Below are 56,371 nucleotides of genomic sequence, written 5' to 3' on the forward strand. Positions count from 1 at the left end.
CTATATCCGCCTGCCAGCGCAGGCATAGCTCTTGGAACAAGAGCTCACTCCGCTTACTTCTATCGACGGCAGATCAGTTCTTCAGTCATCGTTGCGGACAATGACCGCATGGGCGAGGCCCGCACTGCCTCTGCCGGCTTAGTTCAACAACGGGCTCGTTTCAGGATCAGCCGCGTACAACGTCACACGTAAAGCATTTTCACCCAGCAACTCGAACTTTGGCCGATGTCCAGAAAGGCGTTCGCTACGGTTGAGGATCTGCGGCACGCCCTCGCCACGCTTCTCCATCACGCGACTCCGGCCGACACCTTCCATTTCGACCGGACAACGCGCCAGCAGATTGGTCAACAGTTCATTACGGGTGGCGGTGCGCAGGGCCATCGACTCCACCGATTGGGAGTTGGGTAACGCACCGGGCGAAGTGATCTCCAACCGGTCGGCGAACAGATGCACCTGCACCGGCGCCCCGCTGATCGAGTAGTCGCGATGCGCACCGGCGTTGGCAATAGCCTCGAAAACAGCCTCCGGATCGAACTGGGGCACGTCGATCCGGCCCAGCTGTTTGCGTGCGGCGGTGCGCATGCCGCGTAGCACGAAGGCCGCCGCCTGACGAATCTGCTGATCCAGCGGCCCCTGGATATCCTGCGCATCCAGTTGCTCCTGGGCAGTCTTCTCGGTGCCGGCGTAGTGCACGCATTGCACATAGGCCTGGGGCAACCAGTCGCTTGGCGTGACTGTGGCCATCAAGACGCCGGCGACACTGGCCCATTCCTCGCCTGGCTCTCCCGGCACCAGCAGCTTCAGCTTGCGTAGGCGCAGCTCCTCAGGTTCATCGGTTGTACCGAGAAAGCGACCATACAGCGCAGCGTCGAAGTCCACTTGCGTACAGCCCAGCACGGGCATCTCATCGAAGCCCAGCGTTCCGGCGCGCTGCCGCGACTGCATGAGACGCAACAATTCGTTTGGCGGCAATTCGTGCTTGGAACTGCCCTGGCGGCGGAAGTAACCGCCAGGAGCAAGGTGGACATACAACGAACGCGGTACATCGATCACCAGCACGGCATGTTCAGTCCCCGTCCGATCGGGAACCAACCGCCGCCGCAGATAGACAGTGGGTTCCGGCTTGATGCGATCGCGCACGCAGTTCTCGACCCAGATGCTGACTGCATCGAGCTGCTCCAGCGGGATGCCGACCACATCGCGGGTTTTGTCGTCTACGCCCAGGATCAGGCGCCCGCCGATAGCGTTAGCGAAGGCCGCAATCTCCTGGCAAAGGCTCTCTCCGTTCGGCCCCTTGATCTTGTCGTTCTCGAATACGACACGCTTGAATTCCAGCTGCGAATCTTCGCCCAGACGGATCTGCTCGAGCAGATCGCCCAATTCACGTGAGCTACTCATTGATCCGGATGCTCCAATGCCCACTCCACATCAAACAACACCTGGACGGTGTGCTGCGTACGCAGCGCATTCTCAACCCGCTCCAGCATCGCGTCCTGGCTACGCTCGATGCGCTTTCTCCCTTCGAAGAAATCCAGCATGGCGTCATCACGCTGCTGCTCGATCCGCTTGATCTCACGTTTGAGCTGGGCTTTTTGCTCCAAAGTTTCGAGCTGGCGCAGCGTGCGCTTGGCATCGCGCACCTGCAGGTCCAACTCATCGATACTTTGCTGCAGCAGCAGCCGTTGATCCTCGCCCCACCGGTCAAGACGTTCAGATTCCTGTAAAAACCACTGTTCGTTTCGCCTGCTTGCCTCAGCCAGCACGCGTTCCACTGATGCTTCAAACGCCGGCAGCGGACGATCTTCAGCCACACGATGCCTTGGCACAAAACGGGCAGGCACTTCCATCAAACGCGCAGCGGTCTCGTCCGGCACGACACGTCCATCGCTACACAGTGCACTGCACACCAATTCTTCCAGCACTTCCTCTGCGGTCTGGATGGTGACCACAGCCACCCGTAGTTGCCCACGGCTTCCCAACCATTGCCGCACATCGGCACGCTGCGCATCCACAGCGGCGTAATCGAAATGAAGCGTGCCAGGCGGAGTCGGACGGTCTTTGGCTTGGCGACAAAGCCGCTCCCCCAACCCCTTGTCCGGCCTCAACAAGCCGGCATTGGCTTCTTCGGCCGGTGGCCAGCTGACCGCGTAATCGCCCTCCTCCAACTGAACCAGCTTGTCACTGATCAGTGCATTAGGCCGTTCGGCCGCGATCAGGTGGAGAAACTGGCTTTCATACTGATTGATCTTATGCAGCATCCCTGCGCGGCGTGAGCGCAAGTTGCGCACGACGTCCTCATCGAAATGCTCTAGCAGCATGCGCCGCGCACTTTCTTCGCGTCGGCCGATGCTCTCGTCAAGCTCAGACTGCAAGGCAGCAAACTCGGACTCGATCTGGGCGGCATCGCGACAGTTCTGATAGATGCGCAGGATCCGCTGTTCGATATCCACACCGGATTCGATCGCACCCAATATCTCGTCGCTGGCGCCAAATACGCCGTCGAACAACTTGAACTTCTTTTCCAGGAGCTCAAACACCAGTTGATCAGCGCGATTCTTGCGATTGACAAAATTCACCACAACCACGTCGCTCTTCTGACCATAGCGGTGGATACGTCCGATCCGCTGCTCGACACGTTGCGGATTCCAGGGCAGATCATAGTTGACCAGCAACGAGCAAAACTGCAGGTTGATGCCTTCGCCACCTGCTTCGGTGGTGATGAGAATATCCCGTTGATCACGAAAGGCTTCGACCACTGCGGCTTTCATATCTGCCGTCTTGGAACCTGAAACGACCGCAGAGCCGGCATGACGCTCCAGCCAATCGGCGTACAGCTGGCGGGAATCAACGTCGTCGTTGTTTCCATTGAGCAGCACGGTTCGTCCCGCATAGCCATGCTCTTCTAGGAGCACGCGCAGGTACTCCTGTGTGCGCCGCGACTCGGTGAAAATCACTGCCTTGCGCTGACCGCCAAGCTTTTCGGCCATCCCGAGCGCTCGCCCGAGGACCAATAAGAGTGCATCGCCTTTACGATTGCTTTGAATCTGCTTGGCCAGATCACGGTAGCCGCGCAGACGATCGATTTCTTCCGCACGGCAGAACAGCTCTGCCTGCAAGGCATCGCTATCCGGCACCATCTCATCGGAATCCAACTCATCGCTCAGCTCGTCGACGGTCTCGAAATCTTCGATCTGCTTGGCAGTAAGTGCCTGGTTGGACTCGAGTCGACCGATGATCGTGTCGAGCGTATCGGCGATGGCGAACGTCGAGGAGGCCAGAATCTTGCGCACCACCAATGTCACCAGATGCCGAGCTGTCGGCTTGATAGCAAGGATGGAAGGATCCTGCAGGTAAGCCGACACCTTATCGTAGAGCTCGAGCTCCTCGTCGGAGGGCGTGAAGTCCTGAGTGATCGAAAAGCGCTTGGTGAAGTTGATGCCACCTTCAGCCTGTACCTGACGACGCAAGGTACGGTGGCAAATCGGCTTGAGCCGATGCCTTAGGTCATTAAGACGAGCTTCGGAACTTCGACCAGAGGCGTACTGCATCTGAAACGCCTTCTGGCTGCCAAAGAACTCGTCGCTGATGAAGGACACCAGCCCATACAGTTCCATCAACGAATTCTGGAATGGCGTGGCGGTCAGCAGGACCTTTCTCCTTCCACGCAGCGCTTCGTTCAAGGCGACAGCACGCTTTGACGCACTTTTGCCTTTATACAAATTGCGCAGCTTGTGCGCCTCATCGAGCACGACCAGATCCCAGCTGACCGCAGCAAGCTCTTTTTGCTTGCTTGCGGCAAATTCATAGGACGTCACGATGATCACGTCGTCGATCTGAAAAGGATTGCTTACGTCGATTTGACGAAAAGCGTTGAACGATTTGCCCTCAAGGATGAAGGACGGTAGTTGAAACTTATCTTCGAGCTCCTGTGTCCACTGCTTGCGCAGCGTTGCAGGGACGATCAACAGCAAACGGCGACGGCGCTGCGCCCAATGCTGGGCCAGCACCAGACCGGCCTCAATGGTCTTGCCAAGCCCCACTTCATCGGCAAGCAACACACCGGCCTCGACAGGGGATTTGAGCGCGAACAGAGCGGCATCCACTTGATGTGGGTTCATATCGACTCGCGCAGCGGACAACGCCCGTGCAACTGCCGATTCGTCGCGACTGCGCAGCGTCAACCAATGGGCGAAGAATTTGCCCTGGTGGTGCGAGTAGCAATGCAACCCCGGCTGACCACTGGGATAGACACTGCCGCCCGATGGCGCTGGCAGGGTGGACATGGAGGATGCCTCTATGAAATGCGTCAGAACTCTCGTCAGAGTATGCCGAGTGACGCAAAACTTCGCCAATATGCGCTCACTACGCAAACTTGCAGGGACAAAAAACCCCGCCTTTCGGCGGGGTCCTTTTTGCTGCAACAGCCGAAGCCGGCTGGATCAGAAATCCATGCCGCCCATGCCGCCCATGCCACCGCCGGCCGGCATTGCCGGCTCGTCCTTCTTCGGTGCATCGGCCACCATGGCTTCGGTGGTGATCATCAGGCCGGCGATCGAGGCGGCGTTCTGCAGCGCCGAACGGGTGACCTTGGTCGGGTCCAGGATGCCGAATTCGACCATGTCGCCGAACTCGCCGTTGGCGGCGTTGTAGCCGTAGTTGCCGCTGCCTTCCTTGACCTTGTTCAGGATCACCGACGGCTCTTCACCGGCGTTGGCGACGATTTCGCGCAGCGGGGCTTCCATCGCGCGCAGGGCGATCTGGATGCCGTGGGTCTGGTCTTCGTTGGCGCCCTTCAGCTCGCCCACGGCCACCAGCGCACGCACCAGGGCCACGCCGCCGCCCGGGACCACGCCTTCTTCGACGGCTGCACGGGTGGCGTGCAGGGCGTCTTCGACGCGTGCCTTCTTTTCCTTCATTTCGATTTCGGTCGAGGCGCCGACCTTGATCACCGCCACGCCACCGGCCAGCTTGGCCACGCGCTCCTGCAGCTTCTCACGGTCGTAATCGGAGGAGGTGTCCTCGATCTGGGTCTTGATCTGGCCCACGCGCGACTCGATCGCGGCAGTGTCGCCGGCGCCATCGATGATGGTGGTGTTTTCCTTGGAGACCTGCACCTTCTTGGCGCGGCCCAGGTCCTTGATGGTGGCCTTCTCCAGCGCCAGGCCCACTTCCTCGGAGATCACGGTGCCGCCGGTCAGCACGGCCATGTCTTCCAGCATCGCCTTGCGACGGTCGCCGAAGCCCGGTGCCTTGACGGCCACGACCTTGACGATGCCGCGGATGGTGTTGACCACCAGGGTGGCCAGCGCTTCGCCTTCGACTTCCTCAGCCACGATCAGCAGCGGCTTGCCGGCCTTGGCCACGCCTTCCAGCACGGGCAGCAGGTCGCGCACGTTGGAGATCTTCTTGTCGTGCAGCAGGATGAACGGGTCGTCCAGGTCGGCCGACTGGCTCTGCTGGTTGTTGATGAAGTACGGGGAGAGGTAGCCGCGATCGAACTGCATGCCCTCGACCACGTCCAGCTCGTTTTCCAGGCCCGAGCCTTCTTCAACGGTGATCACGCCTTCCTTGCCGACCTTCTGCATCGCTTCGGCAATGATGTTGCCGATCGACTCGTCCGAGTTGGCCGAGATGGTGCCGACCTGGGCGATCGCCTTGTCGTCGGTGGTGGGCTTGGAGATGTTCTTCAACTCGACCACGGCAGCCTTGACGGCCTGGTCGATACCGCGCTTGAGGTCCATCGGGTTCATGCCGGCGGCCACGGCCTTGGCGCCTTCGCGGATCAGGGCCTGGGCCAGCACGGTGGCGGTGGTGGTGCCGTCGCCGGCGTTGTCGTTGGTCTTGGAAGCGACTTCCTTGACCATCTGCGCGCCCATGTTCTCGAACTTGTCGGCCAGTTCGATTTCCTTGGCGACGGAGACGCCGTCCTTGGTGATGGTCGGGGCGCCGAAGCTCTTCTCGAGCACGACGTTGCGGCCCTTCGGGCCCAGGGTGGCCTTCACGGCATTGGCAAGCACGTTGACGCCACGAACCATGCGGGTACGTGCGTCTTCACCGAAACGAATGTCTTTAGCAGCCATTGTCTGAAACTCCGGAATTTGAGATTGGGGATTGGGGATTGGCTAGAGCGGGTTCCGGGGGGATGCGGGATCGGCTGCGCGAAGCGCACTGACCAATCCCGAATCTCGACTCCCGAATCCCGCCGGCAACGGCTATCAGCCGATGACGGCCAGGATGTCGTCTTCGCGCAGCACCTTGTACTCGACGCCTTCGGACTTGTAGCTGCTGCCGGCGTACTGGCCGTAGATGACCTTGTCGCCGACCTTGACCACCGGCGCGCGCAGGCTGCCGTTGTCCAGGGGCTTGCCGGCGCCGATGGCGACGACTTCACCCTTGGTGGACTTTTCCTTGGCCGAGTCCGGGATCACGATGCCGCCGGCGGAAACTTCGTCGGCTTCGATCGGCTTGACTACAACGCGGTCGTGAAGCGGCTTGATGCTCATAGAGAAAGACCCTCTTAAGTGATTGATTGGTCTGGAAATTATCGGCGATGTTAGCACTCGCACATGACGACTGCCAGCACAGCGCGCGGAAAAAACCCGACAGAGCGGGTGCGGGCCAGAGATAGTGCTGGGCGGGCGGGTTTCAAGGGCCGGGCGCAAAAAATTTTCATCCGCTCGACACGCCGGGGCCACCGTGCAGCCGGGAACTGGGTGAAGGTTCGGGCCGAGCACGCGGGCCGCGCCATCGCGAACGGAGCCATGGGGCGATCGCCTGGGCCGGGGCACGCTCCACCGACCGGAGCGAGGCGGGCGCACCGCACCGGCAGCGCGTCGCGCCATGGCACCCTGCCCTCCCGAGCCGACATTGCCCTGAAGTGGAACCAGGTTCCACCGACTGTCATGCGCAGGCTCTACAGTCGGCGACGCATTCCCCGATCACAAGGAGCTGTCGATGAGGTTGCCGTTCCGTAGTCTTGCCCTGGCCTGCGCCGTCGCCCTGGCCGTCCCCACCGCCCACGCCGCGGTGTTCATCAACGAACTGCATTACGACGACGCGGGCGCCTCCGGCGACAGCGGCGAAGGGGTGGAAGTGGTGGCCACTGCCGGCGAATCGCTGAGCGGCTACCGCATCCAGCTCTACAACGGCAGCACCCCGGGTGCGGCCACGGTCTACTCCACCACTGCGGTGCCGGCCGGCAGCCTGGTCAGCTGCGGCAGCCAGGTGCGTATGGCCACGGTGAGCTATGCCAGCAACGGCGTGCAGAACGGTCCCAACGACGGCGTGGCGCTGGTCGACCCCAGCGGCCAGTTGGTGCAGTTCCTCAGCTACGAAGGCGCCATCACCGGCAGCGGCGGCGCGGCGGCCGGGGTCGCCAGCCAGAACCTGCCGGTCAGCGAGAGCAACAGCAGCGCGGTCGGCAGCTCGCTGCAGCTCACCGGCACCGGCAGCAACGCGGCCAACTTCAGCTGGGCCGGCTCGGCGGCGCAGACCTTCGGCGCCTGCAACCGCGGCCAGAGCTTCAACGGCAGCGGTGGCGGCATGACTGGCGCGCCGACGATCACCAGCACCACCCCGACCCAGGGCGCCACCGGCTTCCCGGCCGCCGGCGATCTGGCGGTGGGCTTCAGCGAGGCGGTAACGCTGAGCAGCGGTGCCTTTGCGCTGAGCTGCGCCAGCTCCGGCAACGTGGCGCTGAGCTACGCAACGACCGGCACCCGGTTCACGCTGTCCACCAACACTGCCCTGGTCGGCGGCGAGCGCTGCACCCTGGCGATCACCGCCAGCGCCATCCGCGATGCCAGCGGGCTGAGCCCGGCGGCCAACCAGTCGATCGCCTTCACCGTGGCCACCGCCAGCGGCGGCGGCACCGGCTACTACGCGCGGGTGAACACCGCCAACGCCAGCCAGCTGCGCTGTTCGCTGCATGCCACCATCAAGGGCCACACGGTCTACCCGTACAGCGGCACCGGTACCAGCACCTGGACCATCCTGGAGATGGCCGACGAGGACCCCAACAACAGCGGCCGCATCCTGGACGCCTACCGCAACCGCAGCTACGCCAAGGTCAGCGACCGCGCCGGCACCGGCAGCGGGCTCACCTACAACCGCGAGCATACCTGGCCCAACTCGCTGGGCTTCGGCAGCGCCACCGGCGACCGCGGCTTGCCGTACGCGCCCTACACCGACACCCACATGCTGTACCTGACCGACACCGCCTTCAACGCCGACCGCGGCAACAAACCCTATGCCACCTGCACCAGCAGCTGCGGCGAGCGGGTGACCGAGGTCAACGACGGCAGTGGCGGCGGCAGCGGGCGCTATCCGGGCAATTCCAACTGGGTGCGCACGCCCGACGGCAACGGCGGCAGCTTCGAGGTGTGGGGCCGGCGCAAGGGCGACATGGCGCGTGCGGTGATGTACATGGCGATCCGCTACGAAGGCGGCACCGATGCAGGCACCGGGCAGTCCGAGCCGGACCTGGAGCTCACCGACGACCGCAGCCGGATCGTGCAGACCTCGGCCTCGCCGGCCTACATGGGCCTGCTGTCCACGCTGCTGGCCTGGCACCAGGCCGATCCGCCGGACGATGCCGAGCGCGCTCGCAACCAGGTGATCTTCAGCTTCCAGGGCAACCGCAACCCGTTCGTCGATCACCCCGAATGGGCCACTGCCAGCCTGTTCAACTCGGCCAAGCCGGCCAGCTGCCAGCTGGCCAACTGAGCGATACCGGCCCGGCGCGGGATGCGTCGGGCCGGGGCGCTGTGTCTGCAGCGACGCGTGACGGCGACCGCATCGCTGCCCAGGCGGCGGCGCCCTCCACCCTGTCGCTGACGACCGGCACCATGGCCGCTGCGCGATCTGCGCCAGCAGTCGCCCGAGAGCTGCCGACGTCCGGCCCGGCCTGGGGTGAGGCACCGACCCGGCACGCGCCGCGGTCACCGCAACGCCCACCTCGGCGCCTTATCCGATGGCACCGTCCGCGCAGTGCCGCGGGGCCGGCTGTATCGAAGGCGGATGCCGCGCGCGGATCCGGCGCTTCGTCCAGCCAGCGCGGGTCATGCCATGGTTCAGAAGGCGAGGGCCACCCCAACCTCCCGCGACCGCCATCGCGCCTTGCAGGCACGCCGGCCGTGGGGCGAAATGGATGCCGCGTTCCGGAATCCCCGGTCGATCCCCCGCAGGCAGGGGATTACACTGCCGGGTCCGATGACTGCCTCTTCCCTCCACCTGTTGCTCAGCACCTGCCCGGATGCCGACAGCGCCGACCGTATCGCCCATGCGCTGCTGGACGAACGCCTGGCCGCCTGCGTGACCCAACTGCCCGGCGTGCAATCGCTGTATCGCTGGAACGGGGCGATCGAGCGCAGCCAGGAAGTGCAGTTGCTGATCAAGACCTGGGAAGACCGCCTGCCGGACGCCATCGCGCGGCTGCAGGCGCTGCATCCGTATGAACTGCCGGAGGCGGTGGCGGTCCAAGCCAGCGCCGGGCTGCCGGCCTATCTCGATTGGGTCCGCACCGAAACCCGCTAAGGAATCCTCAACCTCCATGAAGTCCCTGTCCCGCTGGATCGCCCGCCGCGTACGGTTGGCCGCCCCCCTGTTGGCCGCGTCGCTGGCGCTGCTGGCGCCCGCCGCGCAGGCGGTCAGCGAAGCCGACCTGCTGCCGGTGGACCAGGCCTTCGTACTGAGCGCGCAGGCAGACAGCCGCGACAGCATCGCGCTGCAATGGAAGATCGCGCCCGGCTATTACCTGTACCGCCACCGCATCAGCGTCAAATCCGGCCAGGGCTTCAGCGCCGGCGAACTGGCCCTGCCGGAAGGCCAGAGCAAGCACGACGAGTTCTTCGGCCAGGTGCAGACCTACCGCAAGCTGCTGCAGGCCACCCTGGCCGGCAAGGCCGAGCCGTCCCTGCAGACCGCGGTGCTGCAGGTCCAGTACCAGGGCTGCGCCGACGCCGGGGTGTGCTACCCGCCGCAGCGCCGCGAGATCCGCGTCGCCCTGCCCGACGCACAGGCCACCGCTGCCGCCCCGCCGCGCGAGAACCTGGGCGCGCTGGTGCCGCGCAGCGCCTCCGGCCCGCGGCTGTTCGGCGCCGCCGGCCAGGCCGCCGGAATGGAGGCGCTGCCGCTGCCGGCCGAGCAGGCGTTCACTTTCGAAGCCATCGTCGGCGACGGCAACAGCCTGCTGCTGCGCTTCACCCCGGCCCCGGGCTACTACCTCTACCGCGACCGCACCTCGCTGGCGGTGGAGGGCAGCAGCGGCGTGCGTACCGGCCTGCCGCGCTGGCCGCAGGGCAAGACCCACCGCGACGAGCACTTCGGCGATGTGGTGGTGTATTTCGGCCAGGCCGAAGTCACCCTGCCGCTGCTGCGCGAGCGCGCCGAGCCGGCGCGGGTGACCCTGGTGGCCACCTTCCAGGGCTGCCAGACCGACGGCATCTGCTACCCGCCGATGACCCGCCGCGTGGCGCTGGACCTGCCTGCCGGCACGGTGTCGCCGCAGAACCAGGCGCAGGCCGCGCCGCTGATGATTTCGCCGCTGGCCGCCGGGCAGACGCCTGCCGAACCGGCCCCGACCCAGGCCGCGCAGGGCACTGCGCGTGCGGCGGCCGACGCCTCGGCCGACAACCCGCAGCGCACCCAGCCGCCGCATACCGACAAGGGCCTGCTGGCGATGCTGGCGCTGGCGCTGCTGGGCGGGCTGGTGCTGAACCTGATGCCCTGCGTGCTGCCGATCCTGTCGCTGAAGGTGCTGGGCCTGGCGCATAGCGGCGAGAGCCGCAGCCACGCGCGCAGCCATGCCATCTGGTATTCGCTGGGCGTGCTGGTGTCCTTCGCCGCCATCGGCGGGCTGGTGATCGCGCTGCGCGCGGCAGGGCAGGCGGCCGGCTGGGGCTTCCAGCTGCAACAGCCGTGGTTCGTGGCCGCGCTGGCCTATCTGATGTTCGCAGTCGGCCTGAGCCTGTCGGGCGTGTTCACCCTGGGCAGCAACCTGGGCGGCATCGGCCAGTCGCTGGCCGCACGCAACGGCCCGCTGGGCGATTTCTTCACCGGCGTGCTGGCCTGCGTGGTGGCCAGCCCCTGCATCGCCCCGTTCATGGGCACCGCGCTGGCCTATGCGTTCACCGCACCGGCGCTACTGGCGATGCTGGTATTCCTGACCCTGGGCCTGGGCCTGGCGCTGCCGTTCCTGCTGATCGGCTTCATCCCCTCGCTGGCCCGCCGCCTGCCCACGCCCGGTGCCTGGATGGAAACGCTCAAGCAGGTGCTGGCGTTCCCGATGTACCTCACCGCGATCTGGCTGCTGTGGGTACTGGGCAAGCAGCGCGGCGTGGACGCGGTGGCGCTGATGCTGGTCGGCGCCACCTTGCTGGCGCTGGGGCTGTGGTGTTTCGAGCGCAGCCGCTGGAGCAGCAATCGCCCGGGCATGCGTCTGGCCGCGGTGATGCTGGTGCTGGCGATCGTGCCGGTGGTCGGAGTCACCCGCCTGCGCCTGCCCGCGGCCACCGCCGCCAGCGAAGGCGTGGTGGCGTTCTCGCCGCAGCTGCTGGACCGCCTGCGCGCCGACAACCGCGTGGTGTTCGTCAACATGACCGCCGACTGGTGCGTGACCTGCAAGGCCAACGAAAAGAACGTGCTGGGCAGCGCCGAATTCCGCGACGCGCTGCGCCGCGTGGATGCGGTGTACATGAAAGGCGACTGGACCAATGTCGACCCGGCCATCAGCACCTTCCTGGACCAGCATCAGGCCGTCGGCGTGCCGCTGTACGTGGTCTACGGCCCCGGCGCTCCACCGGCGATCCTGCCCACGGTGCTGACCGGCGCGATCACCGAGGATGCGCTGCTGCGCGCGGCGCGCTGAGGCGGCATCTTCGAGGCCCCAATGCGTCTGGCGGGGGGCTGCACCGGTGTACATTGGGCCTGCGGGGCGATCCCAGGAACGTGTGCGCCTTGCTGTCATCGGCAACCTGCCCGCTTGCCGACGCACCGCCGGACGCCGCACGATGTCCACGACCATCATTTCGTCGCGTCCGAGCCCACACGCGATTAACTCGACAGCATCCAGTCATTTCCTTTCCTAGAAAGTCGCCGCAGCGTGAAGCGCTTTCTCAGAGCGCATTTCTCAACATTACTCACCGCGCGGTCGCAGCGCGATATTCGACTTTATGCTGTCGCCCCCTCTCGGCGATGGCGACATAATGGCCCCCACGTCCACCCGCATCTTTTTCGGCGCAGCGATGCTTCTTGCCGGCATTGCAGGTGCCGATGCAGCACCTGCGACGCCCGGCATTGCGACTGCTGCAGCCGCCACGGCCAACACAGACCCGTATCTCTGGCTGGAGGATGTCACCGGCACAAAGGCGCTCGACTGGGTGAAGCATCAAGATGCGCGCACCGAGCAACAGCTGGCCGGCACCGCCAAATTCCAGCAACTGGAAACACGTATCCGTGAAGTCATGGACTCGGATGCGAAGATTCCCGACGTACAGAAAATCGGCGACAGCTATTACAACTTCTGGCAGGACAGACAACACAAGCGCGGCATCTGGCGACGGACCACACCGGCCGAATACCGCAAGCCGTCACCGAAGTGGGAAACCGTGCTGGATCTGGATGCCCTCAACCAGAGCGAGGGCAAGGACTGGGCATGGCAGCACAAGGACATCGATTGTCTGCGTCCGGCCTATCGCCGCTGCCTGATCACGCTGTCGCGCGGCGGTGCCGATGCCGATGTCACGCGCGAGTTCGATCTGATCGACAAGCGGTGGGTGGAGGACGGCTTCGTCCGGCCCGAAGCCAAGGGCGAGCTGTCCTGGATCGATCAGGACACCGTCTATGTCAGTACCGATTTCGGCGCTGGCACCACGACCGATTCGGGCTACGCGCGCGTGGTCAAACAATGGAAACGCGGCACTGCCCTGGATACCGCCACGACCGTCTACGAGGGCAGCCCGCAGGATATGCGCGTGAGGGCCTTCCATGACCACACCCCGGGGTTCGAACGGGATATCGTGATTCGCGAATTGGGCATCCGCAACAAGCGCTGGTATCTGCGCGACCGCAACGGACGCCTGGCCCAGATCGAGGTACCGGACTCGGCGACCAAGCAGTTGCATCGCCAATGGCTCACGCTGGAGTTGCGCGAGCCGTGGAGCGTCGCCGGCAAGACCTATGCAGCCGGCACGCTGCTGGCCACCCGCTTCGACGATTTCATGGCGGGCAAGCGCGCGTTCGAGGTGGTCTTCCAGCCCACCGACACCGCCTCGCTCAGCAGTGCCGTCTGGACCCGCTCGCACCTGGTGCTCAACATCCTGGATGACGTCAAAACACGGCTGAGCGTGCTGACCCCCGGTGCGCACGGCTGGAAGCGCAGCGCGTTCGTCGGTGCCCCCACTTTCGGCGCTGCGGAGATCAAGGCGCTGGACGACGTCGACAGCGATGCGGTCTGGCTCACCGTCGCGGACGACCTCACTCCGCCCACGCTGTCGCTGGCGCAGATCGGCAAGCAACCGCAGCGCCTCAAAGCGCTGCCGGCGTTCTTCGATGCCAGCCGGTTCCTCATCGAGCAACACTTCGTCACCAGCCAGGATGGCACCCGCGTCCCGTATTTCCTGGTCCGCCCGAAGGCGCTGGCATTCGATGGCAGCGCACCGACCCAACTCTATGGCTACGGCGGTTTCGAGATCCCGATGCTGCCGTACTACTCGGGCGTCATAGGACGAGCGTGGCTGGAGAAGGGCGGGGTCTTCGCACTGTCCAACATGCGTGGCGGCGGCGAGTATGGCCCGCGCTGGCACCAGGCCGCACTCAAGCAGAACCGGCACAAGGCCTACGAGGACATGGCCGCCATCGCGCAGGACCTGATCGCACGCAAGGTCACCTCGGCCAAGCATCTGGCCGTGCGCGGCGGCAGCAACGGCGGATTGATGGCCGGCAACATGCTGACCCAGTATCCGCAGCTGTTCGGGGCGGTAGTGATCGAAGCCCCGCTGCTGGACATGCGCCGCTATAACCACCTGCTGGCCGGCGCGTCATGGATGGACGAGTACGGCAACCCGGACACTGCGGACTGGTCGTTCATCCAGACCTTTTCCCCGTATCACCTGTTCGATCCGAACAAGACCTATCCGCCCACGCTCTTCCTGACCTCCACCCGCGACGATCGCGTCCACCCCGGGCACGCACGCAAGATGGCCGCCAAGATGCTGGATGCGAGCAAGGACGCGGTGTTCTACGAAAGCATGGAGGGCGGCCACGCCAACCCTGGCGACAATGCCCAAGCTGCGCATCGTGCTGCGCTGATGTACGCCTTCCTGTGGCGGCACCTCGGGCGCGACACTGCGGCAGCCGAAGGCCGGTAGGGCCCGCCCGTACTGCCATCGGGCCGGCAACTGCATCGATCGTGCACGGTGGTCACGAGCAGGCTGCGTGGATGCCACCCACTGCGGCGGGCCGGCCGGGCACGCGCGGCCTGACTCAGGACACCTCGCGCCCGTTGGCCGGGACGGCCGAACTTGTTGGCACGGACACGGAATCCCGACGCGAGGCAGCGGAAGATGCGCCTGGACCGGCGCTGCACACCGCCGATGTCTGCGCCCGCTGCGCACTGGAGGCGAGCATCCGAAAAACGCGCCCCGGCAGCGGCAGCGGCAGCGGCAGCGGCGCGGTGCCGGCACTGCGGAACGCCACGGCATGCCGCTGCATCGGCACCGGCCGATGCCCGTCGCGCCTGACCCGGCCGGCACCCATCGCAAGAATTCAATCGCTTGTTTAAAACAGCTATAACTTCTGCTATCTGGACAGCATCGCCAGCATCGCGCAGACTTCCGGCCTTTCCGCTCTGCTGGATGTCATGGCCCACCTGCTGCTGCTGCATGGCCCCAACCTCAATCTGCTCGGCACCCGCGAGCCGGAGGTCTACGGGCGCACCACGCTGGCGCAGATCGATGCGGCGCTGGTGGACCGCGCGCAGGCCGCCGGCCACGCGCTGAGCTGCCTGCAGTCCAATGCCGAGCACGTTCTGGTGGAGCGCATCCACGCCGCGCGCGAGGACGGCACCGCCTACATCCTGATCAACCCGGCCGCCTTCACCCATACCTCGGTGGCGCTGCGCGACGCGCTGCTGGGGGTGGGCCTGCCGTTCGTGGAGGTCCACCTGTCCAACCCGCATGCGCGCGAGCCGTTCCGCCACCACAGCTATCTCAGCGACAAGGCCGACGGAGTGATCTGCGGCTTCGGCGCCGACAGCTACCGGCTGGCGCTGGAAGCGGTGATCGCGCGCCTGGAGCGCGACCCATGATCCCCGCCTTGCCGACGCCGGCCACCGCGCCGACGGCCTGACCCCATTCCGCCGGCAGCCGCCGGCACTCTCCACCGATTCACCTCAAGAGGCCCTCATGGATCTCCGCAAAATCAAGAAACTGATCGACCTGCTCGAAGAATCCAATCTCGCCGAAATCGAGATCAAGGAAGGCGAGGAAAGCGTGCGCCTGGCCCGCGTACCCAAGGGCACCCAGGTGATGGGCGCGCCGGTGCAGTCCTACGCCCCCGCGCCGGCCGTGCAGGCGCAGGCACCGGCGGCGGCCAGCATGCCGATGCATTCGCCCACCGAGGCCTCCACCGGTGGCGCCAAGCACGCCGCCGCGCTGCCGGAAGGCCACGTGTTGCGCGCCCCCATGGTCGGCACCTTCTACACCTCCCCGTCCCCGGACAAGCCGGCCTTCGTCAGCGTGGGCCAGGCGGTCAAGGCCGGCGACACCCTGGCGATCATCGAGGCGATGAAGATGTTCAACCCGATCGAAGCCGACGTCTCCGGCACCATCGTGGCCATCCTCGGCGAAACCGGCCAGCCGGTGGAATTCGATCAGCCGTTGTTTGTGATTGGCTGAAGCGCGGGGATTAGGGAATCGTGATTCGGGATTCGCAAGAGCGACCGCACGAGCGCCTGACGGTGTGGCGCGATGCGATGTCGCTTGTCGAAGCGGTCTATCGCCTGAGCCACGATTTTCCTGATTCCGAACGCTTTGGACTGACGGCACAGATGCGACGCGCCGCGATCAGCGTTCCTTCCAACATCGCCGAAGGCGCTGCGAGGCGCTCTACTGCCGAGTACCTGCGTTATCTGTCGATGGCGCGCGGCTCATTGGCGGAGCTGGACACGCAACTGCAGATTGCAACGCGACTGCAGTTCACCTCGCCCGATGCGGCAATTGCCGACCTGCTCAATCGCACGTTTGCCAAGCTCAACGCATTGATCCGCACGCTGGACGAATCGCGACATGTCCGCGAGACCGGCGCCTTCTACGAATCCCCAATCCCTAATCCCCAATCCCATGCTAGATAAAGTCGTCATCGCCAACCGAGGCGAAATCGCGCTGCGCATCCTGCGCGCGTGTCATACGCTCGGCATCCGCACGGTCGCGGTGCATTCCACGGTCGACCGCAACCTCAAGCACGTGGCCATGGCCGACGAGTCGGTGTGCATCGGCCCGGCTGCCTCCAGCGACAGCTACCTCAACATCCCGGCGTTGATCGCCGCGGCCGAGGTGACCGATGCGCAGGCCATCCATCCCGGCTACGGCTTTTTGTCGGAGAACGCCGACTTCGCCGAACGGGTGGAGGAATCCGGTTTCATCTTCATCGGTCCCAAGGCCGACACCATCCGCCTGATGGGCGACAAGGTGGAGGCGATCCGCGCGATGAAGGCCGCCGGCGTGCCCTGCGTGCCCGGCTCGGGGGGCCCGCTGGGCGATGACATCGTCGCCAACACCAAGGTGGCGCGCGAGATCGGCTACCCGGTGATCATCAAGGCCGCCGGCGGTGGCGGCGGGCGCGGCATGCGCGTGGTGCATTCGGAAGCGGCGTTGAAGGCGGCGATCGAAACCACCAAGTCCGAAGCCAAGGCCGCTTTCAGCAACGATCAGGTCTACATGGAGAAGTTCCTGGAAAATCCGCGCCACGTGGAAATCCAGGTGCTCGCCGATGGCCAGGGCGGTGCGATCCATCTGGGCGAGCGCGATTGCTCGATGCAGCGCCGCCACCAGAAGGTGGTGGAAGAAGCGCCGGCCCCGGGCATCACCGAAGAACTGCGCAACGAGATCGGCAAGGTCTGCGTGGATGCCTGCATCCGCATCGGCTACCGCGGCGCCGGCACCTTCGAATTCCTGTTCGAGAACGGGCGTTTCTACTTCATCGAAATGAACACCCGCATCCAGGTGGAACACCCGGTCACCGAGCGCATCACCGGCATCGACCTGGTGTGCGAGCAGCTGCGTATCGCCGCCGGCCACAAGCTCAGCATCAAGCAGAGCGACATCGTGCTGCGCGGGCATGCGATCGAATGCCGCATCAATGCAGAGGATCCGGAAACCTTCATGCCCAACCCGGGCCTGATCACCGCCTTCCATCCGCCGGGCGGCCCAGGCGTGCGCGTGGATACGCACATCTACAGCGGCTACAAGGTGCCACCGAACTACGATTCGATGATCGGCAAGCTGATCGTGCACGGCCCGGACCGCGAGACCGCCATCGCACGCATGCGCGTGGCGCTGAGCGAGATGGTGGTGGACGGCATCAAGACCAACATCCCGTTGCAGCAGCGCATCATGCGCGACAAGGGCTTCCAGGCCGGTGGGCAGAACATCCACTATCTGGAGAAGCGCCTGGCCGAGCGCAAGAACAAGTCGATCGCCTTGACCTGATCGCCAGCGCCATGGCACGCAACGAAAAGCCCGGGAAACCGGGCTTTTTCGTTGCTCCCAGGTGCATCGGGCCGACACTGCGTCGCGCCATCAAGCCAGTCCCTGCGTAGGAGCGCACCCGGGCGCGACGGGGCTTTATCGGTAGAGCCCCGTCGCACCCGGGTGCGCGCCTGCAGAGCCCGAGGCTTCGACGCCCGGATGGCGCAAGCCAGCGCCGGATCCGATATGCAGGCCTTCGATTATCTGCACACGTGAGAGTGGTCAAGCTGCAGCCGCACCTACCCGCCGTTGCCGCCTGCGCTACCGGACGTGCAGCGGCCGCGCCCCATCGGCGCGCGGCAGCGCTCAACGCTGCGGCGCGGGCCCCTGCTGGCTGCCCGGCACCGGCACGATGCCGCTGGACGAGGCTGGATCGACCACGGTCATGGTTTCGGTGGAACCATCCGGCCACACCACCTGGAAGGTGGCGCCCGCCGGCAGCGTGGAGAACGGCATCGCACTGCCTGCGCGATACACCGCCGCCACCTGGCTGGCGCCATGCCGTCGCTGCTGTTCGTCTGCGCCGACGGTGGTGGACCTGATCGACAAGGGCTGATACCGGTGATCGGCGGTATCGATCATCACGATGCCCACTGCCGCGGCCGAATACGCCACGAACAAGGCCACCCACAACCAGAACTTGGCGCCGTGCGCCCATCGACGGTAATTCATGACTGCGCTCCCGGCTCGGACACCAGCGTATCGACCATCTCATCCACCCTGTCTGCTCCCTGCCGCGGTACCGCGGCATCGAATACGAACGACACAAAATCCTGTGCGCCTTCGCGCGAGCAGATGCCCGCATTGGCGCAGTAACTGGTGACCAGCGTGCTGTCGGCACTGCAGTCCAGGCCCAGCCGGCATGCCGCCACCTGCCAGGCGAGTTCGGCGAACTGGTCGCCGGCCACGTAGCCTTCCAGAGTGTCGTCGCCGCTGGCGCGCGCGCCCATCGCAGGCGACAGCGCCAGATACGCCTCCGGGTCGCGCGAAGCCAGCACGCGCTGCACCAGCGCGCGCTTGTAGGTGGGCGTTGCCTGCAGCGGCTCGCCCTGGGCCAGCAAGGCCGCCTCGGCGGCCAGGCTGCCGCCGCGCGCTGCGCGCAGGCGTTGCTGCGCCACCAGACGCGGGCCGAGCCCATCGCTGGGCGCGAAACCGGCACAGCGCTGCGCCACGCGATCGCGCGCGGCACGCATGGCCGCCACGCCCGGCGTGGCGTGCGCGGCGATCCACTCGCTATCGGCGGCATAGCCGGCCGGGCTGTCGGCATAGGGTGCGCAGTAATCGGTGACCCGGCTCAAGCGCCACCCGGCCTGTGCATCGCCGGCGCGCACCTGCTGCTGCAACCGCTGTGCGTAGCGGTACAGATCCGGCTGCGCATCCACCGCATCGCGATATGGCAACTGCAGGGCGTTGCCGTGCTCGAACGGCGCCCGCGAAGGCGCGGCAGCCGACACGCGCATGACGCCGCCCCCCGCCGGCGCCGCATCGGCGGCCACCGCGGGTGGTTGCGCGCGCAGCTGCCACCACCCTGCCGCCGCGAGCGCGACGGGAGCGAGCAACAGCCAGAGATGGCGGGCACGAGCAAGCGGCATGACAGCGGCGACCCAGCTGCGGACACACCCGCAGCGACGGCGCGGAGTCTAGCACCCGGCCGTGCAGCCGGCCGCGGCCAAGCGAGCGCTGCTGCGCGGTCCGATGAGGAGGGGCACTCCATGCGGTGAGGATCTGCGCGAGATGCGTGTGGGTGGCGCGCAACGCGTGTTTGGTTGCGCGGCAAAGCGGATGCAGCGATCGGCCTGCCGGTGCTGCGATGCGGGTGCCATTGCCTGGCCTGGATGCCCTGGCCTGGATGCCGACGCATCGGGCATCGCCCTGGCCTGCGCGATACCCGATGCGTGCAGCGGCTTGCATGGATCGAACAGCTCCCCGGCTGGACAGGCGATTCCGGCGTCGCGCATCTGCCCCTGACACCCTCGTGCAACGCCGCCATCCTCACCTGCCACAGCAACCGGCCTCTGGCCGGACAGCCGCGCCGCCACCGCCTCGCGCGGCAGCGGGCCGGCGCGAATGGTCTACGATGCACGCCTTCACTGTTGCCGATCGCCACGATGCCGTTTCTTGAACTGACCCTGCCCTGCTCCGATGCCACCCAGCCCCGCTTCCAGACCGCGCTCGAAGAGGTCGGCGCGCTGGCGGTGACCCTGCTCGACGCCAATACCGATGACAGCAACGAGCACGCCATCCTGGAGCCGGGCGTGGGCGAAACGCCGCTGTGGCAGGAACTGGAAATGACCGCGCTGTTCGATGGCCAGAGCGATCCGCTGCAGGTGCTGGTGGACCTGGAAGGCTTCGATCCGGAGCTGGACTGGGGCCGGGTGTCGTTTCGCATGGTCGAGGACAGCGACTGGATCCGTGCGTGGATGGATCTGTTCAAGCCGATGCAATTTGGCGCGCGCACCTTCGTCGTACCCTGGGATCACGACCTGCCCGACGCCGCCAACACGCCCGAGGCCGCGGTGGTGCGGCTGGACCCGGGCCTGGCGTTCGGCTCGGGCACGCACCAGACCACCGCGCTGTGCCTGCGCTGGCTGGACAGCCTGGCCGGCAGCGGCGAGCTGCAGGGCCGCCAGGTGCTCGATTTCGGATGTGGCTCGGGCATTCTTGCGGTCGCCGCGCTGAAGCTGGGCGCCATCGACGCCGTCGGCGTGGACAACGACCCGCAGGCGCTGCTGGCCACCGCCGAGAACGCGCAGCGCAACGGCGTGGGCGCGCAGCTGGCCGTGTACATGCCGGAGGACGAGCCGGTGCAGACCTATCCGGTGGTGGTTGCCAACATCCTCGCAAAGGCACTGGACGCGCTGGCCGAGCTGCTGGCCGCGCGCGTGGCCCCGGGTGGCCGCCTGGCGATGTCGGGCATCCTGCACGGGCAGGAGGACGAGCTGCTGGAGCGTTACGCCCCCTGGTTCGAGCAATTGCGCTGCGAACGCGATCAAGACTGGATGCGCATCGATGGCGTTCGCCGCCACTGAGCCGACTGCGGCACGCATCTGCCTTGAGGTGAGTGTCCCGAGGTAGGTGTCCCGGGGTCGGGTGCGCAGCGTGCCGTGGCCGGCGACGCCAGGCCTACGCTGGCGCCCGTGCTCGCCCCCCGGGGCAAGGCGCGCAACGCAGGCTCGGCACATCACGGCCCGCTCCCCGGGTGGGTACTCCCCCGATGGGTGGGCCATCGACGGCTTGGAACGGCGCCGAGCGCGCCGGCCGCTTGCCGTTGCGCCAGCCATGCCGGTGCAAGGCCGCCCCGCTCCACTGCGCCTACGGCGGCGCCTGCTTCGATGGTGTCGCATCCCAGCCCGCCCGGCGTGCGCCGGGCGGTTACCGCTGCGGGCGGCCGGCGCGGATCCGCGCCGTGGTCACCGCATCGGCCACGCTGATCGCGCGCAGCCGGGTCACCGGCTGCCAGCCGGCGCGTCGCAGGGCGTCGCTGCGCGAGCGCCCGGCATGCCGGCCCGCCCGCACACGCAACACCAGTTCGGCCACCAACAGCACCGCCCAGGCACTCAGCGACCACGCCTGGGCACCGGCGAGCGCCACGCCGGCGGCCAACACCGCCAGCAGGCCGCCCATTCCCAACAGCGGCCACTGCCGATGACGCAGCGCCCAGCCACGCGGCGCCAGTGCCGCTGACCAGTGCGCGCCCTCGGCGACGGCGGTCCAGTGCTGGCCGCGTTGCCACACCTGGTAGCAGGTGGCGCCGCGGAACCGCTGCACCGCCGGATCCAGCGGCGAATCGGCCCGCCACGGCGCCTGCGTCGGCGGCATGTCGGCCGACACGCGGTCGGTCTTGGAAGCAACAGGCTCGACCATGAACACGCTCCTTGAGTTCGCTGTGATGTCGTCGTCAATGACACGAGGACAGTATCGCAAACATATGGAGATATGAAAGGCATACGAACTATCCCCCAGCGCTGCTAGGGCTATATCTCCCGGCCCTGTCCGCCTTCCATCCGGTGCCGTGTGAGCAAGCTGTACGAACGAGTACGCGAAGCCCGCAGCTTCACCAAGCTGACCCAGGAAGCCCTGGCCGGCGAGCTGGGCGTCACCCGCAGCGCGGTCGCGCAGTGGGAGATGGCCGAAGGCACCGCGCCGTCGGTGGAGAACCTGATCGGCCTGGCCAAGCGCAGCGGCATGGCCTTCGAATACCTGGCCACCGGCCGCGGCGAACGCGTGTTCGGCCCGCCGGTGTCGGCCATTGCCGAAGAGCCGGCGCAATACCGCCGCCTGGACGACCAGCAGCGCGTGCTGCTGGCGCGCTTCGACACGCTGGCACCGCGGCAGCGCAGTGGACTGCTGGACCTGCTGCTGGCCGACGGGAAGACGCGGCGGCGGCGGTAGTTTCGGGAGTCGGGAGTCGGGAGTCGGGAGTCGTCGAGAGCCTGCGCCGGCGCGTTGGATGTTGCTGGTAGTGCCTCGGTCTTCGTGCCTCGAAGAGCTGTGCGGGGAACGGTCTGTCAGGACGACGATCGGCGGGCTCAGGAAGACGATCTGCGCGGCGTTTCCGACATGTTTTCGGGTGTTCGGCATTTCCGGAGTTGCCGTGCGTCGGTGCCGTGCGTCCTGCCGCACAGGCGCGAGGCGGTACCTCCAGGCAAGGTTGCGTGCCCCAGCAAGGTGACCTGCGGCCTGTCAGGCGAGGCAGTACTGCGATCAGGCCGGCGCCGGGACGCAGACGTTCGCGCCTGGAGGCGCGCGTGGTTGAATAGGGATCTTCTTCGCTGCACGCCTGCCGATGTCCGAGACTCCGCCACCGCGCCGCCCCCTGGCCACGTTCCTGCGTGCCACGCCTGCTGCCCCAGTGCTGATTCCGACCCCGGCAGTGCCGCCCACCGAGCCGCCGGAACAGGCGCCGCCAGCGCCGTTGGCCGAGCTGCCGCCAGCGCCTGCCGTGGAGCCGGTACCGGCACCGCGTTCGCCCCTGGTACCCGCACCCGGCGCCGGCGCGCCTGACAGCGCGCGCGGTGACGGTGCGCAAGATGCGCCCATCGTCGGCACCGCTGCGGGGCCGCTAGCGCAGCACCAGGCAGCCCCTGCAACACCGCCCACGGCCACCCAGGCGGCGCCTGCGGTGCCCGCCGTTCCGGCGTCGGCCTCGACCCCGTCCACGGGCCCGACCTCTGCCGCGCCGTCGGCTTCTGCCGCCCCCCCCACCCCGCCGTCGGCTTCTGCGGCGTCGCTGGCGTCTGCATCGCCAGCAACCTCGGCCCAGCGGTCAGCATCGGCCGGGGATGCCGCCACACCGGCGCTGCCGGCGACACCTGCCACCTACAGCGCCGCCAGCGCTGCCGTAGCGGTGGAAGCGGATGTCGCCCCCCTCGGCGCGCACGCGCCCGGCGCAACCCCGCTGCTGCCGCTGCCCGCATCCAGCGCCCCGGCGTTTGCGCGACGTGATCTCAGCCGGCCGCGGCTGCGCGCCAGCGGCCGGCAATGGGCGCTGCTGGTCGGCCTGGTGGGCGTGCTCGGTCTGCAGATCGTCATTGCCGACCGCGCGCACCTGGCCGGCGATGCCCGCTGGCGGCCGCTGGTGAGCGCCGCCTGCGCGGTGCTGCGCTGCAGCCTGCCGGCCTGGCGCGAACCGGCCGCGCTGACCCTGCTCAATCGCGAGGTGCGGCCACTGCCCGGCATGCCCGGTGTGCTGCAGATCCAGGCCAGTTTCCGCAACGATGCCCGCTGGGCGCAGGCCTGGCCCTGGCTGCAGCTGTCGCTGTCCGACGTCGATGGCCGGGTGATCGGCACGCGCGTGCTGGCCCCGCAGGAGTATCTGGGGCAGGCGCCGGCCGAACAGGACACGCTCGCTCCCGGCCAGGCGGTGCAGGTGGCGTTTCGCGTGCGCGAACCGGCCGCGAGCACGGCCGCCTTCAGCTTCGATTTCCGCTAAGCGACCGCAACCTGCGGCCGCTGGCCACATGGGCGTGGCGAGCGGGGAGGTCACGCGCTAGACTCACTCCCCCTCGCCGGCCACGCGTCCCGGCTTCGTGACACTGGGAACTTCCTTTGAACGCAGCCCCCTCTCGTCCTGACAGCAGTCGTGGCGCCCCCAAGTCGCCGCTGCGCGAACACGTGGCGCAGTCCGTGCGCCGGTATCTGCGCGACCTGGACGGCAGCGATGCGGACGACGTGTACGAGATCGTGTTGCGCGAAATGGAAATCCCGTTGTTCGTCGAAGTGCTCAACCATTGCGAAGGCAACCAGAGCCGCGCGGCGGCGATGCTGGGCATCCATCGCGCGACCTTGCGCAAGAAGCTCAAAGAGTATGGGTTGAGCTGAGGTGCGGGATTCGGGATTCGGGATTCGAGATTCGAGATTCGAGATTCGTAAAAGCGTGCCGCCGCGAAGCGTGGCGTGCACGAGGTTGCCGATGCGATGGATGAGTCGATGCGGTTCGACGTTGCGGTGGGCAAGACGCTGTTGATGGCCGATCGGCGGACTATGGATCCAACACTGCGCGCGATGCACGCACCGCGCCGTGCTGATGATCGGGTTTCAGCGCCTGGCTGGCGCCAACGTGCAGCCGCTCACGCCCAGCCGTAGCGGATCAGATGGAAGAACACCGGGGCGGCAAAGCACACCGAGTCCAGGCGATCGAGTACGCCGCCATGGCCTTCGATCATGTGGCCCCAGTCCTTGATGCCGCGATCGCGCTTGATCGCCGACATCACCAGCCCGCCGAAGAAGCCCATCAGATTGGCCACCAGCGCCAGCCCGAATGCATGCCAGGGCGCGAACGGGGTGATCCACCACAACGCCATGCCGAGCAGGCCGGCCGACAGCACGCCGCCGATGAAGCCTTCCACCGTCTTGGACGGCGAGAGCCTGGGCGCGATCAGGTGCCGGCCGGCCAGCTTGCCCCAGACGTACTGCAACACGTCCGAGGACTGCACCACGATCACCAGGAACGCGATCAACAGCAGATTGCGTCCGGCATAACCGGGAATTTCCAGGTTCAACAAGGCCGGCACGTGCGAGATGCAGAACACGCAGATCATCAGGCCCCACTGCACCTTGGCGGTACGCTCCAGATAGCGCGTGGTGTCGCCGCCGATGGTGGCCAGGATCGGCAGCACCAGGAACGCATAAACCGGAATCAGCAGCGTGTACATGCCGTACCAGCCGGTCCACACCAGCCCGTACTGCCACGGCAGCACGATGTAGAACGCCGCCAGCAGCGCGTAGTAATCGCCGCGCCGGGTGGGCGTGAGCGTGATGAACTCGCGCAGCGCAAACAGCGACACCAGCGCGAACAGCACGATCACCCCGGCGCGGCCGAACACGAACGCGATACCCACCACTGCCGCCATCACCCACCAGGCGCGAATGCGTGCGACCAGGTTGTCCAGCACCGCGCTCGGGCGTTCGCGTGCGCGCCAACGCAGCGTTTCGGCAATCAGCGTGGCAACGATCAGCACCAGCGCAATGCCGCTGAACAACCACAGCGTCTGCTGATGCATCGAGGATTGCTGCAGCTGCCCGCTGTACAGATACAGGCTCATGCGCGTGCCTCCAGCTGGTCCGGCGACAACGCCAGCAGCGCCTCACGCGCACGCGCCAGGAACGCGTCCTTGTCTTCGTCGGCATCCAGCCGCAACGGTGCACCGAAGGTGGTGGTGCACAGCAGCGGCAGCGGCAGCCACTTGCCCTTGGGCATCACCCGCTTGAGGTTGTCGATCCACACCGGCACGAACTCCAGTTCCGGGCGCTGCCGCGCCAGGTGATACAGCCCGCTCTTGAACGGCAGCACGCCTTCGTCGGGATTGCGCGTGCCCTCGGGAAACAGGATCAGCGAATCGCCGGCATCCACCGCATCGCACAGACATTCGATCGGGTCGCGGGTCCGCCGCGCCGCATCGCGTTCGATCAGCACGCCATTGAACACCGCATGGATCAGATAACGCCGCAGCGCCGTGCGTTGCCAGTAGTCGGCCGCGGCCACCGGGCGCACCTGGTGTCGCAGGCTGGCCGGCAACGACGACCAGATCAGCACGAAATCGCCGTGGCTGGCGTGGTTGCCGTAATACACGCGGCGCTCGTTGGACGGCGCGCAGCCGCGCCACAACGCACGGGCACCGGTGAGCGTGCGGATGGCGCCACTGCAGGCGCGTGCGATCAAGCGGGCAATCATGTCTGCTCCAAGGTGCGCACGATCGCGCGCAGCCGTAACACCACCGTCAGCACCGCACCGGCGATCAACACCGCCAGCGCGCCGATCAGCAACCAGGCCGCGCTGCGCGGCTGGCCCATCCATTGCAGCGGCACCGCCAGCAGGGCCGCCAGCGACAACCAGTGCATGCGCTGCACGCGGCTCATCGGCCCCTGCCGCGGCTCCGGCGTGCCGCAGGCCAGGCCCAGCATGCGCACATACGCGGTGGCCACGCAGCACAGCGCCGCCGCCCACCCCAGTTGCGCAGCCCACGGCAGGCCCGCCTGCAGCCCATACCCCAGCCCGACGCAGACCAGCACATCGGACAGGCGGTCCGGCGCGTCGTTGTAGACCTCGCCCGCGCGCGAGCGCATGTGCGCCTGACGCGCCAGCACGCCGTCCATGCGGTTGCACCACAGCCGCCCCTGCAGCCCGAGCACGGCCAGCAGCAATGGCATCGCCCCTTCGCGTGCGGGCGCGCTCAGGCCCACGTAGAACATCAGCCCGGCCAGTGCGGCAAACGCGATGCCCACCCACGACACGCCATTGGGCGTGGCCCCGCGCCCGCGCAAGGCGCGCGCCCAGCGCAGCCGTCGTTGTTGCTGTCGTTGCCTGCCCTGCATCAGTCGCCTCCCCCGCCGCAGCCACCACAGCCACCACCACCGTCGCTGCCGCCATCGCCATCACCGCCGCTGTCGCCACCACCTCCACTGCCGCAACTGCTGCCACTGCCACCGCCGTGACCATGCGGCGCACGCATGCTGTGATAGTCCGCCCAGGGCGTGCCGATCAGCACCGCCGTGCCGTACAGCGCCAGTGCGTCGCCAGCATCGCCGCCGGTGCGCGCCGCATCGCGCGGCCGTGCCTGACGCAGCGCCTCCAGGTGCGCGTCGCCGGCCAGGGTGCGCCGCACCGGCACCAACGCAAATCCCAGCACCAGCAGCGTGACCAGTACCATCAGGCAGAGCAGATACCCGACCGGGTGATGGCCCTGCACGCCGATGATCAGCTTGCACAGGCCGAGCAGCCACACCAGCGCCACCGGCACGGTACACGCCAGGCGCAGCCTGTACGATGCCGCCGGGCTCAGCCACAGCCCCTTGTCGATCAGGCGCTGTCGCAGCGGTGCGGCCAGCACGCGCAACTCGCGCAAGGCCAGCACCGGGTCCTCGGTGCCGCGCAGGATCTGCAGCGCCGGTTCCAGCGCAGGCGGCACTGCCACCTGCGGTTGCCAGCGCACCCGTTGCCGGGCCGGTAGCGCTTCATCGCGATCCAGATACACGGCATCGCGCACCAGCAACTCGGTGAACCACAGGTCGGCCACGCGGTCGGCGCCGCCGCTCAGATGGGCCAGCTCGCCGGGCTCCAATGCGGCTGCGGTGCGACCGCGGCGCAGCACCCGCCGCAACCACGCCGCCATCGACCAGGCCAGGCCAATCAGGGTGATGAACACCGGCAGGAAATAGGCGCCGCGCCAGTGCAGCAGCGACACGGCATCGCCATTGGCCGAGCGGCAGACCATTCCCACGATCACCGCGGCGATTGCCCACCCGATCACCGCGCGCGGCGAGCCGCGCCGCGGCCCGGACCGCCGCGGTGCGCCGCGCAAGGCCTGTAACGTGGTTTCGGCGGTGTCATCGTGCGCCGGGGCCGCAGTTGGCTGCTGCAGGCGCGCTGGCGGCCACCATTGCGCCGGCGGCTCGCCGAAGTGCAGGCGATAACGCTCCAGCGTCTGCCGGTATTGCGCCTGGAACTGCGCCTGCTCGCCCGCGCCCCCGCGACCGGGTCGATGATGCAGGGTGGTCTGCAGCACCTGCGGGCAGAACCGCTGCCAGTACTCGCGGGTGTCGGTCAGATGCGTGTGCCAGACCTGATCGACCAGCGGGCTGGGCGTGACATCGTGGGTGTCGGTGCAGGCCAGAAAGCAGAACCGTCGGTACTCGTCCACCAGTTCCTGCGCCTGCGCCACGCTGCAATGCGCCTGCCTGGCCACGCGCCGTATGAAGGCCGGCAGCGCTTCCTCGTCCTCGCCGAAGCGATAACCGTCCAGCCGTTGCCAGAGCGCCAGCTGCGCCGGCGTGGCCTGTAGCGGCTCGCGCTGACCGGGTCCTTGCGCGCTGCTCATCGGAGGATCCTCAAGGCCAAGGCCACCGCGAACAGCAGCAATTGCACCAGCGTGCTTGCCAGCTGCCAGCGCAGCAGGCGGCGCATGCCGTTCCAGCGCGATGCCCAGTTGCGGCCGGATGGCGGTGTGGCCATCAGACCGACGGCGTGCATCGCGGCATCGAGCTGCTGCGCAGCGTCCTGTTCGCTGCCGCCGTGCCCGAGATGCGCGATCGTGCCCTCCAGCAGGTCCGCATCCAGACCCACCCGAAACGCCCAGTAGCGCTGCACCACGCCGGCCATGACACTGAGCGCGTAGCTCAACTGGATCAACGGCGGCGCCTCGGCCACGCCGAGCAGGGCGATCGCCGCAGCCAGCAGCAGCGAAAAGCGATCCAGCGGTGCGCCCTGGCGCAGCACTGCGCGCATGGTGGCCAGCGTCATCAGGGAAGTGTTCATTGCGGTCTCCGTAGGCGCACAGTGTCGTCGCTGTCATGGCCACTGCACGCCGCCATGATGGCTGCACGATGGGCGTGCCCAAGCACGATCGTCGGGCGCACCGCGCGCAGCTGCGCAATGGCCGCATCCACGTCCCGGGCGCGGCCGCTGCGCACCAGCCAGCACGCGACGCTGGCTGCACTGCGCGAATAGCCCAGCGCACAACACACCAGCACCGCCCCCTGGGTGCGTGCGGCCTCGATGGCAGCTGCGGCCGCCGCCAGGCTGGCGGGTGACGGCGCCACCAGATCCAGCATCGGAATCACCTGGTCGTGCCGGCGCGCCGCGTGCAGCGAGAGTTCGGCGCTGAGATCCACCACGACAGCAAACCCGGCGCGCTGTGCGGGCAGCGGAATGCGGCCCAGCCAGACCTCATCGCAGACCGCGCGCGGCAGCGGGTCGCGGCGCGTCCACACCCGCGAGTTGCACCAGGCGGCCAGCAGGTAGGGCGCGAACAACCAGCGCGCGGCCAGGCTCAGCCGCCCGTCGCTGCGTTTCTGGAAGCCGAGCGGGCCAAGCGCTGCATAGTTCAACGCGACCAGGCCCAGCGACAGGCTCAGCCACAGCGCCCACCAGCCCACGCCGCCGACCGCGATCGCCAGCGCCGTGCTGACGAGGGCACCGGCCAGGTACGCCGCAGCCAGCTGCCAACGGCGTGCCTCGCGCGCCAGCCGTGCCTGTGCGAAGGGCGCGGCAATGCGTTCCGGCCACAGCCACACGCACAGCCAGCCGGCCGCCAGCCCGGTGGGGATATCCAGGAAATGATGCTGATACGTGGTCAGCACCGATACCCCGATCAGCGCGAACCATCCATGCAAGAGCCAGCGCCACAGGCCGGAAAGATGCTGCGCATAGCGCACCCACAACACCACCAGCAGCACGATGTGCAGCGATGGCGCCTGGTTGAAGGGTTTGTCGAAGCCCAGCAACACCGCGAACAGCCAACCGAATACGCCGTCGGTGTCCGGCCGCACGAAGCTGTAGCGCAATGGCCACAGCAAGAAGCAGGCAACGCAGACCAGCTGCGCGCTGAGCAGGCGCAGCGCATGCGTATCCAGTTCGCGCCGGGTGCGGCAGACGAAGAACGAGGCGGCGTAGAACAGGTCGATCGACCAATACGGCACGATGGTCCACGGCCAGAACGGCATGCCGTGTTCCCAATCAAATACCACCGAGGGCACGCTGCCCGCGCGCCCGGCCAGGGTATTGGCCAGGCCATAGCTGAGGAAGAACAACGGCCCCAGCAATGCCAGCCACAGCGCGGCACGTGCGGTGGGGCGCGCGCCTGGGGTCATGCGTCGACCCGCTGCGCCAGCGACACGGTGAAGATGCCGAAGGCATCGATGCGCTGCGCCAGCTTGCGAAATCCGGCCGCTTCCACCAGGCCATCCATCTCCTGCTGGCTGCGCCGGCGCATCACCCACGCCACGCCATCGCGGTGGCTGGTGAGCGCACGCGCGATGAATTCCAGCTGCGGGTGCCACGGCTGGCCGGTGTAGAGCAGATAGCCACCCGGCTGCACCGCGGCGGACAGGCCGGCGAGCGAACGCGCCACCTGGTCGTTGTCGGCAAACAGCTCGTACAGGCCCGACACCACCGCCAGGGTCGGCGCCGGCCGCACCGCCGCCAATGCCGCCGGGTCGAAGGCATCGCCCTGTTCGAACCGGGCGATGTCCTGCGCGCCCAGCGTGCGGATCAAGGCACTGCCCTGGGTGACGTTGAGCGGGCTGAAGTCGCGCAGCACGATCGCATCGGCCCGTTGCGCGCCGCTGCCCAGCGCTTCCAGCACGTAGCGGCCATGGCCGGCCGCCACGTCCAGCACGCGCACCGGCTGGCCGGCCTGGCGCAGCCGGCCGGCCGCATCGCGCAGCAACTCGCCCAGGTGCGCGCCACGGATGCGGATACCGCGCCAGCCGATCGCATCGAGATAATTGCGGTCGATCAGCCGACCCAGCGGCCCGCGTCCGCGCGCCTGGTTGCGGTAGATGTAATCCAGCGTGCTGCCGGAGTCGAAACCGGTCTGCAGGCCGAGCGCGATGCCCTCGGACAGCGTTCCGCCCAGGCGCAGCCCGGCGCGTACCACACGCCAGCGCAGATCCTGCAGGCTGTTGCGTTGCGGCGGCCAGGCCAGCCGCTCGGCTTCGTCGAAACTGGGCCCGGCACGATGCGCATCGCGCAGGTCGGCGCGCACTGGCGGCTGTTCGAAGCGTGCCTGCACGAACGCGCGGATCGGCGCGATCGCCAGCGCGCGGTCGCGCTCGCCCAGGGTGTCGTGGAAAAACCCGGGCAACCAATGCCGCTGCTTGATCGGCGAGCGCAGGTTTTCGTAGAAGCGGTCCTGCGGGCCGCGATGCACCACGAAGTCCGCGCCGGAGACCAGCAGCTGGGTGGGCACGGTGATCGCCTGCGCATCGGCCACCACGCGCTCTGCCGCCGCGTACAGGCCCAGCAGCACGCGCACCGAGATCGGGCGGGTGATCAACGGATCGCTGCGGTAGCTTTCCACGCGCTGCGCGTCATGCGTCAACCACTGCGGCTTGACGTAACTGTTGACGAAGAAATTGCCGCGTAGCGCATGCATCAGCTTCAGCCCGGCGCGAGCGAACGGCACGTACAGCTTGACCTTGAACGCCGGCGAGGCCAGCACCAGCGCACGCAGTGGCGGCGCGTAGTCGTGCACCCAGGTGGCCGCGACCACCGCGCCCACACTTTGCGCGATCACCGCGATGTCCTGTACCGCAATGCCATGCGCGCTGCCGAGATGGGCGATGAAACTGTCCAGGTCGCGCACCAGCGCTTCGAAGCCGGGCGCATCGCCGCGCGCGCCCGGCGAGCGGCCATTGCCGCGCGCATCCCAGGCGAAGAACTGCGCATCGGGCAGATCCAGCTCCTCGGCCAGATGCAGCACCCGGCCGGAGTGCTCATGCCCGCGGTGTAGCAGCACCACCGCCTTGGGCGCGGCGCCCGCCGCCGCTGCCGGCCAATGCCGATAAAACAACTGCACACCATCGAAACTGGCGAACTGCCGCTCTACAACCTCACGCATGGGATCATCCTGAAAGAGAACAGTGGTGGTGCAGCGGTCGTGTCGATGACGGCGCGGCCGCAGATTGTGTGGGCAACCGCGGCGCGCTCAGCCGGCCGGCGCCTCTGCCAGTCCGGCACGCACCCGCCGCCACACCGTGGCCATGCAGGCAAGACTCAGCGCGATGGCGATCCAGGTGACGCTGCGCGCGCCCAGCACGCCGCAGGCCAGGCCCAGCCCCACCACGCCGATGACGAAGGCTCGGTCGCTCTTGCCCATCGGCCCGTCGTAGCGGCGGCTGGCACCGACCATCAGGCCGAGCACGCCGGCGTATTCGGTCAGCGCCGCCAGCAGCGCAAACAACCATAGCCAGTGCGCGCCCACGCCTGGCACGCCGAGCAGGCTCAAGTACAGCGCTGCATCGGCCACCACGTCGCACACTTCGTTGAGGTAGGCGCCCAGCCGCGATTGCTGGCCGAATTCGCGCGCCAGCATGCCGTCGATGGCGTTGAGGCCCATGCGCAGCAGCATCCACGCCGGCAGCAGCAGATACAGCCAGGGCCAGCCGGCGCCGGCGCGATAGACCACCGCGGCCACCAGCAGCGACACCGCCGCCGCCGTGAGCGTCACCTGGTTGGCGGTGATGCCGCCGCGGTAGAGCGCGCCCACCATGGGCCGCAGCAGCGCCTGGAAGCGTCCCTTCAATGCATAGATCGAGGCCATACGGGGTGGTGAGTCCATTCGAGCGCTGGCGCAGCCTACAATATCGGCTGTTCCGCTTCGACATCCCCCACCGATGGCCACTGATTTGCTGCCCGTGCGCCGGGCCCTGCTCTCCGTTTCCGACAAGACCGGCCTGATCGACCTGGCCCGCGCGCTGGCAGCGCGCAAGGTCGAGCTGCTGTCCACCGGCGGCACCGCCAAGGCGATCCGCGAGGCCGGCCTGCCGGTCACCGATGTGGCCGAGCTCACCGGCTTCCCGGAAATGATGGACGGCCGGGTCAAGACCCTGCATCCGCTGGTGCACGGCGGCCTGCTGGGGCGTGCCGGCGTCGATGAGGCGGTGATGGCCGAACACGGCATCGTGCCGATCGACCTTCTGGTGCTGAACCTCTACCCGTTCGAGTCGGTCACCGTGAAGGCCGATTGCACCCTGGCCGAGGCCGTGGAGAACATCGACATCGGCGGCCCGGCGATGCTGCGCAGCGCGGCCAAGAACTTCGCGCGCGTGGCCGTGGCCACCGATCCGGCGCAATACGCCGACCTGCTGGCCGAGCTGGAGGCCAACGATGGCCAGCTGTCGGCCGCCAAGCGCTTTGCGCTGTCGGTGGCCGCGTTCAACCGCGTGGCGCAGTACGACGCGGCGATCAGCAACTACCTGTCGGCCGTGGCCGACAGCGCCGAAGCGGTACCCACGCGCAGCCCGTTCCCGGCACAGATCAATTCCAACTTCGTCAAGGTCATGGACCTGCGCTACGGCGAAAACCCGCACCAGGCTGGCGCGTTCTACCGCGACCTGTATCCGGTGCCGGGCACGCTGGCCACCTTCCAGCAGTTGCAGGGCAAGGAACTGAGCTACAACAACCTGGCCGATGCCGATGCGGCGTGGGAATGCGTGCGTCAGTTCGACGCGCCGGCCTGCGTGATCGTCAAGCACGCCAACCCCTGCGGCGTGGCGGTGGGCGCGGGCTGCGGCGATGCCTACGAGCTGGCCTATGCCACCGATCCCACCAGCGCCTTCGGCGGCATCCTGGCCTTCAACAAGACGCTGGATGCAGCCACGGCCAAGGCCATTCTCGATCGCCAGTTCGTCGAAGTGCTGATCGCGCCCGACTACGAGGCCGGCGCGCTCGACTACGCCAGCAAGAAGGCCAACGTGCGCGTGCTCAAGATTCCGCACGGTAATGGCCTCAACAACTACGACACCAAGCGCATCGGCTCGGGCCTGCTGATGCAGTCGGCCGACAACCGCGGCATGTCGCTGGGCGAGTTGAGCGTGGTCACCCAGCGCGCGCCCAGCGAGGCGGAACTGGGCGACCTGCTGTTCGCCTGGCGCGTGGCCAAGTACGTCAAATCCAACGCGATCGTGTATGCCAAGGACAGCCGCACCATTGGCGTGGGCGCCGGGCAGATGAGCCGCGTGGTCAGCGCCAAGATCGCCGCGCTCAAGGCCGAAGAGGCCAAGCTCACCGTTGCCGGCTCGGTGATGGCCTCGGATGCGTTCTTCCCGTTCCGCGACGGCATCGATGCCGCAGCGGCAGCCGGCATCAAGGCGGTGATCCAGCCGGGCGGCTCGATGCGCGATGGCGAAGTGATCGCCGCCGCCGACGAACACGGCATCGCGATGGTGTTCACCGGCGTACGCCATTTCAGGCACTGACGAACCGGGATTGGGGATTCGGGAGTGGGGAGTGGTGGCACCGTCCCTTGCTCGCTCCGATCCGTGATCCCGCTTTGACCAATCCCTAATCCCGACTCCCAAATCCCCGCACTCACATGAAAATTCTCGTCATCGGCTCCGGCGGCCGCGAACACGCCCTGGCCTGGAAGATCGCGCAATCCGCGCGCGTGAGCGAGGTGCTGGTGGCACCCGGTAATGCCGGCACCGCCAGCGAGGCCAAGTGCCGCAACGTGGCGATCAAGGTCGATGATCTGGATGGGCTGCTGGCGCTGGCGCAGCGCGAGGCCGTGGCGCTCACCGTGGTCGGGCCGGAAGTGCCGCTGGTGCTGGGCGTGGTCGACCGCTTCCACGCCGCCGGCCTGCGCATCTTCGGGCCCACCGCCAAGGCCGCGCAGCTGGAAGGCAGCAAGGCCTTCGCCAAGGACTTCCTCGCCCGCCACGGCATTCCCACCGCCTACTACGCGGTGCATACCGACGTAGACGCGGCACTGGCCTACGTGCGCGACAAGGGCGCGCCGATCGTGGTCAAGGCCGATGGCCTGGCGGCCGGCAAGGGCGTGATCGTGGCGATGACCCTGGCCGAGGCCGAAGACGCGGTGCGCGACATGCTCTCGGGCAATGCCTTCGGCGATGCCGGCGCGCGCGTGGTGATCGAGGAATTCCTCGATGGCGAAGAAGCCAGCTTCATTTCCATGGTCGATGGCAAACACGCCCTGCCGATGGCCACCAGCCAGGACCACAAGCGCGTCGGCGATGGCGACACCGGCCCCAACACCGGCGGCATGGGTGCCTACTCACCGGCGCCGGTGGTCACGCCGCAGGTGCATGCACGGGTGATGCGCGAGGTGGTCGAGCCCACCGTGCACGGCATGATCGCCGACGGCGTGCCGTTCACCGGGTTTCTGTATGCCGGGTTGATGATCGATGCGCACGGCGCACCCAAGGTGATCGAATTCAACGTGCGCTTCGGCGATCCGGAAACCCAGCCGGTGATGCTGCGCCTGCAGTCGGACCTGGTGGACCTGGTCGAAGCGGCCATCGACGGCACGCTCGACCGCGCGCAGGCGCAGTGGGACCCGCGCCCGTCGCTGGGCGTGGTGATCGCGGCGAAACCGTATCCGGAAGCACCGGTCACCGGCGAGGTCATCCATGGCCTGGATGCGGTGCCCGCCAGCGCCAAGGTCTTCCACGCCGGCACCGCGCTCGATGCCGACGGCCAGGTGCTCAGCGCCGGGGGCCGCGTGCTGTGCGTGGCCGCGCTCGGCGACAGCGTGCAGGACGCGCAGCGTGCCGCCTATGCCGGCCTGCAACCGATCCATTGGCCCAACGCCTTTCATCGCAGCGACATCGGCTGGCGTGCGATCGCGCGCGAACGGCAGGCGCAGGGCTAAGGCCGCGTCCTTCCCCCGCTTAAGCCGCGGGCTTCCCCCACTGGCGGGGGAAGGTGCCCGAAGGGCGGATGGGGGCAAGCACGGACATCCGCGGGTTGTCGGCCGAACAGAGCAACGGCTCGCTGGCGGTGTCCGAGAAGGCGGTATTCAAGCTCGCAACCACAGGTTGCCAGGTCGCCAAGCGCGATGGGCGGCCGTGCAGCGGGGCTGCGGCGCAATTGCGCACGCCGCTCCAGTCCGCACCCATGCCGGCTACTGACAAAGGACTAGGGAGTGTCATCAATTGAGCAAGATGACGGAGGCGATCCAGTAGATCGCTCCAAGGAAGTTGCAGGCGGTCTTGTCGTAGCGAGTCGCAATGGCGCGGTACTGCTTGAGTTTGGCAAAGAAGTTCTCAATCAGATGTCGATCCTTGTACAGCACCCGGTCGTAGTCGCGCTGCACCTTACGGGTCGGATGGGAGGGGATGACGATCTGCGTCCCCCGCCGCTGCATCGGTTCGATGACCCGTGCACTGGCATCGTAGGCTCGATCAGCGAGCAAGGCTCCCACCGACACGTGCGGCAACAAGACATCTGCACCTTCCAGATCCGACGCCTGGCCTGCGCTCAGATGAAACGCCACTGGATTGCCCAGCGCATCGACCACTGCGTGGATTTTGCTGCTCAGTCCTCCGCGACTACGTCCGACGGCTTGTGGCTCCCCCCTTTTGCCCCGGCGCTGTGCTGATGCGCCCGGACGATGGTGCTGTCGATCATTGCGTATTCGTTGTCGGCGTCTTCGGACAGCGCCTGGAACACCCGTTGCCAGACGCCGGCCCGACTCCAGCGGCTATGTCGCAGGTGGATCACGCGGAAATCACCGAAGCGCTCGGGCAGATCCCGCCAAGGGATGCCGGCTCGGTAGCGGTACAGCACCGCTTCGACAAAGAGCCGGTTGTCTTTGGCGGTGACACCGACGTATCCGACTCGGCCAGGAAGCAGATCGCGGATGCGATCCCATTGATCGTCTCGCAGAGCGTAGCGACGTGCCATTGCAGGAGAGGGCGAAAAAGGACAGCAAGCATCGCCTATTCGATCAATTGATGACACCCCCTAGCCCCTGTCCACACCGGCGGCGCGTGCCTGCGGCAATAATGCCGGTCACGCCTGCCCTTGCCGAGACCGTGGCCGCCACGTCCTTCGAAACCCGCCTCAGCCGCCTGTGGGCCCACGAAAAGGCCAGCTACGGCCTGCGTGTGTTCATCGCACTGGCGGTGGCGCTGGGCGTGTGCTGGTACCGGCAGGAACTGACCGCGGTGCCGGCGCTGTTCCTGGGCATCATCGCCAGCGCCATCGCCGAGACCGACGACAACTGGCTGGGCCGCACGAAATCGGTGCTGCTGTCGTTGCTGTGTTTTGCCGCGGCCGCAGCGGCGGTGACGCTGCTGTTCCCCTACCCGCTGCCGTTCGTGATCGGCATGGCGCTGGCCACGTTCTCGCTCACGTTGCTGGGCGCGCTGGGCGAGCGCTATGCCTCGATCGCGCAGGCCACGGTGGCCTTGTCGATCTACGCCATGATCGGTATGGATCAACATGGCAGCCACGATCCGCGCATCGCCTGGCAGGGCGCGGCGTTGCTGATGATCGGCGCCGGCTGGTACGGCGTGCTGTCGATCCTGTGGACCATCCTGTTCGCCAACCGCCCGGTGCGCGAGCGATTGTCGCGGCTGTTCTTCGAGCTGGGCCTGTATCTGCGGCGCAAGGCCGATCTGTTCGAACCGGTGCGGCAAAGCGACCTGCATGCGCGCCGGCTGGCGCTGGCCGAGCAGAACGCCCGCGTGGTGGCCGCGCTCAACGCTGCCAAGACCGCCATCATCAGCCGCTTCGGCCGTTCGGGCCGGCCGGGCGTGCAGTCGGGCCTGTATTTCCGGCTGTATTACATGGCGCAGGAATTCCACGAGCGCGCCAGTTCCTCGCATTACCCTTACGAAGCGCTGACCGAGGCGTTCTTCCATAGCGATGTGCTGTACCGCTGCCAGCGTCTGCTCGCACTGCAGGGCAAGGCCTGCGCGGCACTGGGCGAAGCGATCCGCCTGCGCCAGCCATTTGACTACGGCGACAACAGCCGCCTGGCCACCGAAGACCTGCGCCAGTCGCTGGATTACCTGCACGCGCGCGCCGATCCGGCGCTGGCGCGCCTGCTGGGCGCACTGGAGCTGCTGGTGACCAACCTGCAGACCATCGAACGGCGCCTGTCCGAAGCGGCGCAATCCGATTCCACCAGCGACAACCTCGATACCCGCCTGCGCGATTCCTCGCCGCACACCCTGCGTGAAATGGCCGCGCGCCTGGGCCAGCAACTCACCCCCGGCTCGGTGCTGTTCCGGCACGGGCTGCGCATGGCCATCGCATTGGTGGTGGGCTATGCGGTGATGCAGTCCATCCATGCCGACAACGGTTACTGGATCCTGCTCACCACCGCGTTCGTCTGTCGCCCCAACTACGGCGCCACCCGCCTGCGGCTGGTGCAGCGCATTGCCGGCACCCTGATCGGCCTGGTCGCCACCTGGGCGCTGATGCAGTTGTTCCCCGGCACGCAAGTGCAGCTGCTGCTCGCATTGGTGGCCACCCTGGTGTTCTTCATCGCGCGCACCGACCGCTACATGCTGGCCACCGCCGGCATCACGGTGATGGCGTTGTTCTGCTTCAACCTGCTCGGCAATGGCTTCGTGCTGATCTGGCCGCGCCTGATCGACACCGTGATCGGCTGCGCCATCGCTGCGGCGGCGTCGTTCCTGATCCTGCCCGACTGGCAGGGCCGCCGGCTCAACCAGGTGATGGCCACGGTGCTGGCCAGCTGCGCGCGTTACCTGGGCCAGGTGCTGGAGCAATACGCCAGCGGCATGCGCGACGACCTGCCCTACCGCATCGCGCGCCGCGACATGCACAACGCCGATGCCGCGCTCTCGGTCGCCCTGTCCAACATGCTGCGCGAGCCGGGCCGCTACCGGCGCAACCTGGAGGCGGGGTTCCGCTTCCTGGCGCTGTCCAATACCTTGCTCGGCTATCTCTCCGCGCTCGGCGCGCACCGCGCCGCGCTGGAGGGCGAACACGATGCCAGCATCGCCCGGGCCGGCGAGTATCTGCAGCGCACGCTGGGCGCGCTCGCCACTGCATTGGGCCAGCGCCAACCGCTGCCGCTGCACGACGAACGCGAAGAACTGGCCATGGCCGAAGCACTCGAACAGCACGCCGTGCAGCTGCCGCCCAAGCAGCGCCTGGTGCGCGACCAACTGGCGCTGACCCTGCGCCTGCTGCCCACACTGCGCGCTGCAGCGCTGGCGGTCACCGAGGCACCGGCCGACAACGCCGCCGCCAAGGAACTGCAGCGCGCATGACCCGCGCTCCGGGTGGCAGCATGCCGAACCGGCGCTACCAGGCCGGCTTGCATCACGGCCTTGGCACGTCAGCACCTGTCTGAAGATTGCTGGCGCTGCGTGCGCACGCTGCCTGGTCCGTTGCGTTGTCGGCACCCGATGCAGGCGTGGCTGCATCGAATGGCTTGCGCCGCGAACGACCGCGCAAGCCGGTCATCCTGTGCCGACGCCACCACCTGTCCGCGCCCCGGCCGGCACACCGCGGCGCTGCTCACTTCCAGGTGCCCCGCGGCACGCTGAGCGCCACCCATCCCAACGCCGCCAGCGCCAGCAGCGCGCCACCGACCACGACGCCCGGCCAGCCGGCCTGCGCGTAGGCCGCCGTGCCCAGCGTCGAGCCCACCGCGCCACCGATGAAGTAGCAGGTGATGTAGGCCGAGGTGATGCGGTTACGCGCCTGCGGATTGCGTTGATAGATCACGCTCTGGTTGGCGATGTGCACGCCCTGCACCGCGATATCCAGCAGCAGCACGCCAACGATCAGCATCGCCATCGATTGCGGCGCGAACGCCAGCAGCCCCCACGACAGCAGCAGCATCCCCAGCCCGCCCCAGCTGACGCGGTCGCCATGGCCATGGTCGGACCAGTGGCCGGAGCGGTTGGCGGCCAGCGCACCGGCCGCACCGATCAGGCCGAACATTCCGATCACCACCGTGCCATAGCCATACGCCGGCCCGGACAGCAGGAACGCCAGCGTGGTCCAGAACATGCTGAAGCCTGCAAAGATCAGCCCACCCAGCACCGCGCGCGAACGCAGCACCGCGTCGTCACGCAGCAGCGTCAGCACCGAGCCCACCAGATGCGGATAGGACAGCTGCGCATTGCCCGGATGCCGCGGCAGCCCACGCCACAGCAATCCCGCGGTCACCAGCAGCAACCCGCACGCGATCCAGTACACGGTCTGCCAGCCGCCCACGCCGGCCAGCAGGCCGGCCGCGGTCCGCGCCAGCAGGATGCCCAGCAGCAAGCCGCTCATCACCGTGCCGATCACCCGCCCGCGCTCCTGCGGTGCAGCCAGGGTGGCGGCAAACGGCACCAGGATCTGCGCCGCCACCGAGCTGGCGCCGGTCACGATCGTGCCAACCAGCAACATCGCGAAACTGTGCGAACCGGCGCTCACCAGCAGGCCCAGCGCGCTGAGCACGAACAACCCCACGATCAGCCCGCGCCGCTCCAGCCGGTCGCCCAGCGGCACCAGCAACAGCAAACCGGCCGCATACGCCAGCTGCGCGGCGGTCACCACCGCGCCGGCGCTACGGACCTGGATCGCGAACGCCTGCGCCAGGGTGTCCAGCAGCGGCTGCGCGTAGTAATTGCTGGCCACCGCCAGCCCGGTGGCGGCGGCCATCAGCAACACCAGGCGGCGCGGCAGCGGTGGATGGACGGTGGAGTCGACGGTCATGACGAAGGCCTGGGCAAGCAATGGGCGCAATGTGGGCAGCGCACCGACATCGTTCCAATGTAGTGTCTTCCCTGTGTCCATCGCGTTTCGAGATTGCGTGCTGACGACTCTGCGCCCACTGGAAGTTGCCGTGGCCCTGGCCGAGGAAGGCGGCTGCACCGCCACCGCGCGCCGCGGCACTACCATGCAATCGGCACTCAGCCACCGGGTGGCCACGATCGGGCAGGCGCTGGGCGCGCGGCTGTTCGAGCGCGGCCCGCGCCGGGTCCGCGGCAGCAGTCTCCACGGCCTCGGCCCGGACATCCCGGCGAGCGCATCGCCCATCCACCAGCACACCGTCCAAGCCTGCTAGGCTGCGCGCGTTCGCAAAGGAAACTGCATGTCCGGTCACAGCCAGTTCGCCCTGCTCAGGCAGCGCCGCTTCTTGCCGTTCTTCGCCGTCCAGGCGCTGGGCGCGTTCAACGACAACGTGTATCGGCAGGCCATCATCGGCCTGCTGTTCTATCTGGGCATCGACGCGGCGCAACGCACGCTCTATACCAACCTGGCGCCGGCACTGTTCATCCTGCCGTACTTCCTGTTTTCCGCGCTGGCCGGGCAGATCGCCGAGAAGCTGGAAAAACAGAAGCTCATCGTGATCACCACCACGATGGAGATCGCCATCATGTCACTGGCCGCGGTGGGCTTCATCACCGAGAACATGGTGATCCTGCTGGTCGCGCTGTTCTGCACCGGGCTGCAATCCACGCTGTTCGGGCCGGTGAAGTATTCGATCCTGCCTTCGGTGCTCAAACCGGAGGAACTCACCGGCGGTAACGGCCTGGTCGAGATGGGCACCTCGATCTCGATCCTGTGCGGCATGATCTTCGGCGGCTTGATCTTCCAGATCGCCGGCAGCCATGGCCCGGAGGCGGCGGCCACTGCGGTGATCGTCATCGCCGTCACCGGCAACCTGGTGGCGCGACTGGTGCCCAAGGTCGATGCCGGCGCGCCGGACTTGCAGATCAACTGGAACCCCATCCCCGAATCGCGCGCCATCATGCGCCTGACCCGGCGCACGCCGGCGGTGCGCAACGCGGTGCTGGGCGTGTCGTGGTTCTGGTTCGTGGGCACCGTGCTCACCGCGCAGTTGCCCACCTATGCGCAGCTCAATCTCGGCGGCCGGCAGGACCTGTATGTATTCGCGCTGGCGCTGTTTTCGATCGGCACCGGCGTGGGTTCGCTGCTATGCGAACGGCTGTCCGGGCGTACCGTGGAAATCGGCTTGGTGCCGCTGGGCGCATTCGGCATCAGCGCGTTCCTGCTGGACCTGTATTTCGCCCGCCCCGGTGCCGCGCCGGTGAGCGAGCTGTCGATCGGCCAGTTCGTGCAGCAGGCAGGCAGCGTGCGGTTGATCATCGATCTGGTCGGCATCGGCCTGTTCACCGGACTGTTCGTGGTGCCGTTGTTCGCGCTGATCCAGAGCCGCACGCCCAAGGCCGAACTCTCGCGCGTGATCGCCGGGCTCAACATCCAGAACTCGTTGTTCATCGTGGCCGCGGCCGTCATCGGCGTCGCGCTGCAGTTGCCGCAGCTGGTGCTGTTCGGCGTGCGTATTCCGATGCCCGGGCTGAGCATCCCGCAGGTGTTCCTGGCGCTGGCCATCGCCAACACGCTGGTGGCGCTGTGGATCTTCACCCTGGTGCCCGAGTTCCTGATGCGCTTTCTCAGCTGGGTGCTGGTGAGCGTGCTGTACCGCCTGCGCGCGCGCGACATCGACACCCACGTGCCCGACGAGGGCGCCGCATTGCTGGTGTGCAACCACGTCAGCTACATGGACGCGCTGATCCTGTCGGCGGTGATCCCGCGCCCGGTGCGCTTTGTCATGTACTACAAGATCTTCCGCATCCCGGTGATGCGCTGGATCTTCCGCACCGCCAAGGCCATTCCGATCGCCGGCGCGCGCGAAGATCCGGCGCTGATGCAGCAGGCCTTCGACCGTATCGATGCGGCACTGGCCGACGGCGAGCTGGTGTGCATCTTCCCCGAAGGCGCGTTGACCAAGGATGGCGAGATCGCCGCGTTCAAATCCGGTGTCGAAAGGATCCTGCAGCGCCGCAACGTGCCGGTACTCCCGATGGCGCTGCGCGGCATGTGGTCGAGCATGTGGAGCCGGCGCGACACGCGCCTGGGCCGCATGCGCGTGCCGCGGCGAATGCGCGCGCAGATCGAGGTGGTGGCCGGCCCCGCCATCGCCGGCGACCAGGCCAGCGCCGCGCTGCTCGAGCAACAGGTGCGCGCGCTGCGCCAGGACCGTCCCTGAGCCACCAGATGCGGGCTTTGCGTCCATCGCGCCCCGCGAGTAGCCTGTGCGCCACTGCACGCTTTACCGCCGCACTCGCCAAGCGGGCGCGGCCGGTCGTACCGGGGGACGTCGTTGTGCTCAACATCATCGCGCCTGAGGCGCCTGCCGTGATCGGCTGGCGTCACTCCTTCCAGCGGCTGGCTGCCATGCCGGCAGCGATTGGCACGCCGATGTGCGCACTTGCCGTGCGGCTGCGGAGCGCCAGGGCGATGACGCATGCAAACGTCCAGCCCGGTGCTGCGCGACAGGCATGCTCGGAGGCTGCCGGCCCGAGCGCGGCGCACGCCCACCGCACTTTCGCTTCAGGCCCCTGCGGCCATCGCCAGCGCGCGCCGCGTAGCTTGCTGCGCCCGGCACCCGATAACTCACCCCACTCACCCATCAGTTCGCTGTTGTTTACCACCCAAGGAGCTTCACCATGAGTGCCATCCCGCCGCCGATCCACCCCTCGTCCAGCGCCGCGCCCGGCCCGGTACCGAACCACCTGATCTGGGCGATCGTTTCCACCGTGCTAGGCTTTTGCCTGTGCTGCCCGGCCCTGATCACCGGCATCGTGGCGATCGTGTTCTCCAGCAAGGTCAATGGCCTGCTCAACATGGGCGACATCGACGGCGCGCGCCGCGCCTCCAATACCGCCAAGACCTGGTGCATCGTGACCAGCGTGCTGGCCGTGATCGGCCTGCTGATCAACATCGGCATGGTTGCCACCGGCGGCATGCAGAGCTACATGGAATACATGCAGCAGTTGCAACACATGCAGTGATGCAGCTGCGTCCACGCCATTGGCTTGGGCTGGGGGCGGCCACCGGCGTGGCCGCCTTCGGCGTGTCACTGCTGTACCGCTTCGATCCGAACGCAAGCAACAGCCCGTTCCCGCCCTGCGTCTTCCGCGCCGTCACCGGTTGCTACTGCCCCGGCTGCGGCATGACCCGCGCGCTTTATTCACTTGATGCATTTCGACCTGCCCGGCGCCTTCGCCATGAACCCGGCAGCGGTCCTCGGCCTGTTCACCCTGCCCGGCCTGATCGCCTGGAAAGCCGGCTGGCGCGCGCGCTGGTTCGCCCCCGTGGTAACCGTGATGTCCGAGCCGAAATTCTGGTTATGGGCATTGCCCACATACTGGATTGTACGGAATTTGCCGTGGTTTCCGTTCACGCTGCTCGCGCCGGGTTAAATCGAAAAAGGGCGTTGCGAAGCAACGCTTCATCGAGAAGCCCTGCTGACGAACCAGCCAAAGCGATGCCACTTAGCGACGCCGCCCGATGTGGCACCAACCATTAGCCCTTACGTGGAGTAGGTTATGGAAAACAGTCAATTTTGGCGGCTAATGAAACTTGTTGATCGCGTTGCGCTGGAGGATGAAGACGAAGATCGCGCCCTGAGCTCTCTTACATCGGCCTTAGCTGCCATGGAAGTTACGAGCATCGAAGCTTTCCATGAGCATCTTTCGCAGCATCTTTTTGCGATCGACGGAAAGAAGTACGCAGAACATGCCGGCGCCTCTGGGCAGTCCGACGATGGCTTTCTTTATGCCAGATGCTATGTGGTCGCTTGTGGCGAGGAGTACTATTCCCGCGTAAAAAGGACTCCGACCGAAATGCAGCGCTCGGCTGACCAATGGTGCAAGTCATTGCTTTACGTCGCCCCAAATGCCTGGGCAGCAAGTAGCGGTTGCGACCCATCAGACTGGGCATTCGAGGCAACTGTTCGCTATGAGTCGGGCAGCAACCCCGATCTTTGGGCCAAGGCCGGTGCATGACACGCTACCGAAGCCGACACGCCTCACGTGTCGGTTTACTTCGGGCGTCGAACCGTCGCGGACGCTCCGGCGGGCACGTGTTTAACGCGCAAGGCCACGCGCGCAGCGATATCACTGCTGGGCCTGGATTCAAGAACTACGCCGAAACGAGCGAAACGCTGTGCCAGGACGAGAAGCAGTACGACGCTTGCAACTACTTTGGCGTGGCACGCAACGTCACCGCACCCACCCCGCAATCACCAGCAACGCCAGCACTACCATCCACAGCAGCAGCACGCGCCAGACCAGGCTCATCGCATCGCGGACTTCCGGCAGGCGGCGCCACACCGGCACCAGGCCCGAATCGGTGTAGTCGTGCGCTTCCTCGCGCAGGTCGGCACTGACGTTGGCGCGCGCCACCGCGCCCAGGAAATGCGGCTCCAGCGTCCAGCGGTTGCCGTGCGCTTCGCGCCAGGCCCGGAACACCGTGTCGAAATTGCCCACCAGCGCCATCGACACCGTGATCAGCTGCGCCACCGGCCATTCCAGCGCGGCCAGCAGCCAGCGCGCGCCAGCCAGGTTGCGTGGCGGCAGCAGCACCGCCAGCGGGCTTTCCACTGCCAGCGCGGTCAGGCGGTACAACACCGCGCCGAACGGCCCCAGCAGCAGGAACCACCACAGCACCGCGAACCAGCGGCGCAGGCCATTGACCACCACCGCCTCCACCAGCGACGGCGCGTCCTCGTGCACGCTGCCGCCGGCCGCCTGCAGGTGCGAAATCGCCTCGCGTCGCGCGCCGGGCTCGTCGGCGTCGATCACCGCTTCGACATCGCGATCCAGATCGCGCGGGCCCCAGGTCCAGGCCAGCACCGCCACGCCGAACAGCAGCGACAGGAAGCCGTGCCACACATCGTCCAGCGCCCATTGCAGCAGCGCCACCACGACCAGCACCGGCAGCAAGGCCAGCAGCACGCCGTAGCGGCCCTGCCACGCCCCGCGCCCGGCAGCGTAGCTATCCAATCGGCGCAGCCAGTGGCCGAACCAGCCGAAACGCCGCAGCCTGGCCACCTGCGCCGGCACCAGATGGCCCAGCGTGAGTGCGACGACGACGGCAACCAGGGTAGTGAACATGGGTGTCCCTCCTCAGCCGAGTCTAGCCGAGCAGGCGCAACCGGACCGCAACGACGGCTGCGCACCGTTCGCGGGCGCGACAGCACGCTGCGCAGCGACCGCCCCGGCGAGCGGGCCGCAGGATGCGAGGCCTGGGCACTCAGCCATGGGTGCGGTACCAGTGCTCGATCAGCGCACGCGCGATCGAGATGGGCGGCGGCAGCCCCATGCCCTCGTCTCCTCCCTGCCCGGCCAGCGCCGCACCGACCTCGGCATGGCTGACCCAGCGCGCGTCTTCCAGCTCGCTGGTGACCTGTGGCACCTCGCTGGCGGCCGCATGCGCACTGAAGCCCAGCATCAACGCGCCGGGAAACGGCCACGGCTGCGCGCCCAGATAGCGGCAGTGCTGGACCCGCACGCGGGTTTCCTCGTGCACTTCGCGCGCCACGGTCTGCTCCAGCGATTCGCCCGGCTCGACGAAGCCGGCAATCACCGAATAGCGCCGCGGCGCCCAGCTGGCCTGGCGGCCCAGCAGCAGCCGCTGCCCGTCGCTGACCGCGACGATGATGGCCGGATCCACACGCGGATAATGCTCGGTCTGGCACTGCGTGCAATGGGCGATGAAGCCGGCACGGCGGAACACGATCGCCCCGCCGCAGACACCGCAAAACCGCGTGCGCGACTGCCAGTGCAACATCGCCCGCGCATACGACGCCACAGTGGCAGTGTCTGCCGGCCATTCGGCCGCCGCCTGGCGCAGGTCCACCCGTTGCGGCGCCTTCAGGTCCAGCGGATCGGCCGACAGGCAGAACCAGCCCTGGCCATCGCGCACCCCCAGGAAGATCGCCGCCTCCGGCCCGTCGGCAAGCGCGGCGCCCTGCAGCAACAGCGGCTGTCCCTGCGCATCGGCCAGGGCGGTGCCCTTGGCATCGATCAACAGCACATGGCCCTGCGCCCACAGCTGCGCCAGGGCAGCCGGGTCGTCACGCAGCGCATCGCCGCGATCCAGTGGCGTGTGGGCGAAGGCGAAACCGGACAACGGAAGAGTGGATTCTGACATCGGCGCAAGCCTGCCGATAATCGGCGACACCCGCAACCATGCGGCGCACGGTTGTCGAACGATCCAAGGCTGCAGATTCAAATGCCCGACGCGGAGGCTGCCGGCCATCGATGCATCGCAAGCGTCGTTGGCCTCGCGCCCCTACCGCGAGCCGATGCACAGACCAGCTGATGCACGGATACCCACTCAGATGCCGCAGGCCCGCATCGACCAGCGGGTTCGTAGAGTGAACCCAGCCACCGGATCACCGCGGTGGACACTTGCCGCCTGCGTCCACGCCAGCACGCGTGCCTTCCACACTGAAGCTCTTACACGCTGAAGCTGCTCCCGCAGCCGCAGGTGGTCTTGGCATTGGGGTTGCGGATCACGAACTGCGCACCGGTCAGGCTTTCGGTGTAGTCCACCTCGGCACCCATCAGGTATTGCAGGCTCAGCGGGTCCACCAGCAACGTCACCCCGTCGGTGGCCACGGCCAGATCGTCCTCGGCGCGGTTCTCGTCGAACTCGAAGCCGTACTGGAAGCCGGAACACCCGCCGCCCTGGATGTACACGCGCAACGCCAGATCGGCGTTGCCTTCCTCCTGGATCAGCTCGCGCACCTTGGCGGCGGCAGCGCCGGAGAAGTTCAACGGCCGGTCGATGGACTGGTAGTCCGGCGCCGGGGCGGCAGTGGGAAGCGAAACGAGCGTGCTCATGCCGTCAGCATGGGGGCCGGGCGGCTCCACTTCAAGCCGCAGGTGCCGACCACAGCGTTGCGCTCCAGCCGCGTCGCGGCTCAGGCGTCGGCGGTTTCGGCCTGCGCGGCCTTGGCCGGCTCGGCGCGCTGGCCTTCCGGGGCCGGCAGCGCCGCGGTGGCGCCTGCGGCGGCGGCATGGATCAGGCGCCCGGTGAGCTGCGCGCCGGCGCTCATCTCCACCACCTGGTAGTGCACGTTGCCCTGCACGCGCGCATTGGCGGCCAGCTCGACCCGCTCGGCGGCATGCACATCGCCGGTCAGCTGGCCGTTGATGATCACCACCGGTGCGCGCACTTCGCCCTCGATGCTGCCCTGCTCGGCCACCGTCAAGGTGGCGCTCGCACCGTCTTCGGCGATCACCTTGCCCAGGATGCGGCCTTCCACGTACAGGCCGCCGCTGAAGGTCAGGTCGCCGCGGATGACCACCTGCGGCCCGATCAAGGTATCGACCACGGTCTGCGCACCACGGTTGGACTTGTTTCCGAACATGAGCTACTCCCCCGCGCCATTGCCGGCGACTTTCCAATCGAATGTCTGATTGACCGGCGCCCCATCGCCGCTCAGGGAGATTTTGACACGTTGCGGGGTGAAATCCTTCGGCAGGATCACGCTGCCGTCCAGCTGCTGGAAATAGCGGAACGAATACGGCTGGCCGGCGGCATCGGGCTTCTGATGCAGCTCGTTCCAGCTCACCGTCACCAGCTTGCCGGCGCGCACGCCTTCCACCGCAAAGCGCAGCTGGCCCTGGCTGATCGCGCCACGGTTGAGGTTCTGGGTCAGCACCACGCTGTAATTCCAGGTGCCGCCGGCCTCGGCGGTGAACTGCACCGAGTGCGCATTGAGCCCCTTGCGCTGCGCGGTGGAGCCCACCAGGCGTTCGTAGAAGGCCACGTCGGCGCGCAACGCGGCGATCTGCTCGTCGCGTTCGGCCAGCGAGGCCTGCACCTCCGTGTTGGCGGCGCGGCTGATCTTGTCGGACATCGCCAGGTTGACCTGGCGCTGCTGCAACTGCTCGATCTGCCGCCGCTGCTGGGCCTGGCTGCGCTGGGCCTGCTGCAGCGCCGCCTCGGCCTGGACCAGGCGCGGTGCGGCCGTCCGCGTGGCCATCCACCACACCCCGCCCAGCGATGCCAGCCACAGCAGGGCGATCGCACCCCATAGCCAGCGGCCGCCGGAACGGCCGCCGCCCGACTCCCGTTGGACGATCTGAACGCGTGCGGCTGGTCTCATGGGCATCGGGTCCGGACGGGCCGGCGCTGGTCGGCGGCGTAGTGTGCCAGAGCTTGGTCGGCCGTCGCGCTGGCGTTGGACCGGCGGTTATCCGATAGTTCCGCATTGTTCGCAGGAAGCAGCGCCATGAGCGAGGCCCATCTGTTCGTGATCGGCATCCTGCTGGCCTGGCTGGCCGGCATCCGCGTCTACCTCACCGTGTTCGGGGTCGGCCTGGCCGGCCTGCTCGGCTGGATCGAGCTGCCGCCTGCCCTGCATCCGGCGCAGTCGTGGTGGGTGCTGGGCACCTCCGGCGCGCTGGCGGTGGCCGAATTCTTCGCCGACAAGATCCCCGGCGTGGATTCGGGCTGGGATCTGCTGCACACCCTGGCGCGGGTGCCGGCTGGCGCATTCCTGGCCGCGGCCACGCTGTCGCCGGACGGCGACCTGAGTGGCGGCGCGCTGGCGGCCGGTGCCGGAGTGGCGCTGACCAGCCACGCGCTCAAGGCTGGCAGCCGCGCCTTGCTCAACACCTCGCCCGAGCCGGCCAGCAACTGGATCGCCTCGCTGGCCGAGGACACTATCGCCACCACCGCACTGGCCTTGGCGCTGGCGCACCCATGGCTGGCGTTGAGCCTGGCGGTGGGTTCCAGCGTGCTGGCCGCGCTGCTGGTGTGGTGGGTGTGGCGATTGTTGTGGCGGGGCATGCGCCGGCTGGTGGCGCCGATGCGCGCGGCAAGCACGCCGGCTGCACGCCGCTCCCCGCTATCGTGAAGTTCATCGCATAATCATCGCGACTGCTGGGAGTATCGATGGCCGCCCGAGATCCGGTTCCTTTCACCACCCGTGACGACACCGCCACGCGTAATCGCCCGTTGCGCGCCGAGACGCCGCCGGCCGACTACTGGCGGCGCTGGGCCGACGAGGCCGCCAGCGCTGCGGAGCGCGCAGCGCCGGTAAGCGCAGCGATCATTCCCGCGCCTGCCGCGGCCGCAGCGCCCAGCCTGGCGACACCGGTTGCGCCGGCGCAGTCAGCGGCCGCGGTGGTCACACCGCGCGGCCCCGCTGCAGCACCGACGCGCGCAGCGGCGCCTGCCAATACACCCGACGGTGGCGACACCATCGCGGCCGATGCGCCGTATCGCGTGTTGATCGTCGAAGACGATCGCTCGCAGGCCTTGTTCGCGCAGAGCGTGCTGCATGGCGCCGGCATGCATGCGCAAGTGGAAATGACCGCCGCCAGCGTGCCGCAGGCGATCCAGGACTATCGCCCGGACCTGATCCTGATGGATCTGCACATGCCGGAGCTGGATGGCATCCGCCTGACCACCCTGATTCGCCAGCAACCCGGCCAGCACCTGCTGCCGATCGTGTTCCTGACCGGCGACCCGGACCCGGAGCGTCAGTTCGAAGTCCTCGACAGCGGCGCCGACGACTTTCTGACCAAGCCGATCCGCCCACGCCATCTCATCGCGGCGGTGTCCAACCGCATCCGCCGTGCGCGCCAGCAGGCACTGCAGCAGGCCGGCGAGCAGATCAGCGCGCGCAGCAATCCGGAAACCGGCCTGCCCACGCGCGGCCACGTGATGGACCTGCTCGGCGAGGCGCTGCAGCGCAAGCAGGCCGGCGGCCTGTTCTTCATCGAGATCGCCAGCGCGCTCGGCCTGCGCGAGCGTTACGGCTACGCCGCCTACGAGCGCCTGATGACCCAGGCCGGGCATCGCCTGGCCACCGCCGCACAGCCTTACCCGCTGGCCCGCCTGAACGACAACAGCTTCCTGCTGCTGGCCGTGGAGATGGACGAAGCCAGCCTGGAGCAGCGCGCGCTGGACATCCGCGAGCGGCTCTCCGCCAATGCCTTTGCGGTACGCGAAGAAGAATCGGTGCACGTGCGCTGCGCCATCGGCGCCGCGCCGTTGAGCCTGGGCTTCGACGATACCGGCAGCGCGCTGGAGGCGGTCGAACGCACGGCGCTGCAGGCGCGCCTGCGCAGCGACGGCGTGCAGACCTATCTGGCCCCCAGCCAGGCCGAGCAGCAGGAACAACTGCGCCTGGTCGAAGGCCAGCTGGAACTGGCCTACCAGCCCATCGTGGCGGTGGCCGGCGGCGACACCGCGCAGTACCAGGTGCTGCTGCGGCTGCGCCAGGCCGATGGCACGCTGCTGTCGGCCGGCCAGGTCATTCCCGCCGCCGAAGCGGCCGGGCGCATCGCCGACCTCGACCAGCAGGTCATGGACCACGCGCTGGGGCTGCTGCACCTGTACCAGCACGCCAGCCCGCCGCTGCGGCTGTTCGTGTCGCAGTCCCCGCGCACCCTGGCGCGCGACGCGTTTGCCGACTGGCTGCTCAAGGCGTTGGCCGAACGCGGCGTGGCCGGGCAATCGTTGATCGTGGACCTGCGCCTGGACGATGCCCTGATCCATGCGGTCACCGTGCAGCAGTTCTGCGCCAGGCTGATGCCGGCCGGTGTGCAGTTCTGCCTGAGCCAGTTCGAGCCGGGCGACGAAGCCAACGCCCTGCTCAGCCAGTTGCCGCTGAGTTTCGTGCGCATGGCCAATCGCTTCGCCGATGCGCATGGCAATGCCGCGGTGCGCGACGAGCTGCGCGGCGTGATCGACATCGCCCACCAGCGCGGCCTGCTGATCATCGGCCAGCGCATCGAAGATCCGCAGGCCGCCGCGGCCATGTGGATGAGCGGGGTGGATTTCATCCAGGGCAACCTGGTGCAGACCGTCGGCAAGGAACTGGACTTCGACTTCACGAACGCGGTGCTCTAAGTGACGGCGCAGGCAGGAGGCCTTCGCGCCTGGAGCAGCTTGGCCACCGTGGCGGCCATCGCCACCTCTGCTGGCGCCGCCCTGCAGTGGAGCGGCGTGCAGGGGCCCTGGCGCAGCGTCGCCGCCGCTGCCGCCGCCTTGACCGTTGTGCTGGCGGCGTGCGCCGCCGTCGCCGCGCACCGCAGCCTGCGCGCGCAGCGGCAGCTGTCGCAGCATCTGGACGAGACCGAACTCGCCCGTGAGCGCCTGCAGCAGGAGCTGCAACGCCATGGCGAACTCGAACAGGAACTACTGCGCGCCAAGCAGGCCGCCGAAGCCGCCGCACTGGCCAAGGGCGAGTTCCTGGCCACCATGAGCCATGAGATCCGCACCCCGCTCAACGGCATCATTCCGATGCTCGAGCTGATCTCGCGCGGCCAGCTCAGCCTGGACCAGCGCGACATGCTGCAGACCGCGACCGGCAGCTCGCTGCAGCTGCTGCGCATCGTCGACGACATCCTCGATTACTCCAAGCTCGAGGCCAACAAGCTCGAACTGGAAATCACCACCTTCAACCTGCGCGAATTGCTCGACGGCGTGGTGCAACTGCTGCAACGCACCGCCGAAGGCAAGCAGTTGCGCCTGGGCCTGGACATCGAGCCCTCGGTGCGGCTGCTGGTGCGCGGCGACCCGATCCGCCTGCGCCAGGTGCTGGGCAACCTGATCGGCAACGCGATCAAGTTCACCGAACGCGGCAGCATCGATATCCAGCTGCGCCGGCTGGGCGAAACCCGCGCCCAGCACCTGCTGCGCTTCCAGGTGCGCGACACCGGCATCGGCATCGCGCCCGACCAGCAGGCCCGCCTGTTCCGCTCCTTCGCCCAGGCCGATGCCTCCACCACGCGCCTGTACGGCGGCACCGGGCTGGGGCTGGCGATCTGCAAGCGCATCATCGACCTGATGGGCGGGCGCATCGGCGTGGAGTCCGAACCCGGGCGCGGTTCCACGTTCTGGTTCGAGATCCCGCTGCTCAAGGTCATCGGCGACCTGCAGCAGGCCACCGGCGCCGACGCCGCGCGGGTCATGGTCATCAGCTCCGATGCGCGCCTGCAGCAGCGCCTCAAACGCCTGCTCGACGGCTGGGGCGTGGCGCATGTGCTGATGGAGACCACCCAGGAGGCGCTGGAGCGCGTGCGCCGCCACAGCGAGACCGAAGCCTTCCGCTGCGTCATCGCCGACCACGACACGCTGCGCTACAGCGCGCGCGCCGTGCATCGCGCACTGGCCCGGCCCGAGGACCTGGGCGGTTCCCGGCTGGTCTGGCTCTACGGCGACGAACCGGTGCCCGGCGAGCTGCAGGAACACGCCACCCTGGTGCCGCGCCAGAGCCCGGACGAGGTCTTGCGCACGCTGGTGCTGCCGCCGGAAACCCGGCCCGTGCATGCGCCGGCGCCTGCGGCGGCGATGATTCCCGAACCGCTGCCGCCGCCGATGGCCAACGCACGCGACGTGCGCATCCTGTTGGTCGAGGACAACCCGGTCAACCTGCTGGTCGCGCAGAAGCTGCTGGCGGTGCTGGGCTTCGAAGCCGACACCGCCACCGACGGCGAAGCGGCGCTGAGCCGGATGGAATCCACCCGCTACGACATGGTCTTCATGGATTGCCAGATGCCGGTGCTGGACGGCTACGCCGCCACCCGGCGCTGGCGCGCGATGGAAACCGAAAGCGGCGGCCGCCCGATCCCGATCGTGGCGATGACCGCCAACGCCATGGCCGGCGACCGCGAACGCTGCCTGGCCGCCGGCATGGACGACTATCTCTCCAAGCCGGTCGCCCGCGAGCAACTCGATGCCTGCCTGCAGCGCTGGCTACCGCGCCAGCCGTTGCTGCCCGGCTCCACCAGCGGCGCCACCCCGGCCGACCCCGAGAGCGCCAGCGCCGGCGCCCAGGCCCGCGCGCTGCCGATCCTGGACAGCAGCGTCATCGACGAGCTGTACGAAGTCGCCGGCGCAGACACCATCACCATCCTGCAGCTGTTCCTGGACGATGCCCCGGGAATCATCGAGCAATTGGAAGCGGCAGCGGCCAACCGCGACAGCATGCAGCTGCGCGACCTGGCCCACACCCTCAAATCCTCCAGCGCCAACGTTGGCGCCCAGGCCGTTTCCAACGCCGCACGCCGGATCGAACTGGCCGCCCGCACCGGCACCATCGAGCGCCCCTCGGTGATGGTGGCGCTGGTGATCGCCGAATACGCCCGTGCCCGCCTGGCCCTGCTGGGCCAGGTCGCCCGCCTGCAGGCTGCCACCCGCGCAGCCGATTGAGCGATCGCCGACTACTACCGCACTCAGCCTGCGTAGCACTTCGATCAGAACCACCTTCAATCCAGAATGCGGTTGAAGTCAGATGACGGAGAGCCGGCATCCCTCTGGCCCGACACAAGCAGCAGCCCAAACTCGGGTTTTCGAACTGGATGTTCCGGAAATGATCCCGGATCGCATTGAACAGGATCGCAGCTCGGATCCAGGATCCAGGAGCGGAAGCGGAGCATATAAGCCCCTCTCCCGCCGGGAGAGGGGTTGGGGTGAGGGTAAGGAGCGAAGCGATAAACAGCGCGTCCCGCCTCGCTGTGGCGCTATCCGCGCAACGCCATCCGCATCCAGCGCGCGACATCACACCGCAGGTCCGGCAGCGCGTCAGGTCGCAGACACCTCATCGCCGCACTTGCGGTTGTCCCGCGCGAGCATCCACATCCAACGCGCCGGGGCTTGGAGCAGCGCAAAGGCGCCAGACAGCAGCCGAAGCATCGAAGCCCTGTTGCCAAGGAAATCGAGATTGGAACGACGCTACCGGCAACCGCACCTGCACGTCGCACGTCCCGCCGGACGGCCACGGCCACACCAAGCACGCGCAGCCGATCACCCGTCCCCGCCCCAACCTGCCATCACCAACCTGGCCCACTGCACCGACAGCAGCACAGCGCCTACCGCGCTCAGTCGTCCAGCTTGGTCAGCAGGTAATTCGGCTCGCCGATGCGCGCGACCAGATCCAGCTGGGTTTCCAGCCAGTCGATGTGCTCTTCTTCCGACTCCAGGATGTCCACCAGCAACTGGCGGCTGACGTAGTCGTTGACGGTCTCCGCATAGGCCACCGCTTCGCGCAGCACCGCCACCGCCTCGCGCTCCAGCGCAAGATCGCAGCGGAACATCTCGGTGGGGTTCTCGCCGATGCGCAGCTTGCCCAGCGCCTGGAAGTTCGGCAGCCCTTCGAGAAACAGGATGCGGTCGGACAACTTGTCCGCATGCTTCATTTCGTCGATGGATTCCTTGTACTCATGCTCGGCCAGTTCCTTCAGGCCCCAGTTCTTCAGCATCTTGGCGTGCAGGAAGTACTGGTTGATCGCAGTGAGTTCGTTGTAGAGCACCTTGTTGAGGTACTCGATGACCTTGGTATCGCCCTTCATGCGATGTCTCCGAGACAGTGAGCCGGACGCACTCTAACGCGTTGCCGCGGCACATGAAGGAACGCGAATCGTGATCAGTTGCGTGATGCTGGAGAGACCACCCTGACCGCAGTGATACGACCGGAACCGTTTCGCAATCTACCGCAGCGCAGCCATCACCGGGCAGGCAGGGCGTGCCCACCCAAGCGCCGGCCGAGGGAGATGACAGGTAGGGCATAACCATGGTGCCAGCATCGGCATAGCAGTTCGACGGAGACGCCGGGTGGCGCAAGTCTTGGATCGTCGTCGCGGGTAACGCCACACCGCAACGAACGCGCCTCACGCTGTGCGAGGCGGCGCCTCAGGCAGCGGCCAGCCCGAGCAACGGCAGCGGCACTGCGCGCGTGGCGTGTGCCTGGCTCAGCAGGTCGGCCGCCATGTCCAGGCAGGAACCGCAGTTGGACCCGCAACCGGTCCGCATGGTCAGCTCGGCCAGGCTGGCGCAGCCGTTTTCGGCCGCTTCGCGGATCTGGTGGTCGGTGACCCCATTACAGATGCAGACGTACACGGTATCGGTCGGTGCTGGCGATCCGGAGAGGACCGGTGCTGATTGCACCGCAAACGAGAATGGGTGTCAATTCCAAACGTTAATCATTATTAATCCGCACCTGCCGAGGGCCGCCCCGCTTGCGTGGACGCTTGCGCGGGCTGTCGTGACCGGCTGCGCTGCTGCCCGGCAGCCAGGCTTCCAGCGCACGCTGCGGCATCACTCCCACCGCTGCCGGCCCTGCCAGATTCTGCGCCAGCGGCGCCAGATGACGCAGCGCACGCGCGTAGACGCCGCGCTTGAACATCACCACATGCTCGACCGGGTACCAAAAATCCACCCAGCGCCAGTGATCGAACTCGGGCGTATCGGTATGGTCGAGCCTGAGATGGGAGTCGTCGCCGGTGAACTGCAACAGGAACCACACCTGCTTCTGCCCGATGCACACCTGCCGCTCGTTGCGACGCACCGCACGGCTTGGCAGGCGATAGCGTAGCCATCCGGGGGTGGCACCGAGCAATTGCACATGCTCAGGCAACAACCCGGTTTCTTCGCGCAACTCGCGGTACATGGCTTCCACGGGGGTCTCGTCGGTGTTCATGCCACCTTGCGGGAACTGCCAGCCGTCCCTGCGCACACGACGTGCCCAGAACACCTGACCGTCCTTGCGCATCAGCACGATGCCGACGTTTGGCCGGAAACCGTCCGGATCGATCACGATGCGGACTCCTGAAAATCTACTGTCACCGACTCTGCCACGGCGACGCCCGGCTCACAAGCTGAAAACGAAACGCTTGACAACACACGCATGCATCGTGAGAATTGCCGGCTCCCTAGGCTATGTAGCTCAGCCGGTTAGAGCACAGCACTCATAATGCTGGGGTCGGTGGTTCGAGTCCACCCATAGCCACCACGGTATCCAGGCCTGCACAGGCATGCGATACTTCGGGACAGCACAGTTTTTATTGCCCCGTCGCCAAGCGGTAAGGCACCTGACTCTGACTCAGGCATTCGGTGGTTCGAATCCATCCGGGGCAGCCAGACACCAAAGGCCCGATCGAAAGATCGGGCCTTTTTTGTTGCAAGCGGCCCCACCCCGGCCGATCGGATCACGGCGCCACGGGCGCCCTACTGCATCCACCACCGTTCAGGCGCTGCCCGGACAGGCATTGCGCGACCGTGCGAGCGGATAGTCCTCGCATCGAACCAACGCCACGCACCGAAGGCCCGCCATTGGCGCAACTGCAGCCCGGAC

General features: G+C 67.3%; 47 protein-coding genes, 2 tRNA genes and 1 pseudogene. 25 read left to right on the forward strand and 25 right to left on the reverse strand.

Annotated elements, in window-relative coordinates; translation table 11 throughout:
- Nucleotides 1-138: 138 nt before the first annotated feature.
- The 4 genes from ACCQ05_RS18865 to ACCQ05_RS18880 form a co-directional block, all read right to left on the reverse strand.
- Nucleotides 139-1,398: an ATP-binding protein gene (locus tag ACCQ05_RS18865; RefSeq protein ID WP_372392084.1), complete on the reverse strand. Its 1,260-nt coding sequence runs from the start codon at nucleotides 1,396-1,398 to the stop codon at nucleotides 139-141.
- The gene (locus ACCQ05_RS18870; RefSeq protein ID WP_372392086.1) at nucleotides 1,395-4,283 is read right to left on the reverse strand and encodes an SNF2-related protein; all 2,889 of its coding nucleotides are present in this window, start codon (nucleotides 4,281-4,283) and stop codon (nucleotides 1,395-1,397) included. Before ACCQ05_RS18870 ends, ACCQ05_RS18865 begins: the two co-directional genes overlap by 4 nt.
- A gap of 156 nt (nucleotides 4,284-4,439) precedes the next feature.
- Nucleotides 4,440-6,080 (reverse strand): chaperonin GroEL, encoded by a 1,641-nt coding sequence (groL, locus tag ACCQ05_RS18875; protein WP_029218654.1) that lies wholly within the window; start codon nucleotides 6,078-6,080, stop codon nucleotides 4,440-4,442.
- A 135-nt stretch (nucleotides 6,081-6,215) separates the two neighbouring features.
- Nucleotides 6,216-6,503, reverse strand: a complete 288-nt coding sequence (locus ACCQ05_RS18880; protein ID WP_003483210.1) for a co-chaperone GroES — start codon at nucleotides 6,501-6,503, stop codon at nucleotides 6,216-6,218.
- A gap of 451 nt (nucleotides 6,504-6,954) precedes the next feature.
- Between ACCQ05_RS18880 and ACCQ05_RS18885 the strand changes: the two genes are divergently transcribed.
- The 8 genes from ACCQ05_RS18885 (at nucleotide 6,955) to accC (ending at nucleotide 17,705) form a co-directional block, all read left to right on the forward strand.
- Nucleotides 6,955-8,724: an endonuclease gene (locus tag ACCQ05_RS18885; protein ID WP_372392087.1), complete on the forward strand. Its 1,770-nt coding sequence runs from the start codon at nucleotides 6,955-6,957 to the stop codon at nucleotides 8,722-8,724.
- Between the two features lie 486 nt (nucleotides 8,725-9,210).
- Entirely contained in the window at nucleotides 9,211-9,534 is a 324-nt protein-coding gene (cutA, locus tag ACCQ05_RS18890) for a divalent-cation tolerance protein CutA (RefSeq protein WP_104543429.1), read from the forward strand.
- Between the two features lie 16 nt (nucleotides 9,535-9,550).
- Complete coding sequence (locus ACCQ05_RS18895) at nucleotides 9,551-11,866, forward strand: protein-disulfide reductase DsbD family protein (RefSeq protein ID WP_372392088.1); 2,316 nt, start codon at nucleotides 9,551-9,553, stop codon at nucleotides 11,864-11,866.
- Nucleotides 11,867-12,203: 337 nt separating this feature from the next.
- The gene (locus ACCQ05_RS18900; RefSeq protein WP_372392090.1) at nucleotides 12,204-14,366 is read left to right on the forward strand and encodes a prolyl oligopeptidase family serine peptidase; all 2,163 of its coding nucleotides are present in this window, start codon (nucleotides 12,204-12,206) and stop codon (nucleotides 14,364-14,366) included.
- A gap of 491 nt (nucleotides 14,367-14,857) precedes the next feature.
- Nucleotides 14,858-15,304, forward strand: a complete 447-nt coding sequence (aroQ, locus tag ACCQ05_RS18905) for a type II 3-dehydroquinate dehydratase (protein WP_104543423.1) — start codon at nucleotides 14,858-14,860, stop codon at nucleotides 15,302-15,304.
- 97 nt (nucleotides 15,305-15,401) lie between these two features.
- Entirely contained in the window at nucleotides 15,402-15,893 is a 492-nt protein-coding gene (gene accB, locus ACCQ05_RS18910; protein WP_372392091.1) for an acetyl-CoA carboxylase biotin carboxyl carrier protein, read from the forward strand.
- A 77-nt stretch (nucleotides 15,894-15,970) separates the two neighbouring features.
- Nucleotides 15,971-16,348 carry a four helix bundle protein gene (locus ACCQ05_RS18915; protein ID WP_228961641.1) on the forward strand — a complete coding sequence of 126 codons (378 nt, stop codon included), beginning with the start codon at nucleotides 15,971-15,973 and terminating at the stop codon, nucleotides 16,346-16,348.
- Entirely contained in the window at nucleotides 16,338-17,705 is a 1,368-nt protein-coding gene (gene accC, locus ACCQ05_RS18920; protein WP_104543417.1) for an acetyl-CoA carboxylase biotin carboxylase subunit, read from the forward strand. The genes ACCQ05_RS18915 and accC overlap by 11 nt, the downstream gene beginning before the upstream one ends.
- A gap of 345 nt (nucleotides 17,706-18,050) precedes the next feature.
- Here accC and ACCQ05_RS18925 read toward each other — a convergent pair whose 3' ends face one another.
- Complete coding sequence (locus ACCQ05_RS18925; RefSeq protein WP_372392092.1) at nucleotides 18,051-18,416, reverse strand: hypothetical protein; 366 nt, start codon at nucleotides 18,414-18,416, stop codon at nucleotides 18,051-18,053.
- Nucleotides 18,413-19,336: a hypothetical protein gene (locus ACCQ05_RS18930; protein ID WP_372392093.1), complete on the reverse strand. Its 924-nt coding sequence runs from the start codon at nucleotides 19,334-19,336 to the stop codon at nucleotides 18,413-18,415. Before ACCQ05_RS18930 ends, ACCQ05_RS18925 begins: the two co-directional genes overlap by 4 nt.
- A 516-nt stretch (nucleotides 19,337-19,852) precedes the next feature.
- Between ACCQ05_RS18930 and prmA the strand changes: the two genes are divergently transcribed.
- The gene (gene prmA, locus ACCQ05_RS18935) at nucleotides 19,853-20,773 is read left to right on the forward strand and encodes a 50S ribosomal protein L11 methyltransferase (protein ID WP_372392094.1); all 921 of its coding nucleotides are present in this window, start codon (nucleotides 19,853-19,855) and stop codon (nucleotides 20,771-20,773) included.
- 343 nt (nucleotides 20,774-21,116) lie between these two features.
- Here the strand turns inward: prmA and ACCQ05_RS18940 are convergent, their stop codons facing one another.
- Entirely contained in the window at nucleotides 21,117-21,614 is a 498-nt protein-coding gene (locus ACCQ05_RS18940) for a hypothetical protein (protein ID WP_372392095.1), read from the reverse strand.
- 144 nt (nucleotides 21,615-21,758) lie between these two features.
- Here ACCQ05_RS18940 and ACCQ05_RS18945 point away from each other — a divergent pair, with 144 nt between their 5' ends.
- The 3 genes from ACCQ05_RS18945 (at nucleotide 21,759) to fis (ending at nucleotide 24,065) form a co-directional block, all read left to right on the forward strand.
- Nucleotides 21,759-22,136: a helix-turn-helix transcriptional regulator gene (locus ACCQ05_RS18945; protein WP_104541635.1), complete on the forward strand. Its 378-nt coding sequence runs from the start codon at nucleotides 21,759-21,761 to the stop codon at nucleotides 22,134-22,136.
- Nucleotides 22,137-22,530: 394 nt separating this feature from the next.
- The gene (locus ACCQ05_RS18950; protein ID WP_372392096.1) at nucleotides 22,531-23,676 is read left to right on the forward strand and encodes a DUF3426 domain-containing protein; all 1,146 of its coding nucleotides are present in this window, start codon (nucleotides 22,531-22,533) and stop codon (nucleotides 23,674-23,676) included.
- A gap of 116 nt (nucleotides 23,677-23,792) precedes the next feature.
- A complete protein-coding gene (gene fis, locus ACCQ05_RS18955; RefSeq protein ID WP_104541639.1) occupies nucleotides 23,793-24,065 on the forward strand; it encodes a DNA-binding transcriptional regulator Fis in 273 nt (90 codons plus the stop codon).
- 248 nt (nucleotides 24,066-24,313) lie between these two features.
- On the opposite strand, the gene ACCQ05_RS18960 is transcribed toward fis, so the two are convergent.
- The 8 genes from ACCQ05_RS18960 to ACCQ05_RS18995 all read right to left on the reverse strand — a co-directional run bounded on the left by ACCQ05_RS18960 (nucleotide 24,314) and on the right by ACCQ05_RS18995 (nucleotide 32,284).
- On the reverse strand, nucleotides 24,314-25,288 hold the full coding sequence (locus ACCQ05_RS18960; RefSeq protein WP_372392097.1) for a phosphatidate cytidylyltransferase: 975 nt from the start codon (nucleotides 25,286-25,288) through the stop codon (nucleotides 24,314-24,316).
- Nucleotides 25,285-25,917 (reverse strand): lysophospholipid acyltransferase family protein, encoded by a 633-nt coding sequence (locus tag ACCQ05_RS18965; protein ID WP_372392098.1) that lies wholly within the window; start codon nucleotides 25,915-25,917, stop codon nucleotides 25,285-25,287. Before ACCQ05_RS18965 ends, ACCQ05_RS18960 begins: the two co-directional genes overlap by 4 nt.
- Nucleotides 25,914-26,558: a CDP-alcohol phosphatidyltransferase family protein gene (locus ACCQ05_RS18970; RefSeq protein WP_372392099.1), complete on the reverse strand. Its 645-nt coding sequence runs from the start codon at nucleotides 26,556-26,558 to the stop codon at nucleotides 25,914-25,916. Before ACCQ05_RS18970 ends, ACCQ05_RS18965 begins: the two co-directional genes overlap by 4 nt.
- On the reverse strand, nucleotides 26,558-28,060 hold the full coding sequence (locus ACCQ05_RS18975) for a TIGR04222 domain-containing membrane protein (RefSeq protein WP_372392100.1): 1,503 nt from the start codon (nucleotides 28,058-28,060) through the stop codon (nucleotides 26,558-26,560). The genes ACCQ05_RS18970 and ACCQ05_RS18975 overlap by 1 nt, the downstream gene beginning before the upstream one ends.
- Complete coding sequence (locus ACCQ05_RS18980; protein WP_372392101.1) at nucleotides 28,057-28,497, reverse strand: hypothetical protein; 441 nt, start codon at nucleotides 28,495-28,497, stop codon at nucleotides 28,057-28,059. The genes ACCQ05_RS18975 and ACCQ05_RS18980 overlap by 4 nt, the downstream gene beginning before the upstream one ends.
- On the reverse strand, nucleotides 28,494-29,831 hold the full coding sequence (locus tag ACCQ05_RS18985) for a phosphatase PAP2/dual specificity phosphatase family protein (RefSeq protein ID WP_372392102.1): 1,338 nt from the start codon (nucleotides 29,829-29,831) through the stop codon (nucleotides 28,494-28,496). The genes ACCQ05_RS18980 and ACCQ05_RS18985 overlap by 4 nt, the downstream gene beginning before the upstream one ends.
- Nucleotides 29,828-31,582, reverse strand: coding sequence for a bifunctional alpha/beta hydrolase/class I SAM-dependent methyltransferase (locus ACCQ05_RS18990; protein WP_372392103.1), 1,755 nt, complete (start codon nucleotides 31,580-31,582; stop codon nucleotides 29,828-29,830). Before ACCQ05_RS18990 ends, ACCQ05_RS18985 begins: the two co-directional genes overlap by 4 nt.
- Before the next feature lie 87 nt (nucleotides 31,583-31,669).
- On the reverse strand, nucleotides 31,670-32,284 hold the full coding sequence (locus ACCQ05_RS18995) for a CDP-alcohol phosphatidyltransferase family protein (RefSeq protein ID WP_104541653.1): 615 nt from the start codon (nucleotides 32,282-32,284) through the stop codon (nucleotides 31,670-31,672).
- A gap of 73 nt (nucleotides 32,285-32,357) precedes the next feature.
- On the opposite strand from ACCQ05_RS18995, the gene purH reads away from it, so the two are divergent.
- Both purH and purD read left to right on the forward strand, forming a co-directional pair.
- The gene (gene purH, locus ACCQ05_RS19000; protein WP_372392104.1) at nucleotides 32,358-33,941 is read left to right on the forward strand and encodes a bifunctional phosphoribosylaminoimidazolecarboxamide formyltransferase/IMP cyclohydrolase; all 1,584 of its coding nucleotides are present in this window, start codon (nucleotides 32,358-32,360) and stop codon (nucleotides 33,939-33,941) included.
- Between the two features lie 116 nt (nucleotides 33,942-34,057).
- The gene (purD, locus tag ACCQ05_RS19005; RefSeq protein WP_372392105.1) at nucleotides 34,058-35,353 is read left to right on the forward strand and encodes a phosphoribosylamine--glycine ligase; all 1,296 of its coding nucleotides are present in this window, start codon (nucleotides 34,058-34,060) and stop codon (nucleotides 35,351-35,353) included.
- Nucleotides 35,354-35,632: 279 nt separating this feature from the next.
- Here the strand turns inward: purD and ACCQ05_RS19010 are convergent.
- A protein-coding gene (locus ACCQ05_RS19010) for an IS5 family transposase (protein ID WP_372391008.1) occupies nucleotides 35,633-36,387 on the reverse strand; the annotation gives its coding sequence in 2 pieces (ribosomal slippage) (nucleotides 35,633-36,060 and nucleotides 36,060-36,387; 756 coding nt in all).
- 131 nt (nucleotides 36,388-36,518) lie between these two features.
- Between ACCQ05_RS19010 and yccS the strand changes: the two genes are divergently transcribed.
- Nucleotides 36,519-38,732 (forward strand): YccS family putative transporter, encoded by a 2,214-nt coding sequence (gene yccS / locus ACCQ05_RS19015; RefSeq protein WP_372394185.1) that lies wholly within the window; start codon nucleotides 36,519-36,521, stop codon nucleotides 38,730-38,732.
- 250 nt (nucleotides 38,733-38,982) lie between these two features.
- Here yccS and ACCQ05_RS19020 read toward each other — a convergent pair whose 3' ends face one another.
- On the reverse strand, nucleotides 38,983-40,173 hold the full coding sequence (locus ACCQ05_RS19020; protein ID WP_372392107.1) for an MFS transporter: 1,191 nt from the start codon (nucleotides 40,171-40,173) through the stop codon (nucleotides 38,983-38,985).
- Between ACCQ05_RS19020 and ACCQ05_RS19025 the strand changes: the two genes are divergently transcribed.
- The 5 genes and pseudogenes from ACCQ05_RS19025 to ACCQ05_RS19045 all read left to right on the forward strand — a co-directional run bounded on the left by ACCQ05_RS19025 (nucleotide 40,172) and on the right by ACCQ05_RS19045 (nucleotide 44,276).
- Nucleotides 40,172-40,525 (forward strand): helix-turn-helix domain-containing protein, encoded by a 354-nt coding sequence (locus ACCQ05_RS19025; RefSeq protein ID WP_372392108.1) that lies wholly within the window; start codon nucleotides 40,172-40,174, stop codon nucleotides 40,523-40,525. The genes ACCQ05_RS19020 and ACCQ05_RS19025 overlap by 2 nt on opposite strands.
- Nucleotides 40,526-40,552: 27 nt before the next feature.
- Nucleotides 40,553-42,475: an MFS transporter gene (locus ACCQ05_RS19030; RefSeq protein WP_372392109.1), complete on the forward strand. Its 1,923-nt coding sequence runs from the start codon at nucleotides 40,553-40,555 to the stop codon at nucleotides 42,473-42,475.
- Nucleotides 42,476-42,935: 460 nt separating this feature from the next.
- Nucleotides 42,936-43,280, forward strand: a complete 345-nt coding sequence (locus ACCQ05_RS19035) for a CD225/dispanin family protein (RefSeq protein ID WP_228964852.1) — start codon at nucleotides 42,936-42,938, stop codon at nucleotides 43,278-43,280.
- Nucleotides 43,280-43,691, forward strand: a pseudogene (locus tag ACCQ05_RS19040) (DUF2752 domain-containing protein). The gene ACCQ05_RS19035 and the pseudogene ACCQ05_RS19040 overlap by 1 nt, the downstream one beginning before the upstream one ends.
- 126 nt (nucleotides 43,692-43,817) lie before the next feature.
- Nucleotides 43,818-44,276, forward strand: a complete 459-nt coding sequence (locus ACCQ05_RS19045; RefSeq protein WP_372392111.1) for a DUF4240 domain-containing protein — start codon at nucleotides 43,818-43,820, stop codon at nucleotides 44,274-44,276.
- A 216-nt stretch (nucleotides 44,277-44,492) separates the two neighbouring features.
- On the opposite strand, the gene ACCQ05_RS19050 is transcribed toward ACCQ05_RS19045, so the two are convergent.
- The 5 genes from ACCQ05_RS19050 to ACCQ05_RS19070 form a co-directional block, all read right to left on the reverse strand.
- Entirely contained in the window at nucleotides 44,493-45,386 is an 894-nt protein-coding gene (locus ACCQ05_RS19050) for a cobalamin biosynthesis protein (protein WP_372392112.1), read from the reverse strand.
- Nucleotides 45,387-45,525: 139 nt separating this feature from the next.
- Nucleotides 45,526-46,425 carry an NAD(+) diphosphatase gene (gene nudC, locus ACCQ05_RS19055; RefSeq protein WP_372392113.1) on the reverse strand — a complete coding sequence of 300 codons (900 nt, stop codon included), beginning with the start codon at nucleotides 46,423-46,425 and terminating at the stop codon, nucleotides 45,526-45,528.
- Nucleotides 46,426-46,733: 308 nt separating this feature from the next.
- Nucleotides 46,734-47,120 (reverse strand): iron-sulfur cluster insertion protein ErpA, encoded by a 387-nt coding sequence (erpA, locus tag ACCQ05_RS19060; protein ID WP_064507548.1) that lies wholly within the window; start codon nucleotides 47,118-47,120, stop codon nucleotides 46,734-46,736.
- An 80-nt stretch (nucleotides 47,121-47,200) separates the two neighbouring features.
- The gene (locus ACCQ05_RS19065; protein WP_228964857.1) at nucleotides 47,201-47,650 is read right to left on the reverse strand and encodes a bactofilin family protein; all 450 of its coding nucleotides are present in this window, start codon (nucleotides 47,648-47,650) and stop codon (nucleotides 47,201-47,203) included.
- Nucleotides 47,651-47,653: 3 nt separating this feature from the next.
- Complete coding sequence (locus ACCQ05_RS19070; protein ID WP_104541677.1) at nucleotides 47,654-48,391, reverse strand: DUF6776 family protein; 738 nt, start codon at nucleotides 48,389-48,391, stop codon at nucleotides 47,654-47,656.
- 126 nt (nucleotides 48,392-48,517) lie between these two features.
- Between ACCQ05_RS19070 and ACCQ05_RS19075 the strand changes: the two genes are divergently transcribed.
- The 3 genes from ACCQ05_RS19075 to ACCQ05_RS19085 are packed head-to-tail and all read left to right on the forward strand — an operon-like array spanning nucleotide 48,518 to nucleotide 53,451.
- Nucleotides 48,518-49,144 (forward strand): DUF4126 domain-containing protein, encoded by a 627-nt coding sequence (locus ACCQ05_RS19075; RefSeq protein ID WP_228964859.1) that lies wholly within the window; start codon nucleotides 48,518-48,520, stop codon nucleotides 49,142-49,144.
- Nucleotides 49,145-49,182: 38 nt separating this feature from the next.
- The gene (locus tag ACCQ05_RS19080; RefSeq protein ID WP_372392115.1) at nucleotides 49,183-51,147 is read left to right on the forward strand and encodes an EAL domain-containing protein; all 1,965 of its coding nucleotides are present in this window, start codon (nucleotides 49,183-49,185) and stop codon (nucleotides 51,145-51,147) included.
- A gap of 39 nt (nucleotides 51,148-51,186) precedes the next feature.
- Nucleotides 51,187-53,451, forward strand: coding sequence for an ATP-binding protein (locus ACCQ05_RS19085; RefSeq protein WP_372392116.1), 2,265 nt, complete (start codon nucleotides 51,187-51,189; stop codon nucleotides 53,449-53,451).
- A gap of 668 nt (nucleotides 53,452-54,119) precedes the next feature.
- On the opposite strand, the gene bfr is transcribed toward ACCQ05_RS19085, so the two are convergent.
- The 3 genes from bfr to ACCQ05_RS19100 form a co-directional block, all read right to left on the reverse strand.
- Nucleotides 54,120-54,590 carry a bacterioferritin gene (bfr, locus tag ACCQ05_RS19090; RefSeq protein ID WP_005990707.1) on the reverse strand — a complete coding sequence of 157 codons (471 nt, stop codon included), beginning with the start codon at nucleotides 54,588-54,590 and terminating at the stop codon, nucleotides 54,120-54,122.
- Between the two features lie 340 nt (nucleotides 54,591-54,930).
- Nucleotides 54,931-55,137 carry a (2Fe-2S)-binding protein gene (locus tag ACCQ05_RS19095; protein ID WP_228964862.1) on the reverse strand — a complete coding sequence of 69 codons (207 nt, stop codon included), beginning with the start codon at nucleotides 55,135-55,137 and terminating at the stop codon, nucleotides 54,931-54,933.
- A 79-nt stretch (nucleotides 55,138-55,216) separates the two neighbouring features.
- Nucleotides 55,217-55,834: an RNA pyrophosphohydrolase gene (locus ACCQ05_RS19100; RefSeq protein WP_372392117.1), complete on the reverse strand. Its 618-nt coding sequence runs from the start codon at nucleotides 55,832-55,834 to the stop codon at nucleotides 55,217-55,219.
- Between the two features lie 118 nt (nucleotides 55,835-55,952).
- On the opposite strand from ACCQ05_RS19100, the gene ACCQ05_RS19105 reads away from it, so the two are divergent.
- Together ACCQ05_RS19105 and ACCQ05_RS19110 are read left to right on the forward strand one after the other, a co-directional pair.
- Nucleotides 55,953-56,029: transfer RNA gene (locus tag ACCQ05_RS19105), tRNA-Met, on the forward strand.
- Between the two features lie 53 nt (nucleotides 56,030-56,082).
- Nucleotides 56,083-56,157: transfer RNA gene (locus ACCQ05_RS19110), tRNA-Gln, on the forward strand.
- Nucleotides 56,158-56,371: the final 214 nt, after the last annotated feature.

It is taken from the genome of Xanthomonas sp. NCPPB 3582, from assembly GCF_041475735.2.
Taxonomy (GTDB): Bacteria; Pseudomonadota; Gammaproteobacteria; order Xanthomonadales; family Xanthomonadaceae; genus Xanthomonas; species Xanthomonas codiaei.

What these genes read in the sequence shown, in the direction of transcription:
- ACCQ05_RS18865 (WP_372392084.1), bottom strand. Translation starts at nt 1,398, where the DNA reads ATGAGTAGCTCACGTGAATTGGGCGATCTGCTCGAGCAGATCCGTCTG.
- ACCQ05_RS18870 (WP_372392086.1), bottom strand. Translation starts at nt 4,283, where the DNA reads ATGTCCACCCTGCCAGCGCCATCGGGCGGCAGTGTCTATCCCAGTGGT.
- groL (WP_029218654.1), bottom strand. Translation starts at nt 6,080, where the DNA reads ATGGCTGCTAAAGACATTCGTTTCGGTGAAGACGCACGTACCCGCATG.
- ACCQ05_RS18880 (WP_003483210.1), bottom strand. Translation starts at nt 6,503, where the DNA reads ATGAGCATCAAGCCGCTTCACGACCGCGTTGTAGTCAAGCCGATCGAA.
- ACCQ05_RS18885 (WP_372392087.1), top strand. Translation starts at nt 6,955, where the DNA reads ATGAGGTTGCCGTTCCGTAGTCTTGCCCTGGCCTGCGCCGTCGCCCTG.
- cutA (WP_104543429.1), top strand. Translation starts at nt 9,211, where the DNA reads ATGACTGCCTCTTCCCTCCACCTGTTGCTCAGCACCTGCCCGGATGCC.
- ACCQ05_RS18895 (WP_372392088.1), top strand. Translation starts at nt 9,551, where the DNA reads ATGAAGTCCCTGTCCCGCTGGATCGCCCGCCGCGTACGGTTGGCCGCC.
- ACCQ05_RS18900 (WP_372392090.1), top strand. Translation starts at nt 12,204, where the DNA reads ATGGCCCCCACGTCCACCCGCATCTTTTTCGGCGCAGCGATGCTTCTT.
- aroQ (WP_104543423.1), top strand. Translation starts at nt 14,858, where the DNA reads ATGGCCCACCTGCTGCTGCTGCATGGCCCCAACCTCAATCTGCTCGGC.
- accB (WP_372392091.1), top strand. Translation starts at nt 15,402, where the DNA reads ATGGATCTCCGCAAAATCAAGAAACTGATCGACCTGCTCGAAGAATCC.
- ACCQ05_RS18915 (WP_228961641.1), top strand. Translation starts at nt 15,971, where the DNA reads ATGTCGCTTGTCGAAGCGGTCTATCGCCTGAGCCACGATTTTCCTGAT.
- accC (WP_104543417.1), top strand. Translation starts at nt 16,338, where the DNA reads ATGCTAGATAAAGTCGTCATCGCCAACCGAGGCGAAATCGCGCTGCGC.
- ACCQ05_RS18925 (WP_372392092.1), bottom strand. Translation starts at nt 18,416, where the DNA reads ATGAATTACCGTCGATGGGCGCACGGCGCCAAGTTCTGGTTGTGGGTG.
- ACCQ05_RS18930 (WP_372392093.1), bottom strand. Translation starts at nt 19,336, where the DNA reads ATGCCGCTTGCTCGTGCCCGCCATCTCTGGCTGTTGCTCGCTCCCGTC.
- prmA (WP_372392094.1), top strand. Translation starts at nt 19,853, where the DNA reads ATGCCGTTTCTTGAACTGACCCTGCCCTGCTCCGATGCCACCCAGCCC.
- ACCQ05_RS18950 (WP_372392096.1), top strand. Translation starts at nt 22,531, where the DNA reads ATGTCCGAGACTCCGCCACCGCGCCGCCCCCTGGCCACGTTCCTGCGT.
- ACCQ05_RS18960 (WP_372392097.1), bottom strand. Translation starts at nt 25,288, where the DNA reads ATGAGCCTGTATCTGTACAGCGGGCAGCTGCAGCAATCCTCGATGCAT.
- ACCQ05_RS18965 (WP_372392098.1), bottom strand. Translation starts at nt 25,917, where the DNA reads ATGATTGCCCGCTTGATCGCACGCGCCTGCAGTGGCGCCATCCGCACG.
- ACCQ05_RS18970 (WP_372392099.1), bottom strand. Translation starts at nt 26,558, where the DNA reads ATGCAGGGCAGGCAACGACAGCAACAACGACGGCTGCGCTGGGCGCGC.
- ACCQ05_RS18975 (WP_372392100.1), bottom strand. Translation starts at nt 28,060, where the DNA reads ATGAGCAGCGCGCAAGGACCCGGTCAGCGCGAGCCGCTACAGGCCACG.
- ACCQ05_RS18980 (WP_372392101.1), bottom strand. Translation starts at nt 28,497, where the DNA reads ATGAACACTTCCCTGATGACGCTGGCCACCATGCGCGCAGTGCTGCGC.
- ACCQ05_RS18985 (WP_372392102.1), bottom strand. Translation starts at nt 29,831, where the DNA reads ATGACCCCAGGCGCGCGCCCCACCGCACGTGCCGCGCTGTGGCTGGCA.
- ACCQ05_RS18990 (WP_372392103.1), bottom strand. Translation starts at nt 31,582, where the DNA reads ATGCGTGAGGTTGTAGAGCGGCAGTTCGCCAGTTTCGATGGTGTGCAG.
- ACCQ05_RS18995 (WP_104541653.1), bottom strand. Translation starts at nt 32,284, where the DNA reads ATGGCCTCGATCTATGCATTGAAGGGACGCTTCCAGGCGCTGCTGCGG.
- purH (WP_372392104.1), top strand. Translation starts at nt 32,358, where the DNA reads ATGGCCACTGATTTGCTGCCCGTGCGCCGGGCCCTGCTCTCCGTTTCC.
- purD (WP_372392105.1), top strand. Translation starts at nt 34,058, where the DNA reads ATGAAAATTCTCGTCATCGGCTCCGGCGGCCGCGAACACGCCCTGGCC.
- ACCQ05_RS19025 (WP_372392108.1), top strand. Translation starts at nt 40,172, where the DNA reads ATGACGAAGGCCTGGGCAAGCAATGGGCGCAATGTGGGCAGCGCACCG.
- ACCQ05_RS19020 (WP_372392107.1), bottom strand. Translation starts at nt 40,173, where the DNA reads ATGACCGTCGACTCCACCGTCCATCCACCGCTGCCGCGCCGCCTGGTG.
- ACCQ05_RS19030 (WP_372392109.1), top strand. Translation starts at nt 40,553, where the DNA reads ATGTCCGGTCACAGCCAGTTCGCCCTGCTCAGGCAGCGCCGCTTCTTG.
- ACCQ05_RS19035 (WP_228964852.1), top strand. Translation starts at nt 42,936, where the DNA reads ATGAGTGCCATCCCGCCGCCGATCCACCCCTCGTCCAGCGCCGCGCCC.
- ACCQ05_RS19045 (WP_372392111.1), top strand. Translation starts at nt 43,818, where the DNA reads ATGGAAAACAGTCAATTTTGGCGGCTAATGAAACTTGTTGATCGCGTT.
- ACCQ05_RS19050 (WP_372392112.1), bottom strand. Translation starts at nt 45,386, where the DNA reads ATGTTCACTACCCTGGTTGCCGTCGTCGTCGCACTCACGCTGGGCCAT.
- nudC (WP_372392113.1), bottom strand. Translation starts at nt 46,425, where the DNA reads ATGTCAGAATCCACTCTTCCGTTGTCCGGTTTCGCCTTCGCCCACACG.
- erpA (WP_064507548.1), bottom strand. Translation starts at nt 47,120, where the DNA reads ATGAGCACGCTCGTTTCGCTTCCCACTGCCGCCCCGGCGCCGGACTAC.
- ACCQ05_RS19065 (WP_228964857.1), bottom strand. Translation starts at nt 47,650, where the DNA reads ATGTTCGGAAACAAGTCCAACCGTGGTGCGCAGACCGTGGTCGATACC.
- ACCQ05_RS19070 (WP_104541677.1), bottom strand. Translation starts at nt 48,391, where the DNA reads ATGAGACCAGCCGCACGCGTTCAGATCGTCCAACGGGAGTCGGGCGGC.
- ACCQ05_RS19075 (WP_228964859.1), top strand. Translation starts at nt 48,518, where the DNA reads ATGAGCGAGGCCCATCTGTTCGTGATCGGCATCCTGCTGGCCTGGCTG.
- ACCQ05_RS19080 (WP_372392115.1), top strand. Translation starts at nt 49,183, where the DNA reads ATGGCCGCCCGAGATCCGGTTCCTTTCACCACCCGTGACGACACCGCC.
- bfr (WP_005990707.1), bottom strand. Translation starts at nt 54,590, where the DNA reads ATGAAGGGCGATACCAAGGTCATCGAGTACCTCAACAAGGTGCTCTAC.